This window comes from Ferranicluibacter rubi (assembly GCF_011603255.1).
Taxonomy (GTDB): domain Bacteria; phylum Pseudomonadota; class Alphaproteobacteria; order Rhizobiales; family Rhizobiaceae; genus Ferranicluibacter; species Ferranicluibacter rubi.
Genome location: NZ_JAANCM010000001.1, coordinates 454902 through 511690, shown reverse-complemented (window position 1 = coordinate 511690; position 56789 = coordinate 454902). Strand labels below are relative to the sequence as shown.

At 63.1% G+C, this 56789-nt stretch carries 53 protein-coding genes (2 of these 53 cut by a window edge); 32 read left to right on the top strand and 21 right to left on the bottom strand.

Features of this window, described 5'->3' with window-relative positions; genetic code table 11:
- The 15 genes from G8E10_RS02380 to G8E10_RS02310 all read left to right on the top strand — a co-directional run.
- Positions 1 to 280 carry the 3' end of an SDR family oxidoreductase gene (locus G8E10_RS02380; protein WP_167126499.1) on the top strand. Its footprint begins 593 nt before the window's first position, so 280 of the gene's 873 nt are visible here — the last part of the coding sequence; the start codon falls outside the window, past its left edge; the stop codon is at positions 278 to 280.
- 348 nt (positions 281 to 628) lie between these two features.
- Positions 629 to 1000, top strand: coding sequence for a septal ring lytic transglycosylase RlpA family protein (locus tag G8E10_RS02375; RefSeq protein WP_425530812.1), 372 nt, complete (start codon positions 629 to 631; stop codon positions 998 to 1000).
- A gap of 198 nt (positions 1001 to 1198) precedes the next feature.
- Positions 1199 to 2488, top strand: a complete 1290-nt coding sequence (locus G8E10_RS02370; RefSeq protein WP_167126496.1) for an RsmB/NOP family class I SAM-dependent RNA methyltransferase — start codon at positions 1199 to 1201, stop codon at positions 2486 to 2488.
- A 166-nt stretch (positions 2489 to 2654) separates the two neighbouring features.
- The gene (locus G8E10_RS02365) at positions 2655 to 3935 is read left to right on the top strand and encodes an imelysin family protein (protein WP_167126493.1); all 1281 of its coding nucleotides are present in this window, start codon (positions 2655 to 2657) and stop codon (positions 3933 to 3935) included.
- A 146-nt stretch (positions 3936 to 4081) separates the two neighbouring features.
- Entirely contained in the window at positions 4082 to 5551 is a 1470-nt protein-coding gene (locus G8E10_RS02360) for a di-heme oxidoreductase family protein (protein ID WP_281517396.1), read from the top strand.
- Positions 5551 to 6684 carry an imelysin family protein gene (locus G8E10_RS02355; RefSeq protein WP_167126487.1) on the top strand — a complete coding sequence of 378 codons (1134 nt, stop codon included), beginning with the start codon at positions 5551 to 5553 and terminating at the stop codon, positions 6682 to 6684. The genes G8E10_RS02360 and G8E10_RS02355 overlap by 1 nt, the downstream gene beginning before the upstream one ends.
- Before the next feature lie 12 nt (positions 6685 to 6696).
- Positions 6697 to 7779: a DUF1513 domain-containing protein gene (locus G8E10_RS02350; RefSeq protein WP_167126484.1), complete on the top strand. Its 1083-nt coding sequence runs from the start codon at positions 6697 to 6699 to the stop codon at positions 7777 to 7779.
- 147 nt (positions 7780 to 7926) lie between these two features.
- Complete coding sequence (locus tag G8E10_RS02345) at positions 7927 to 8379, top strand: TspO/MBR family protein (RefSeq protein WP_167126481.1); 453 nt, start codon at positions 7927 to 7929, stop codon at positions 8377 to 8379.
- 116 nt (positions 8380 to 8495) lie between these two features.
- The gene (locus G8E10_RS02340; protein ID WP_132664169.1) at positions 8496 to 8948 is read left to right on the top strand and encodes a PaaI family thioesterase; all 453 of its coding nucleotides are present in this window, start codon (positions 8496 to 8498) and stop codon (positions 8946 to 8948) included.
- A gap of 17 nt (positions 8949 to 8965) precedes the next feature.
- Positions 8966 to 9607 (top strand): 5'-methylthioadenosine/S-adenosylhomocysteine nucleosidase, encoded by a 642-nt coding sequence (locus G8E10_RS02335; protein WP_167127115.1) that lies wholly within the window; start codon positions 8966 to 8968, stop codon positions 9605 to 9607.
- Positions 9608 to 9692: 85 nt separating this feature from the next.
- Complete coding sequence (gene guaA, locus G8E10_RS02330; RefSeq protein ID WP_167126478.1) at positions 9693 to 11270, top strand: glutamine-hydrolyzing GMP synthase; 1578 nt, start codon at positions 9693 to 9695, stop codon at positions 11268 to 11270.
- Positions 11271 to 11511: 241 nt separating this feature from the next.
- Positions 11512 to 12585 carry a succinylglutamate desuccinylase/aspartoacylase domain-containing protein gene (locus G8E10_RS02325; protein WP_167127112.1) on the top strand — a complete coding sequence of 358 codons (1074 nt, stop codon included), beginning with the start codon at positions 11512 to 11514 and terminating at the stop codon, positions 12583 to 12585.
- Between the two features lie 3 nt (positions 12586 to 12588).
- A complete protein-coding gene (locus G8E10_RS02320; protein ID WP_110800318.1) occupies positions 12589 to 12939 on the top strand; it encodes an ArsC family reductase in 351 nt (116 codons plus the stop codon).
- Positions 12940 to 12956: 17 nt separating this feature from the next.
- Positions 12957 to 13430, top strand: coding sequence for a Cys-tRNA(Pro) deacylase (ybaK, locus tag G8E10_RS02315; protein ID WP_110800317.1), 474 nt, complete (start codon positions 12957 to 12959; stop codon positions 13428 to 13430).
- Between the two features lie 83 nt (positions 13431 to 13513).
- Complete coding sequence (locus G8E10_RS02310) at positions 13514 to 13831, top strand: DUF6074 family protein (protein WP_245420062.1); 318 nt, start codon at positions 13514 to 13516, stop codon at positions 13829 to 13831.
- Between the two features lie 5 nt (positions 13832 to 13836).
- Here the strand turns inward: G8E10_RS02310 and G8E10_RS02305 are convergent, their stop codons facing one another.
- Positions 13837 to 14391 (bottom strand): 2'-5' RNA ligase family protein, encoded by a 555-nt coding sequence (locus G8E10_RS02305; protein WP_167126475.1) that lies wholly within the window; start codon positions 14389 to 14391, stop codon positions 13837 to 13839.
- A 140-nt stretch (positions 14392 to 14531) separates the two neighbouring features.
- Here G8E10_RS02305 and G8E10_RS02300 point away from each other — a divergent pair, with 140 nt between their 5' ends.
- Entirely contained in the window at positions 14532 to 16799 is a 2268-nt protein-coding gene (locus G8E10_RS02300) for a heavy metal translocating P-type ATPase (protein ID WP_167127109.1), read from the top strand.
- Between the two features lie 91 nt (positions 16800 to 16890).
- Here G8E10_RS02300 and derI read toward each other — a convergent pair whose 3' ends face one another.
- The 3 genes from derI to G8E10_RS02285 are packed head-to-tail and all read right to left on the bottom strand — an operon-like array spanning position 16891 to position 18914.
- Positions 16891 to 17328 carry a D-erythrulose-4-phosphate isomerase gene (gene derI / locus G8E10_RS02295; RefSeq protein WP_132664155.1) on the bottom strand — a complete coding sequence of 146 codons (438 nt, stop codon included), beginning with the start codon at positions 17326 to 17328 and terminating at the stop codon, positions 16891 to 16893.
- A 29-nt stretch (positions 17329 to 17357) separates the two neighbouring features.
- Positions 17358 to 18125, bottom strand: coding sequence for a triose-phosphate isomerase (locus tag G8E10_RS02290; protein WP_167126472.1), 768 nt, complete (start codon positions 18123 to 18125; stop codon positions 17358 to 17360).
- A gap of 30 nt (positions 18126 to 18155) precedes the next feature.
- Positions 18156 to 18914, bottom strand: a complete 759-nt coding sequence (locus tag G8E10_RS02285) for a DeoR/GlpR family DNA-binding transcription regulator (RefSeq protein WP_167127105.1) — start codon at positions 18912 to 18914, stop codon at positions 18156 to 18158.
- Between the two features lie 238 nt (positions 18915 to 19152).
- On the opposite strand from G8E10_RS02285, the gene pncB reads away from it, so the two are divergent.
- Entirely contained in the window at positions 19153 to 20457 is a 1305-nt protein-coding gene (gene pncB / locus G8E10_RS02280) for a nicotinate phosphoribosyltransferase (protein ID WP_132445855.1), read from the top strand.
- Between the two features lie 130 nt (positions 20458 to 20587).
- Here the strand turns inward: pncB and G8E10_RS02275 are convergent, their stop codons facing one another.
- Positions 20588 to 20854 carry a hypothetical protein gene (locus G8E10_RS02275; protein WP_132439966.1) on the bottom strand — a complete coding sequence of 89 codons (267 nt, stop codon included), beginning with the start codon at positions 20852 to 20854 and terminating at the stop codon, positions 20588 to 20590.
- 120 nt (positions 20855 to 20974) lie between these two features.
- Between G8E10_RS02275 and G8E10_RS02270 the strand changes: the two genes are divergently transcribed.
- Positions 20975 to 21634, top strand: coding sequence for a TetR/AcrR family transcriptional regulator (locus G8E10_RS02270; RefSeq protein ID WP_167126469.1), 660 nt, complete (start codon positions 20975 to 20977; stop codon positions 21632 to 21634).
- A gap of 80 nt (positions 21635 to 21714) precedes the next feature.
- Here the strand turns inward: G8E10_RS02270 and G8E10_RS02265 are convergent, their stop codons facing one another.
- The gene (locus G8E10_RS02265; RefSeq protein ID WP_110727340.1) at positions 21715 to 22101 is read right to left on the bottom strand and encodes a hypothetical protein; all 387 of its coding nucleotides are present in this window, start codon (positions 22099 to 22101) and stop codon (positions 21715 to 21717) included.
- A 287-nt stretch (positions 22102 to 22388) separates the two neighbouring features.
- On the opposite strand from G8E10_RS02265, the gene G8E10_RS02260 reads away from it, so the two are divergent.
- Together G8E10_RS02260 and glgA are read left to right on the top strand one after the other, a co-directional pair.
- Positions 22389 to 22661 carry a DUF2934 domain-containing protein gene (locus G8E10_RS02260; protein WP_167126466.1) on the top strand — a complete coding sequence of 91 codons (273 nt, stop codon included), beginning with the start codon at positions 22389 to 22391 and terminating at the stop codon, positions 22659 to 22661.
- Between the two features lie 244 nt (positions 22662 to 22905).
- On the top strand, positions 22906 to 24363 hold the full coding sequence (gene glgA, locus G8E10_RS02255) for a glycogen synthase GlgA (RefSeq protein ID WP_167126463.1): 1458 nt from the start codon (positions 22906 to 22908) through the stop codon (positions 24361 to 24363).
- Positions 24364 to 24471: 108 nt separating this feature from the next.
- Here glgA and glgX read toward each other — a convergent pair whose 3' ends face one another.
- The gene (glgX, locus tag G8E10_RS02250; RefSeq protein ID WP_167126460.1) at positions 24472 to 26562 is read right to left on the bottom strand and encodes a glycogen debranching protein GlgX; all 2091 of its coding nucleotides are present in this window, start codon (positions 26560 to 26562) and stop codon (positions 24472 to 24474) included.
- A gap of 373 nt (positions 26563 to 26935) precedes the next feature.
- Here glgX and treZ point away from each other — a divergent pair, with 373 nt between their 5' ends.
- The 3 genes from treZ (at position 26936) to G8E10_RS02235 (ending at position 30547) form a co-directional block, all read left to right on the top strand.
- Complete coding sequence (gene treZ / locus G8E10_RS02245; protein ID WP_167126457.1) at positions 26936 to 28726, top strand: malto-oligosyltrehalose trehalohydrolase; 1791 nt, start codon at positions 26936 to 26938, stop codon at positions 28724 to 28726.
- 203 nt (positions 28727 to 28929) lie between these two features.
- On the top strand, positions 28930 to 29859 hold the full coding sequence (locus G8E10_RS02240) for a VOC family protein (protein WP_167126454.1): 930 nt from the start codon (positions 28930 to 28932) through the stop codon (positions 29857 to 29859).
- Positions 29860 to 29944: 85 nt separating this feature from the next.
- Positions 29945 to 30547, top strand: coding sequence for an alpha/beta hydrolase (locus G8E10_RS02235; protein ID WP_167126450.1), 603 nt, complete (start codon positions 29945 to 29947; stop codon positions 30545 to 30547).
- A gap of 4 nt (positions 30548 to 30551) precedes the next feature.
- Here G8E10_RS02235 and ggt read toward each other — a convergent pair whose 3' ends face one another.
- From ggt to oiaX, 5 genes are all read right to left on the bottom strand, one after another.
- Positions 30552 to 32291 (bottom strand): gamma-glutamyltransferase, encoded by a 1740-nt coding sequence (gene ggt / locus G8E10_RS02230; protein WP_167126447.1) that lies wholly within the window; start codon positions 32289 to 32291, stop codon positions 30552 to 30554.
- Positions 32292 to 32379: 88 nt separating this feature from the next.
- Positions 32380 to 34323 (bottom strand): D-apionate lactonase, encoded by a 1944-nt coding sequence (apnL, locus tag G8E10_RS02225; protein WP_167126444.1) that lies wholly within the window; start codon positions 34321 to 34323, stop codon positions 32380 to 32382.
- Positions 34320 to 35354: a Gfo/Idh/MocA family protein gene (locus G8E10_RS02220; protein ID WP_167126441.1), complete on the bottom strand. Its 1035-nt coding sequence runs from the start codon at positions 35352 to 35354 to the stop codon at positions 34320 to 34322. The genes apnL and G8E10_RS02220 overlap by 4 nt, the downstream gene beginning before the upstream one ends.
- Positions 35355 to 35436: 82 nt before the next feature.
- Entirely contained in the window at positions 35437 to 36789 is a 1353-nt protein-coding gene (locus tag G8E10_RS02215) for a four-carbon acid sugar kinase family protein (RefSeq protein ID WP_167126438.1), read from the bottom strand.
- Entirely contained in the window at positions 36782 to 38035 is a 1254-nt protein-coding gene (oiaX, locus tag G8E10_RS02210) for a 3-oxo-isoapionate-4-phosphate decarboxylase OiaX (RefSeq protein ID WP_167126435.1), read from the bottom strand. The genes G8E10_RS02215 and oiaX overlap by 8 nt, the downstream gene beginning before the upstream one ends.
- Positions 38036 to 38252: 217 nt before the next feature.
- On the opposite strand from oiaX, the gene G8E10_RS02205 reads away from it, so the two are divergent.
- The 3 genes from G8E10_RS02205 (at position 38253) to G8E10_RS02195 (ending at position 41545) form a co-directional block, all read left to right on the top strand.
- A complete protein-coding gene (locus tag G8E10_RS02205) occupies positions 38253 to 38966 on the top strand; it encodes a transcriptional regulator NanR (protein WP_167126432.1) in 714 nt (237 codons plus the stop codon).
- Between the two features lie 175 nt (positions 38967 to 39141).
- Positions 39142 to 40362: an adenylate/guanylate cyclase domain-containing protein gene (locus G8E10_RS02200; protein ID WP_167126429.1), complete on the top strand. Its 1221-nt coding sequence runs from the start codon at positions 39142 to 39144 to the stop codon at positions 40360 to 40362.
- 121 nt (positions 40363 to 40483) lie between these two features.
- Positions 40484 to 41545: a polysaccharide pyruvyl transferase family protein gene (locus G8E10_RS02195; protein WP_281517368.1), complete on the top strand. Its 1062-nt coding sequence runs from the start codon at positions 40484 to 40486 to the stop codon at positions 41543 to 41545.
- A gap of 32 nt (positions 41546 to 41577) precedes the next feature.
- Here G8E10_RS02195 and G8E10_RS02190 read toward each other — a convergent pair whose 3' ends face one another.
- The 5 genes from G8E10_RS02190 to G8E10_RS02170 all read right to left on the bottom strand — a co-directional run bounded on the left by G8E10_RS02190 (position 41578) and on the right by G8E10_RS02170 (position 46954).
- Positions 41578 to 42252, bottom strand: a complete 675-nt coding sequence (locus tag G8E10_RS02190) for a hypothetical protein (protein WP_167126426.1) — start codon at positions 42250 to 42252, stop codon at positions 41578 to 41580.
- Positions 42253 to 42284: 32 nt separating this feature from the next.
- Positions 42285 to 43604: a glycosyltransferase family 4 protein gene (locus G8E10_RS02185; protein ID WP_245507105.1), complete on the bottom strand. Its 1320-nt coding sequence runs from the start codon at positions 43602 to 43604 to the stop codon at positions 42285 to 42287.
- Positions 43605 to 43725: 121 nt separating this feature from the next.
- The gene (locus G8E10_RS02180; RefSeq protein ID WP_167126422.1) at positions 43726 to 45054 is read right to left on the bottom strand and encodes a capsular polysaccharide biosynthesis protein; all 1329 of its coding nucleotides are present in this window, start codon (positions 45052 to 45054) and stop codon (positions 43726 to 43728) included.
- Complete coding sequence (locus tag G8E10_RS02175) at positions 45051 to 45776, bottom strand: P-loop NTPase family protein (protein WP_110800295.1); 726 nt, start codon at positions 45774 to 45776, stop codon at positions 45051 to 45053. The genes G8E10_RS02180 and G8E10_RS02175 overlap by 4 nt, the downstream gene beginning before the upstream one ends.
- The gene (locus G8E10_RS02170; protein WP_167126419.1) at positions 45773 to 46954 is read right to left on the bottom strand and encodes a glycosyltransferase family 4 protein; all 1182 of its coding nucleotides are present in this window, start codon (positions 46952 to 46954) and stop codon (positions 45773 to 45775) included. Before G8E10_RS02170 ends, G8E10_RS02175 begins: the two co-directional genes overlap by 4 nt.
- Positions 46955 to 47152: 198 nt before the next feature.
- On the opposite strand from G8E10_RS02170, the gene G8E10_RS02165 reads away from it, so the two are divergent.
- The 6 genes from G8E10_RS02165 (at position 47153) to G8E10_RS02140 (ending at position 54229) form a co-directional block, all read left to right on the top strand.
- The gene (locus tag G8E10_RS02165; protein ID WP_167126416.1) at positions 47153 to 48247 is read left to right on the top strand and encodes a polysaccharide pyruvyl transferase family protein; all 1095 of its coding nucleotides are present in this window, start codon (positions 47153 to 47155) and stop codon (positions 48245 to 48247) included.
- Between the two features lie 76 nt (positions 48248 to 48323).
- Entirely contained in the window at positions 48324 to 49304 is a 981-nt protein-coding gene (locus tag G8E10_RS02160; RefSeq protein ID WP_343289657.1) for a polysaccharide pyruvyl transferase family protein, read from the top strand.
- Positions 49305 to 49463: 159 nt separating this feature from the next.
- A complete protein-coding gene (locus G8E10_RS02155) occupies positions 49464 to 50618 on the top strand; it encodes a polysaccharide biosynthesis/export family protein (RefSeq protein ID WP_167126413.1) in 1155 nt (384 codons plus the stop codon).
- 162 nt (positions 50619 to 50780) lie between these two features.
- Positions 50781 to 52079 (top strand): KpsE/RkpR family capsule polysaccharide export protein, encoded by a 1299-nt coding sequence (locus G8E10_RS02150; RefSeq protein ID WP_110800291.1) that lies wholly within the window; start codon positions 50781 to 50783, stop codon positions 52077 to 52079.
- A 24-nt stretch (positions 52080 to 52103) separates the two neighbouring features.
- Positions 52104 to 52898 carry an ABC transporter permease gene (locus G8E10_RS02145; RefSeq protein ID WP_245420034.1) on the top strand — a complete coding sequence of 265 codons (795 nt, stop codon included), beginning with the start codon at positions 52104 to 52106 and terminating at the stop codon, positions 52896 to 52898.
- A gap of 77 nt (positions 52899 to 52975) precedes the next feature.
- Complete coding sequence (locus tag G8E10_RS02140) at positions 52976 to 54229, top strand: aminopeptidase (RefSeq protein WP_167126410.1); 1254 nt, start codon at positions 52976 to 52978, stop codon at positions 54227 to 54229.
- A gap of 149 nt (positions 54230 to 54378) precedes the next feature.
- Here the strand turns inward: G8E10_RS02140 and hemW are convergent, their stop codons facing one another.
- From hemW to rph, 4 genes are all read right to left on the bottom strand, one after another.
- Positions 54379 to 55554, bottom strand: coding sequence for a radical SAM family heme chaperone HemW (gene hemW, locus G8E10_RS02135; protein ID WP_167126407.1), 1176 nt, complete (start codon positions 55552 to 55554; stop codon positions 54379 to 54381).
- Positions 55555 to 55559: 5 nt separating this feature from the next.
- Positions 55560 to 56207, bottom strand: coding sequence for an RdgB/HAM1 family non-canonical purine NTP pyrophosphatase (gene rdgB / locus G8E10_RS02130; RefSeq protein ID WP_110800289.1), 648 nt, complete (start codon positions 56205 to 56207; stop codon positions 55560 to 55562).
- Between the two features lie 121 nt (positions 56208 to 56328).
- Positions 56329 to 56754 carry a VOC family protein gene (locus tag G8E10_RS02125; protein WP_167126404.1) on the bottom strand — a complete coding sequence of 142 codons (426 nt, stop codon included), beginning with the start codon at positions 56752 to 56754 and terminating at the stop codon, positions 56329 to 56331.
- A 16-nt stretch (positions 56755 to 56770) separates the two neighbouring features.
- Positions 56771 to 56789, bottom strand: the end of a protein-coding gene (gene rph, locus G8E10_RS02120) for a ribonuclease PH (RefSeq protein WP_110727299.1). It continues 698 nt past the right edge of the window; only the last 19 of its 717 coding nucleotides appear in the window; its start codon lies beyond the right edge, outside the window — the gene reads right to left on this strand; the stop codon is at positions 56771 to 56773.

Here is a 56789-nt window from a genome sequence, read left to right as displayed (position 1 = left end):
TCTGAGCGAGAAAGGCATAGGCGGTATCTTCAACGTCACGGATGACGAGCCTGCCCCGCCGCAGGATGTCGTGCTGGAAGCCGCGCGCCTGATGGGCGTGACGCCCCCGCCGGAAATCGCTTTCGAGACCGCCGAACTCTCGCCGATGGCGCGCACCTTCTACGGCGAGAACAAGCGTGTTTCGAACGCAAAGCTACGCGCCGCCGGATATACCTTCCTCTATCCCGATTACCGTCAGTCTCTTCGTCAGATGTGGAATGAGGATTGCTGGAAATCCTGATGTAAGGGCTGAATTTCCTTTGCCGGCAATGCAACCATGTCGAGAGAATGCGATTCAGAGAACACTGCAAAGCGATCTGTTTTTCGCGATTTCAAACTTTTAATCTCATTTTATCCAGCCTGTGGAAAAATCATTCCACAAAAAGCCGTATTTTATGAATCGGTTTGATTCCACGGACTTTTTTCAGTCCAAGGATGATTTTTCAAAATTTTAAGAAAATTCAACGGACAGCAAAAGCAGTAAATCCTAACCGTTGCTTAACGGTTGAAGCACGTTTCCGCCATTTTTGCCCCGGACAAGCCGTCTCGTTCGCTGAAAAGCAAGACGATACGACGAAGGGGTACCTTGTTGACGAGTATGAAACTTGCCAATGTCGCACTGGCGGCATGCGTTGCTTTGGGGGCAACTTTCACATCCATCACACCATCACAAGCAGCCGGTGCCGGCTGCGGCGGCGCATCGTGGTATGCCCTCTCATCCCGGACAGCTTCCGGCGAGAGAATGAACGCTTCCTATCTGACCGCTGCGCATCGCAGCCTGAAGTTCGGAACCCGTGTCGAAGTCACCAACAAACGCAACGGCAAGAGCGTCGTCGTTCGCATCAATGATCGCGGCCCGTTCATTCGCGGCCGTGTCCTTGACCTTTCCAAGGCCGCAGCTTCACAGGTGGGCATGGTGAGTTCGGGTCACGCCAGCATCTGTTATCGCGTCGTCGGTTAAAGCCCGACGCTGAAAAAGGTTCCCGGAAAAGATCGGGGCCGATGGATAGACTTCCTCCACGGCCTAAGCACGGCACGGGAATGTGGAGGGAAGGACAAAGGCCGCAAAAGGCCTTCCCGCTTGCTCTTCGCCTTCATCGCCGGTACACGCGCCGAGATAGACGATGGATTTGTGCTGCGGACCGATGGAGTGTGACCGATGCGACTGGGTGGACGACTTGCCGGTGCGATCGATGTTCTCTCCGACATCGAGACGCGAAAGCGCCCTGTCGCGGATGCGCTGAAGGACTGGGGCCTTGCCCATCGGTTCGCCGGCTCCGGCGACCGCGCCGCGATCGGCAATATCGTCTACGACGCGCTCCGCCAGAAACTGTCCCACGCCTACCTGATGGACGACGATAGCGCGACCGCGCTCGGTTACGCCGTCATGCTGCGCCAGTGGGGCCAGACGCCGGAAACGCTGGCGGCAAGCCTGGAGGGTGACCGCTTCGCGCCGCCCCCGCTGCCCGAAGCCGCCTTGGCCGCTTTTCGCAGCCGCGCTCTTAAGGACGCACCCGCGCATGTTCAGGGAGATGTTCCGGAATGGGTGGTGCCGTCCTTCCAGGCGGTCTTCGGCGATCGCTGGCTGGAGGAAGCCGCGGCACTGGCCGAACGCCCGGCCCTCGACCTGCGCGTCAACACGCTGAAGGCCGATCGCGCGAAAGTTATCAAAGCGCTCGATGAGGCCGGCGTGCAGCCGACCGAAACCGCGCGGCAGGGCCTGCGCGTCGCCCCCGGCGAAGGCCCCTCGAGGCTCCCGAACGTCACGGCCGAGCTTTCCTTCCAAAAGGGTTGGTTCGAGGTTCAGGACGAAGGTTCGCAGATCGTCGCCGATCTGGTCGGTGCGACCGGTGGCGAGCAGATCCTCGATTACTGCGCCGGCGGCGGTGGCAAGACGCTGGCTCTGTCCGCGACCATGGACAACAAGGGCCAGGTCCACGCCTTCGATACCGACCGCAAGCGCCTGGCGCCGATCATCGAGCGGCTGAAGCGGGCGGGTACCCGCAACGTTCAGGTTCACGACCGGCCCCAGGCGCTCGCCAATCTGACGGACCGCTGCGATGCCGTGCTGGTGGATGCCCCCTGCACGGGCACCGGAACATGGCGCCGCCGTCCGGATACTAAATGGCGCCTGAACGAGCGCAACATCCAGGAGCGTCAGGGTCAGCAGCGCGAGGCGCTGGCGGAAGCTGCGCGCTACGTCCGTCCCGGCGGGCGGCTCGTCTATGTCACCTGTTCCGTCCTGCCGGAAGAAAACGACCGGCAGGTCGATCGCTTCCTTGGAGAGAACCCGGCCTTCACGGCCATGTCGGCGCTCGATAGCTGGAATGCCCTGTTCGGCATGGCCGGTCGCCGCCCGGTTACGCGCGATGGTCGCACGCTGACGCTGTCGCCGGCATCCACCGCGACCGACGGCTTCTTCTTCGCCATGCTGCAACGGCAGGCGTGACAGGTTCAAAGCATTCTAAACTATACGCTTTGACACAAGTTTCGTTTTGGTTCATGAGGATCGAACGGGACAGGGCAGTGCTTGAGGGCGCGCCCGGTCCCGGATCCGTTTCACGCGTGCGGTACCCCCTGTCCGGACCCCGGCCGGGCTCCGCCGAGGAGAGGTCATGACCGTATCATTCCTTCGTACCGCCGCTCTGGCACTGGCGACCGCCACCTCCGTGCTGACAATTCAGTCGGCCCATGCCGCGACCGATGCCGCTGCCGTGCTCAAGCATTACTCCGAAGTGGCCCATGCCAAGTTCGAGGACGCTCTGACGACCGCGCAGGCGCTCGACAAAGCCGTGGACGCGCTGATCGCGACGCCGAGCGAAGCCACGCTCAAGGCCGCCCGCGAAGCCTGGCTCGTCGCCCGCAACCCCTATCAGGAAACCGAAGTCTACCGCTTCGGCAACCCGATCGTCGATGAGTGGGAAGGCAAGGTCAATGCCTGGCCACTCGACGAGGGCCTGATCGACTATGTCGATGCGAGCTATGGCAGTGAAAGCGACGAGAACGCGCTCTTTACAGCGAACGTCATTGCCAACAAGACGATCTCCATCGACGGCAAGGAAATCGACGCATCCAAGATCACGCCGGAGTTCCTGTCGGGCACCCTGCAGGAAGCCGACGGCATCGAGGCGAACGTGGCGACCGGCTATCACGCCATCGAGTTCCTGCTCTGGGGCCAGGACCTGAACGGCACCGGTCCGGGCGCCGGCAATCGTCCCTACACCGACTATGACACGAAGGCCTGCACCAACGGCAATTGCGATCGCCGCGCCGCCTATCTCAAGGCCGCGACCGATCTGCTCGTTTCCGACCTGAAGGAAATGGTCGCCAACTGGACGCCGGACGGTGCCGCCACCAAGCATGTCGAAGCCGATCCGAAGGCCGGCCTCACCGCCATCCTGACCGGCATGGGTTCGCTGTCTTATGGCGAGCTTGCCGGCGAGCGCATGAAGCTCGGCCTGCTGCTGCACGATCCGGAAGAAGAGCATGACTGCTTCTCGGACAACACCTACAATTCGCATCTTCACGACGCGATCGGCATCGAGCAGGCCTATCTCGGCACCTATACCCGCACCGACGGCACGAAGCTGACCGGGCCGTCCCTGTCCGAACTCGTCGCCGCCAAGGATCCGGCCGTCGATGCCGAGATGAAGGAAAAGCTCGCTGCGACCGTTGCGGCCATGCAGGCGATGGCCACGCGCGGCCAGACGGTCGAGGCCTACGACCAGATGATCGGGGAAGGCAATACCGAAGGCAATGCCGTCGTCCAGAAGGCCATCGACGGGCTCATCGCCCAGTCGAAGACCGTCGAGCGCGTGCTGACGGCACTGGATCTCGGCAAGATCGAACTCGAAGGCTCCGACAGCCTCGACAACCCGAACGCCGTCTTCAAATGAGCGCCGCGTCCGGACGCAGCGGAGCCTGATCCGCGATGACCGCCCGGACCACACCTCGTTTTCTCATGCCCATCACCGCCGCGACCCTCGCGGCGGCTTTCGTCATGGCATGGGCAGGCTGGCGTTTCTCCGCGGCTGATGACCCTATGCCTGTGCTTGCCGTCCCGCACAGCGAGAAGGCGCCTCAGAGAACCGACCTGTCGGAAAAGGACAGACGCCGCGTTGCCGACGTTGTCAGGCCAACGCATGACTTCTCCCGACCTGAGCCTTTCGAGGCCATGGCTGGTGGCGCCGGAACCTCGACCGCAAAGCCCGACCGGGCCGGGCTCACGCATCCTGCAGGCAATCTCGATGGTGGTGGGGAAGAGAGCTTCCGCCTCGGCAGCGCCCTGTTTGAAAAGCTCTGGGTATCCTCGCCATCCTCGACACAGGCGTCGGACGGCCTCGGCCCGCTCTACAATGCCCGCTCCTGCGAAACCTGCCATATCAGGGATGGGCGAGGGCGCCCGCCAGCAGGTGCCGCCGGAAGCCCCTCGCTGGTTCTGAAGTTCTCGTTCCCCGATACTTTGAGGTCCGGTGCGGGAGGCGACCCGGTCTATGGCCGGCAGTTGCAGGATAGCGGCGTTCCCGGCCTGCCGGCCGAGGGGCATCTGGCGCTCCGCTACGAAGAGCTGCTGGTCACACTGGCCGACGGCGAACGCGTGAGCCTGCGCCGCCCGGTCTACGGCATCGAAGGCCTTAGCTACGGGGCGCTTGACAGCGCCACCCGCCTGTCGCCGCGCCTCGCGCCGCCGATGACCGGCCTCGGTTTGCTGGAGGCGATCGACGTTGCCGATATCCTTGCCCATGCGGACCCGGATGATCGCGATGGCGACGGCATCAGCGGCCGGCCGTCCTGGCTGGCGCCGGGAGCGAGTGGCGCGCCCGTGCTCGGCCGCTTCGGCTGGAAGGCGCAGGCTGCAACCGTTCGGGCCCAGGCGGCGGATGCCTTTGCGACCGATATCGGCATCTCCACACCCGACGACATGAGAAGCCATGGCGATTGCACCGCCCGGCAACCGCAATGCCTTGCCATGGAGGACGGCGTGCAAGAGAGATTGGGGCCAAGCGAGGCGCCCGATCCGGTGCTCGATCTCGTCGCTTTCTATGCCCGCCACCTCGCCGTCCCGGCGCGGCGGAACGTCGCGGCACCCGCCGTTCTCAAGGGCAAGCGCCTCTTTTCCGACTCGGGCTGCACCTCCTGCCATGTCCCGAAATTCGTCACCCGCCGCGATCCGACATCGCCGTCCACGGCTTTCCAGCTCATCTTGCCCTATTCCGACCTGCTCCTGCACGACATGGGCGAAGGCCTGTCCGATACCGTCCCGGCGTCCGCTCCGGGGAGCACGGACGAGGCGAAGCCGCTGCCGGGGGAATGGCGCACGCCGCCGCTTTGGGGTATCGGTCTTGCACAAACCGTCGATGCGCGGGCGGGCTTCCTGCATGACGGCCGCGCGCAGACGCTGACCGAGGCCGTTCTCTGGCACGGTGGTGAGGCGCAGGCCGCGCGCGATCGTTTCGTTTCCCTCGACGCCGCGGATCGCCGGGCGTTGCTCGCCTTTCTGGAGTCGCTCTGATGCGTCTATGGACAGCCTTCCTGCTCACCGCGGCACTTGTTTCCGCCACGCCTGCCGTCGCGCAAGAAGCGGACGACGATGTCGGCGCAGCGCCATCGAGCGGACTGGTGGCAGACGCCGTGCCGACGGCCATGGCCCGCGCCGTCGATGGCTTCATCCGCCCCGGCTACCGCGATCTGGTGGAGCGCACGGGCGCGCTGGCCGATCACCTTCGCCCGCTCTGCCACCGGCCATCGCCGCAGTCGCTCGCCCGTGCCAAGCGCGCGTTCTCCGAGGTTACCGCCGCCTGGTCGCGCATCGAGATCGTCCGCGTCGGACCCGTTCTCGATGACAACCGGTTCGAGCGCGTCCTGTTCTTTCCCGATCGCAAGAGCACGGGCCTGAAACAGGTTCAGCGGATCCTCGCCGAGAATGACGAGACCGCGACGATCGCCACCTCGCTGCGCGGCAAGAGCGTCGCGGTGCAGGGGCTCGGCGCACTGGAATACGTGCTGTTCGGCACCGATGCCGACGAGCTGCTCGATGCGCCCGATGGCTTCCGTTGCCGCTATGCCCGCGCCATCGCCGAAAACCTCACAAGCGTCGCCGCAGAACTGAGCGCCGCCTGGGAAAACCCGCGAGGCGTACAGGCCGCCTGGAAGGCGCCGGGGCCGGACAATCCGCTCTACCGGACGGAGGGAGAGGCCGCGACCGAACTTCTCGGCATCCTCGTCCACGGCGTGGAAAGCCTGCGCGACCAGCGCCTGCGCCCGGTCTTTGCCGGCGCGATCACCCCTGTGCCGTCTGCGGGCCACCCAAGGCTTGCCGTCTACTGGCGCTCCGGCGAGACGATGGAGTCCGTTGCCGGCAATGCCCGTGGCCTCAAGGCCCTGTTCGACACCGCCGGCATGCAGGCGCTTCTGCCGGCAGACAAGCAGTCGATCGCCGACTCGATCGACATCGTCTTCAACGATCTCATCGCCTCGGCCGATGCCGTCGATCAGCCGATCGACAAGGCGCTGATGGACCCGGCCGAACGCGCGAAACTGCTCCTCGTCCTGCGCAATGCCAACGACCTGTTGCAACGGCTGAACATGGACTTCGGCGCAGCGATCGGGCTTGGCGCCGGGTTCTCCTTTGCCGATGGCGACTGACGGGGCTGAGTCATGACGCTTCTCGACAGACGAGCCTTCCTCTCTATGGCCGGCGCCGCCTGGGCGGCGTCGCTCTCGCCTGCGTCCGCCACGGCTCTTACCCGGACGGACGCTGTCTTTGCCTCCGCCTTCAGAGATGGCGATGGGTCCTACGGCATCGCGACCGTCTCCGAGGAAGGCGAGGTCATCGATCGTCATGTCCTGCCGGATCGCGCCCATGGATTGGCCCATTCGCCGGTATCCGGCCGCACCGTCGCCTTTGCTCGTCGCCCGGGAACCTTCGCGATGATCCTCGAAGGGGCCGCAGGCAATGAGCCGGTCGTCATCACCGCCAGCGAGGGACGGCATTTCTTCGGGCATGGCTGCTTCTCGGCGGATGGTCGGCTGCTCTACGCGACGGAGAACGACTTCGCTGCCAATCGCGGCATGATCGGCGTCTATGACGGAACGGACGGTTTCAGTCGCATCGCCGAATTCCCGACCCATGGCATCGGTCCACACGATATGACGCTGTCGCCGGATGGACGCCTGCTGGTGGTCGCCAATGGCGGCATCGAGACGCATCCGGATTTCGGGCGGACCAAGCTGAACCTCGATCACATGGAGCCGTCCCTGGCGCTCATCGAAACGGCGACCGGCCGTCTGGTCGAGCGTCACGTCATGCCGCCGCATCTCCGGCAGCTCTCGACCCGGCATGTGGACATCGATGCGAAAGGTCAGATCTGGTTTGCCTGCCAGTATGAGGGGCCCCGCAATGCCCGCCCGCCCGTCGCCGGCGTGTTCGCGCCCGGCGAGGACATTCGCTTTCTCGACCTGCCGGAGGAAGCCTCGGCGGCGCTTTCCAACTACGTCGGCGCCATCGCCGTCCACCGCGAGCAAGGCCTGGTCGGGCTCGCCTCCCCGAAAGGCGGGGCGGTCGTCACCGTCGATGCGCGCACCGGCGCCTTCGTCCGGCTGGACAGGCTTGCCGATGCCGCTGGCATCGCGCCGGCGCAGGGCCCGGGTTTTGCGGTCTCCTCCTATGACGGCCGTTTTGCGAGAAGGAGCACCTCCATCGCCTGGGACCAGCATATCGTCCGCACCCGCCCGACCTGAGCTATGCCTCGGCACCTCACTGTAAAACGCTGGGCTCTGCCCTAATTTTCCGTCCACCTCGCTTGCCGAAATCCCAAGCCCAGTTTCGCAGCTGTCCGGTCTCGAAGCATTCGCGCTCCGGCTGGACATTCCCTTGATCGGACCCTCATGCCCCCACTCCCGACCTATGCTCTCTTCATCGTCGCTGTCGTCGCCTGCGGCCTCCTCATCGGCATCAACAATATCCCCGGCGAATGGTACCAGTCCCTCCAGAAGCCGCCGTTCAACCCGCCGAACTGGATCTTCGCGCCGGTCTGGACCACGCTCTACGTGATCATCGGATATGTCGGCGCCCGCACTTTTCTGCACCATCGGCGCTCGCGCGCCATGCGCTTCTGGGGTGCCCAGATGCTGTTCAACTTCGCCTGGTCGCCGCTGTTCTTCGGCTTTCACGAGATCGCTCTGGCGCTGATCGTCATCCTCGCACTGCTGATCTCGGTCTACGCCTTCATCGCCGTCTCCTGGCAGCAGGATCGCCTGTCGGCATGGCTCTTCATGCCTTATGCCGCGTGGGTCTCGTTTGCGACGCTTCTCAACGGCTCTATTCTGCTCCTGAACTGAGGATCGCAAACCCCAAGCCCTTGCGGGGAAGGGGAGCTGCGTGCCAGTCTCCGCCCGTTCCAAACGCGTTGCCGGCACAAGGACCGGTCAGGAGCTGTAGCAGAGGGGTGTTGGGCATGGCTGAGACGACTGAACCGGACTTTCGCGCCCGTGTCCGCCGGAGTTTCGACCGGCAGGCCTTCATGCGCATGATCGGCGCGGAACTGACACGCGTCGAACAGGGCATGGTGGAAATCGAACTGCCCTTCAACGAGATGATGACGCAGCAGCACGGCATTCTCCATGCCGGCATCATCTCGTCCGCGCTGGAAACGGCGGGCACCTATGCCGGTTACTCCGTGCTGGAGCCGGATGCGGGGCTGCTGACCATCGAGTTCAAGGTTAACCTTCTCTCGCCCGGCCGGGGCGAGCGTTTCCTGTTTCGCGGCGAAGTGACAAAGCCCGGCACCACCATCATCGTCTCAGACGGCCGCGCCTATGCCATGTCGCAGGACGCCCCGCCGAAACTGATCGCCTCGATGACGGCCACCAAGATGGTCGTGCGCGACCGCGAAGGATTTGCAGAGTGAGCAAGAAACCCGATGTGATGCCCGAGACCCTGCTGAAGCCGGTGGGCGAGCAAGCCATTATCTATGTCATGGCGGCGGAGGCCGAATACGGCCCGCATCTGAAGACCCGAATGACGCCGCTGATGACCGGCGTCGGCCCGGTGGAGGCGGCCGTCTCCGTCACGCGCGCGCTGTCGCGGCTTTCGACCTTAAACCGTCTCCCGGCGCTCGTCGTCTCCCTCGGATCGGCCGGCTCCGCCACGCTGGAGCAGGCGGAAATCTATCAGGCCACCTCGGTTGCCTATCGCGATATGGACGCCTCACCGCTCGGCTTCGAGAAGGGCGCGACGCCCTTCCTCGATTTGGCCGTCACGGTTCCCTTGCCCCTGCGCATCCCGGGCCTTGCGGAGGCGAGCCTCTCCACCGGCGGCAATATCGTTTCCGGATCTGCCTATGCCGACATCGCCGCCGATATGGTGGATATGGAAACGTTTGCCGTGCTGCGCGCCTGCCAGGCCTTCGGCGTGCCGCTTCTGGCACTGCGCGGTATTTCCGATGGCAAGGCCGAGCTTCGCCATGTCTCCGACTGGACGGCCTATCTCCATGTCATCGACGAGAAGCTCGCAGCCGTGGTGGACAGGCTGGAAACGGCGATGGCGCAGAGTGCACTCGGCCTTTGAACTGCGCAAAAGCGGGTTAGACGTTGCACTTGCCGGCCTGTTTATTTAAAGGCTCGGAATGATCCCGCGCGTGAAAAGGCCAGGCATGACCGAGATAGCCCATCCCGACAGCATCCTCATCATCGATTTCGGCAGCCAGGTGACGCAGCTCATCGCGCGCCGGGTTCGTGAAGCCGGTGTCTATTGCGAGATCCATCCCTTCAACAATGCCGAGGAAGCCTTCGCCCGCATGGGCCCGAAGGGCGTGATTTTCTCCGGCGGACCGGCCTCCGTGACGGCGGAAGGCAGCCCGCGCGCGCCGCAGGCGGTGTTCGACAGCGGCATTCCGCTGCTCGGCATCTGCTACGGCCAGCAGACGATGTGCACCCAGCTCGGCGGCACCGTCGAGGGTGGTCATGCCGCCGAATTCGGCCGTGCCGATGTCGAGATCAAGGCGGCAAGCCCGCTGTTCGATGGCCTGTGGGAGGTCGGCGGCCGCTATCCGGTGTGGATGAGCCATGGCGACCGGGTGACGCAGCTGCCGCACGGTTTCGAGGTCATCGCGACCTCCGAGAACGCACCGTTCGCGATCGCGGCCGACGAGAGCCGTCGTTACTACACCACCATGTTCCATCCCGAAGTGGTGCACACGCCGGATGGCGCCAAGCTCCTCTCCAACTTCGTGCACAAGATCGTCGGCCTGAAGTCGGACTGGACCATGGCCGCCTACCGCGCCGAAATGATTCGCAAGATCCGCGAAGACGTGGGCGATGGCCGTGTGATCTGCGGCCTTTCCGGCGGCGTCGATAGCTCGGTTGCCGCCGTGCTGATCCACGAGGCGATCGGCGACCAGCTGACCTGCGTCTTTGTCGACCATGGCATGATGCGCCTCAACGAGGCGGACGAAGTGATCAAGATGTTCCGCGATCACTACAATATCCCGCTCGTCCATGTGGATGCGTCGGACCTCTTCCTGACCGAGCTTGCCGGCGAGGTCGATCCCGAGGTCAAGCGCAAGATCATCGGCCGCTTGTTCATCGAGGTGTTCGAGGCGGAAGCCGCCAAGATCGCCTCGGACGGCAAGGGCGCTCCGGCCTTCCTCGCGCAGGGCACGCTCTATCCCGACGTCATCGAAAGCGTGTCCTTCTCGGGCGGCCCGTCCGTCACGATCAAGAGCCACCACAATGTCGGCGGCCTGCCGGCCCGCATGAACATGAAGCTGGTCGAGCCGCTGCGCGAACTCTTCAAGGACGAAGTCCGCGTACTCGGCCGCGAACTCGGCCTGCCCGAGCGCTTCGTCGGCCGCCATCCGTTCCCGGGCCCGGGCCTCGCCATCCGCTGCCCCGGCGGCGTAACGCGCGAAAAGCTCGACATCCTGCGCAAGGCCGATGCCGTCTATCTCGACGAAATCCGCAAGGCCGGCCTCTACGACGTCATCTGGCAGGCCTTCGCCGTGCTCTTGCCCGTACAGACCGTCGGCGTCATGGGCGACCACCGCACCTACGACTTCGTCTGCGCCCTGCGCGCCGTGACCTCCGTCGATGGCATGACGGCCGATTTCTACCCCTACGACATGAACTTCCTCGGCCGCACGGCAACCCGCATCATCAACGAAGTCCGCGGCATCAATCGTGTGGTTTATGACGTGACGTCGAAACCACCGGGCACGATCGAGTGGGAATAAGCGAAGCAGGCAGGCGCGACCCGAAAGGGTGACGCGCCTGCTCTCTCTTGCATGTGCTCCCGCCGCGACGGGCGTCGTCTGCGGAGGTGCGTCGGCAGGATACTGCACTGTCAGCTGCCGACGTCGCTTGAACATCCCTGCCTTTTCCGCCATTCCACCATATGACCGTGTCACTGAAGGAATAGTCGTTCCCTTTTCGTTCTTGAATGAGACAACGGTTCGGCTATAGTTGCGTCACAGGATGGAGGCCAGGGTGAAGCAGGACGTTATCGTCATTCCCGGAGATACGCCGGAGGTGAGCTGGCGGGTTCCGGTGCTCGAATTTTCCGGCGCGCATGCTGGTTCCGTTCCGAAGGTCTATATTCAGGCGGCCTTGCACGCCAACGAACTTCCGGGCGTCGCCACGCTTCATCGTCTCTGCGCGCGCCTTCGCGCGGCGGACGCGGCAGGGGCGATCCGCGGTGATATCACCATCGTGCCGCAGGCCAACCCGATCGGCGCAGCGCAGTCGCATTTCGGCGAGATTCAGGGCCGCTTCGACCTGGGCTCGCGCGGCAACTACAATCGCGATTTTCCGTTGATCTCTGCCTCTGTTCGCAACGACCTGCTGGTCGATCTCGATCGTTTTACCGCGCCGGAGCGGTTGAAACGGGAGTTGCTCTACCGTGCGCTCGGCGCCGATCTCGTGCTCGACCTGCATTGCGACGACGAATCGCTGCCCTATGCCTATATCGACAGCGCCTTCTGGCCCGAGGCCTCCGATCTCGCATCTGCTTTGCAGGTGGATGCCGTGTTTCTCTCCGATGGCGAAAGCTCGGCCTTCGAGGAGGCCGTCTCCTATGCCTGGAAGCAGGAGCAGGGCGGCCGGGGTGCCTCGTTGCCCGGCCGTCTCTCCGTCACGGTGGAATTGCGCGGGCGTCGGGATGTCGGGCCTGATGTGGCGCAGCGCGATGCCGACGGCCTCTGGGCGTTTCTTGAGGCCCGCGGCGTTGTGAACGGCGGATCGCCGGCGCTTCAGCCGTATAGTGGCCCGGCTTTCGCACTCGACACGATCGAAATGATCAAGGCCCCTGTTCCCGGCACGATTCTCTTTCATCGCGACATCGGAGATCGCGTGGAAGCCGGCGATCTTCTGGCCGTGCTCGTCCCGCGTCCCGGCTTTCCGGAAGATGACGTGGAGGTGCGTGCACCGCAGGCCGGGCTGGTCGTCACGCGGTCGTCGGCACGCTTTGCCCGCCGCCGGGATGACCTGATGAAGATCGGCTGTGCCGAGATCACCGGAGCGGGCCGCAGGGCCGGAACATTGGAGGACTGACCCGTGACCACGACCCTTTATGGCATCCGCAACTGCGACACGATGAAGAAGGCCCGCACGTGGCTCGACGGTCACGCCGTGGAATACCGTTTTCACGACTACAAGATCGAAGGCGTCGACCGTGCGCATCTGTCGGGCTGGTGTGCTGCCTTGGGCTGGGAAACGGTGCTGAACAGGGCGGGAACGACGTTTCGCAAGCTGCCGGACGCGGAGAAGCAGGATCTCGACGCGGAAAAGGCGATCGCCTTGATGCTGGCCAACCCTTCCATGATCAAGCGGCCGATCCTCGATCGCGATGGTGCGCTGACGGCGGGTTTCCGGCCGGAGGTCTACGACACGCTGTTCGGGAACTGAGCCAAGGGAAACAGGCCATGTCGAAGACGACGCGTGCGACACAGATGCTGACCAAGGCAGGAGCCGCGTTCACCACCCACAGCTACGATTACGACCCCTCTGTGGACCGGATCGGCATGGCCGCGGCCGAGGCGATGGGTGAGGCGCCGCAGCGCGTGCTGAAGACGCTGATGGCGGAGGTGGATGGCAGACCGGTTTGCGTGGTCGTGCCGTCCGATCGCGAAGTGAGCATGAAGAAGCTGGCCACGGCCGCTGCTGGCAAGTCCGCCGCGATGATGAAGCCGGCCGCGGCCGAGCGGCTTACCGGTTACCACGTCGGCGGCATCAGCCCGTTCGGGCAGAAAAAGACGGTGCCGACCTTCATCGAGGAGACGGCACTTGCAGAGCCCCTGGTCTATATCAATGGCGGCCAGCGCGGCTTGCAGGTCCGTTTGTCGCCCGCCGATGCGCTCAATGTTCTCGGCGCGATCGCTGTGCCGCTGGTCACATAAGAGAACAGCAACAAGACGTTGGAAACGAAGCGTTAACCAAAATCTCCTTACATCGGTGTGACAGAAGGAGAATCGGTGTGAATATGAAGGCAGGACACGACGCCCGGGAAACGCATGGCGGGATCATCGCCTTTCCGCTGTCCGGACGGACAAACCTGATCCGCCGTTGCGCGGCCGAACTCGAGGCCGTCCACGGCGAGGCCGCTATTGCCTACTGGCGCACCGCCTGCCGCGGCCTTGCCGATGATCTCGGCAAACTCGGCTGTGACGAGGACGATATCCACCATCAGGTCATGGACTTCCAGACCGAAGTTCAGCTCGAAATGATGCGCCGCTACACCGAGCGCCTGGAAGCCGGCGCCGATGCCGACCCGGAGACCGGTCACCGCGCCCGCACGTGACGCCGTCAGCAGAGCGGAAAGCGGGCCGCCTTCTCCCAGGGGCCACCGTCATAGTGCCAGAGGGAAAGGCCGGTGACGGTAAAATCCCACGGCGCGAAGTCTTCGGACAAGGTGGCCTGAAGCGCACGCGCCGTCTCCGCCGGAACTTTGTTCTGCACCGTCACATGCGGCCGGAAGCCCTGCTCGTCCTGCCGCGTCAGCCATGGCTGAAAACGCTGGGCGAGCAAGGCTCGCAGGCCCTGTAGTGCCGGGCTCGACAGCGCAAAGGCAACGCCGTTTCCAAGGAAGCGCACACGCTCGACCGTCACCGTGATCGGCGATCGCCCGGCAACAGCCTGCGCGAGATGCTGCGCTATGGCCTCTCGTTCCTTGCCCGGCAGGGCATGAAACAGCGTGATATGCGCGGAAAGCCAGTTTCGCTCCGGCGGGAAATACCGGCTCCGCAGATGATCGAAATGTGCCTGCGCCGCCGCCTCCATCTCGACCGTGACAATCAGGGGCCGATGGTCGAGATCCGCTGAGCGCGCCTCGTCGCGTTGTTCGTCCTCGCTCTCGGCCATGATCCTCGTATCCTTATGCTGCCCGTCTTACGCCTGCGCGTCCGGCTCGGATGCAGGAAACGCATGTCCCATCATTTTCGGTCTTGTAGCTCTAGTCGCTAGAGCCTTTACAAGGGGTTCATCACGTGACGGAGATGATGATGGGCGAGATGCGGCAAACACGATTCGACGTTTCAGGCATGGACTGCGCCTCCTGCGCGTCCAAGATCGACACAGCCGTCCGGCGGCTACCGGGCGTCGCCGATGTCGCGGTCTCGGTGACAACGCAGGCCATGACCGTCCACCATGACGAGACGACGGACCTTCCCGCTTTGGCCCGCAAGGTGTCGGGTCTCGGCTACAAGACCGTGCCCGCAAACCGGACGCCGGTAAAAACGGCTCCGCAGGCCTCGGCCTGCTGCGGAGGGCACGCCCATGACGACCATGAACATGAAAGCCACGGCCAAGGCGACCATGACCACAAGCATCATCAACATGATCAGAGTCCGGCAAACGCGGCTGCCGCTCCATCCTCGGGCCTGCACGGGCACGACCACGGGCCAACGTCCGGGCCCTGGTGGGCCTCCGACAAGGGCCGGCTGACACTTCTCTGCGGCGGTGCCCTGGTGCTGGCCTATGCGGTCGGGCACCTCTTCCCCCCGCTCGCCTCGAACGCCTTCCTCATTGCGCTTCTCGTCGGCCTCGTGCCCATCGGCCGGCGCGCCATCATGGCGGCGCTGGCGGGAACGCCCTTTTCGATCGAAATGCTGATGACCATCGCGGCAATCGGCGCCGTCATCATCGATGCGGGCGAGGAGGCGGCGGCCGTCGTCTTCCTGTTTCTCGTCGGCGAACTGCTGGAGGGTGTAGCGGCCAGCCGGGCGCGGCGCAGCATCCAGGCCTTGTCGGATCTCGTGCCGAAAACGGCTTTCCTCGATGACAACGGCGCCACGCGCGAGGTGCCGGCAGACACGCTCGTTCCCGGCAACATCATCCGCATCCGCCCCGGCGACCGCATTCCGGCCGATGGCGATATCATCTCCGGCGAAAGCGCGATCGACGAAGCGCCGGTGACGGGCGAAAGCGTGCCCGTCCGCAAGACCGCGAATGATCCGGTCTTTGCCGGCACCGTCAATGGCGAAGGCGTGTTGCGCGTCACGGTGACGGCGGCAGCGGCCGATAACACCATCGCCCGGGTCGTGCGCCTCGTGGAGGAAGCGCAGGAGGCAAAGGCGCCGACCGAGCGCTTCATCGATCGTTTCTCGCGTTACTACACGCCGGGCGTGGTCGTGGTCGCCGCGCTGGTCGCCATCCTGCCGCCGCTTCTGGCGGGAGGATCCTGGTCGGAGTGGGTCTACAAGGGTCTCGCCATCCTGCTCATCGGCTGCCCCTGCGCGCTGGTCATCTCGACGCCGGCCGCCATCGCCGCCTCCCTGTCGGCAGGCGCCCGCCGAGGCCTGCTGGTCAAGGGCGGCGCCGTCCTCGAAAAGCTCGGCACGGTCGATACCGTCGCCTTCGACAAGACGGGGACGCTGACCGAAGGCCGTCCCGTCGTCACCGATATTCTTGCCTTCGCGGTTGCGGAGAGCGACATCCTGCGGCTCTCGGCCGCGCTCGATGCGGAGTCGAGCCATCCTCTGGCGCTCGCCATCCTCGCCCGGGCGGAGGCGGAGGGCATTGCCTATCCCACAGCCGAAGGCGCATCAGCCTTGGGCGGCAAAGGGGTCACGGGCACGGTCGGCCAGCAAAAGCTTTTCCTCGGCTCGCCCCGTGCCGCAGGCGAGATCGCGCCGCTCTCCGCCGAGCAGTCAAGTGCGATCCAAGCGCTCAACGACGATGGCAAGACCGTGTCGGTACTTGTCATCGATGGTCAGGTGGCCGGCGCCATCGCCATGCGCGACGAGCCGCGCAAGGACGCACGGCAGGCACTTGTGGCACTGAAGGCAGCCGGCATCCGCACCGTGATGCTCACCGGCGACAACCGCCGCGTCGCAGAGGCCGTCGGGCGTGACCTCGGCATCGACGTGCGGGCCGAACTGATGCCTGAGGACAAGCAGACCATCGTGCGCGAACTGAAGGCGCAGGGCGCGACGGTTGCCAAGGTCGGAGACGGCATCAACGATGCGCCGGCACTGGCGGCCGCCGATATCGGCATCGCCATCGGCGGCGGTACGGATGTGGCGCTGGAAACCGCGGATGCCGCCATTCTCCACGGGCGCATCGCCGATGTCGCGGCGCTGATCGATCTGTCGAAACGCTGCATGGCCAACATTCGCCAGAACATCGCCGTCGCGCTCGGTCTGAAGGCCGTGTTTCTCGTGACGACCGTGGTTGGCATCACAGGCCTGTGGCCGGCCATCCTGGCGGATACCGGGGCGACGGTGCTCGTCACCATCAACGCTTTACGCCTCCTGCGCGTCCGCGCCTGATCGATGTGCAACGAAAAACGCCCGGCATCGCTGCCGGGCGTCTGTTTCCGGGATCGCGAGGGAGGATCTGCGCGACCGGCGGAAGGGAATGTTATTTCGCGGTGTCGAGACGATCGATCGCCTTTACGTTGTCGGCCGACGAGCCACTCGGATCGAACTCGGAAGCAAGCCAGGTATCGACGATCGCCTTGGCGAGTTCCGGCCCGATGACGCGGGCGCCCATGGTAATGATCTGGGCATTGTTCGACTTTGCGGCGCGTTCCGCCGAATAGGTATCGTGCGTCAGCGCCGCCCGGATGCCGGGCACCTTGTTGGCAGAAATGCTGACGCCGATGCCGGTGCCGCAGAAGAGGATGCCGCGCTCGTTCTCGCCGTCGACGATGGTCTGTGCGAGCTTCTGCGACAGGTCCGCATAGAAGCCCTGCTGGCTGAGGTCGGTGACCTCGATATCATTGCGGGTCGCGAGATGCTTGGCGATGACGTCGAGAAGCGGCTTGCCGGCGCTGTCGGCTCCGATGGCGATTTTCATGGCTGTTTCCTTTCAGGCTTTTGTTGATGTCAGAGAGCGGATGAAACGCGGGTCAGGATGTCGAGATAACCACTGACATTCCAGGCGGAACGGCCGATGAAGAGGCCGTCGATATGGGGCTTGGCGATCAACTCCGCGCAATTGCCGGGATTGACGCTGCCGCCATAGAGAACGGGCACGGAAACGCCGAGACAGGCCTTCGCCACCTCGGCGATGCGGGCATGGCGGTCGTCGGCATAGTCGGCCGATGCCGGAATGCCGTTGACGCCGATGGCCCAGACGGGCTCGTAGGCGAGAAGGACCGGCTTTTCCCGGTCAGCGCCGGTGAGCCCGGACAGCGCGCCTTCGACCTGCCGCTTGAGAACGGCGTCCGCCTCGCCGGCCTCGCGCTCGGGCAGCGTCTCACCGATGCAGATCAGCGGCGTCAGGCCGTGACGAACGGCGGCTGCGGTCTTCAGGCCGACGGTCCGGTCGGTCTCGCCGAAATGCTCGCGCCGTTCGCTATGACCGAGCTCCACGAGATCGAGCCCGCAATCGGTCAGCATCGGTGCGGAGATTTCGCCGGTCCAGGCGCCGGCATCGTCCCAGTGCATGTTCTGCGCGCCCACCTTGACGCTGGTGCCGGACAGCCGCTGCTTGACCTCGCGCGCGGCGGTGAAGGGCGGGATGACGAAGCGCTGGATGCGCGGATCGCGCGCGGCGTCGCTCGTCCCCAGGCCGTCGGCGAAGGCCATGGCCTCGCTGAGCGTCTTGTTCATCTTCCAGCTCGTTCCAACCCAGATGCCGTTCGTTTTCACTGCATGCTCCTCGTCGTGAAGTCCCGGTCGTCAGACCTTGATGATCGAAATGCCGGCATCGCTCAGCGCAGCCTCGTGGCCGGCGTCGATGCGGTCGCTGGTGATAACGGCGCTGAAACCGTCCAGTCCCGTCAGGAAGTGCAGGGCCGGCTTGCCGAATTTCGCGTGGTCCACCAGCAGGTAGCTGCGGCTTGCCGAGCGCATCATCTGGCGCTTGGTCTTCACCACTTCCTGATCCTGATGATAGGCGGCGGCCCCCTGAATGGCGGATGAGGAGAGAAAGGCGATGTCGGCCCGCAGCGACGACAGCGTTTCCTCCGTGACGATACCGAAGAAACCGTTGAACTTGCGGCTGTACTGCCCCCCGAGCGAGATGACCTCGATGCCGGGAATGGCGGTGAGCTTGACGATGACGGAGAGGTTGTTGGTGATCACCGTCAGCGGCCGGATGGTCGCGAGATGATCGGCAAGCCCGCCGGCCGTCGAGCCGTCGTCGATGATGATGATCTGCCCGGGCTCCACCAGTGTTGCGGCATGGGATGCGAGCTGCCGTTTCTCCTCGGCCGCCATCTTCTCGCGGTAGCGAAAGTCGCTCTCGAACTGCGCGCTCGACTGGATGGACGCCCCGCCATGGACCTTGCGCAAGAGGCCCGCCTGCTCGAGATCGTCGAGGTCGCGATGGATGGTCATCTTGCTGACGGAAAAGCGCAGAGACAGATCCTCGACGGAAGCAGAGCCTGCCTCCATCAGAATATCCATGATCTCCTGCCGCCGATCGTCCGGTTTCAAAGCCACTGCGATCTCCATCCTCAGAGCCATATAAACAGTCTCGTGCAGAAATACAACATTATGAATGATATTATGTGACGATTGAATGTTATGTTGTGGGGAGTATTCGATGGCCCGCACGTGTTGCAGGCAGCGGTTTGGCGTGGCATGAAGATGCAGTTCGTTGCGCCATCAAGAGTGCAGCGCCGGAGGAATATCCGCTGCGGTTTCACCGTTCGCGCGGATGCGAGGATACGGCATGACGAAGACGGATATTGCGCGGCGCGTCTACGACAATGCCTGGAAGCTCGACCCAGTCGTGCGCAGCCTCCTGGATACGGACTTCTACAAGCTCCTGATGTTGCAGATGATCTGGCGTCTTTACCCGGATGTCGATGCGACCTTTTCGCTGATCAACCGCACCAAGACGGTGCTTCTGACGGAGGAGATCGATGAGCAGGAACTGCGCGAGCAGCTGGATCACGTCCGCACGATGCGCTTCACCAAGAAGGAAATGATCTGGCTCGCCGGCAACACCTTCTATGGTCGAAAGCAGATCTTCTCACCCGACTTCCTCGACTGGCTGGCCGATTTCCAGCTGCCGGACTACGAGCTTTCGCGCCGCCACGGCCAGTATGAGCTGACCTTTCCCGGCAAGTGGACGCATACGAGCATGTGGGAAATCCCGGCGCTCGCCATCGTCAACGAACTGCGCTCGCGCACGGCCATGAAGGGCATGGGCCCCTTTGCACTCGACGTTCTCTATGCCCGCGCCAAGGCGAAGATGTGGTCGAAGGTGGAGCAGCTGCGGGCGGTGCCTGACCTGCGCATCTCCGATTTCGGCACCCGCCGCCGTCATTCGTTTCTGTGGCAGCGCTGGTGCGTCGAGGCGTTGAAGGAAGGCATCGGCGAGTCTTTCTCCGGCACCAGCAATGTGCTCCTCGCCATGGATACCGATCTCGAGGCGCTCGGCACCAATGCCCATGAATTGCCGATGGTGGCAGCAGCCCTTGCCAAGACCGATGCCGAACTTGCGGATGCGCCCTACAAGGTCCTGCAGGACTGGAACCGTCTTTATGGCGGCAACCTGCTGATCGTCCTGCCGGACGCCTTCGGAACGGCGGCCTTCCTCAAGAATGCGCCCGACTGGGTCGCCGACTGGACCGGTTTCCGCCCCGACAGCGCCCCGCCGATCGAGGGCGGCGAGCGCATCCTCGACTGGTGGCGCGCCCATGGCCGCGACCCCAGGGAAAAGCTGCTGATCTTCTCCGACGGGCTCGATGTCGAGATGATCGTCAAGACCTACCGGCATTTCGAGGGCCGGGTGCGCATGAGCTTCGGCTGGGGCACCAACCTTACCAACGACTTTGCCGATTGCGCACCGACGGAGGTCAGCGGTCTCAACCCCATCTCCATCGTCTGCAAGGTCATCGACGCCAACGGCCGCCCGGCCGTCAAGCTGTCCGACAACCCCCGCAAGGCGACGGGCGACCCGGCCGAGGTCGAGCGTTACCTGAAATTCTTCGGAACGCAGGACTTCGAGGAACTCGCCGTCCGCGTCTGACACCATCACCCTGCAGCAGACACAAAAAACCCGAACGGAGGAGGTCCTTCCGGTCGGGTTTCATTCGCCCGGGAACAGGGCGTGTGCCTCACGGGCTGATTTGATCGAAGCCAAGCCAGCGAGACGACAATCAATAACAGGCAGCGCAGGCGGAGCCGGAGCGCACCGCCAGCGGATGCACCATGGCGAGCAGGCGGCGTTTCGGTGCGGCCAGAAGCTTGGCTGCATGGGTGCGGGCGCCGCCGGGTTCGGGCTTGGCATGCTCCAGCGCGTTCGCTGCTGAATAGAGCAGCGTCTTGAACTGCGAGGAGGTCACGCCATCGGCCCGCATCACGGCGCGGATCATCGGATCGGTCAGCACCTCGTTTAGGGTCAGATCGTCATGTGCCATGTTCATGGCCTTCTCCTTCGTGTCGTCCACAGCCGAGGGCAGGTGGGGTTGGGCCTGTCCTTGACCGAAATGCTTTAGCGTGTTACCGGTAAGTAACACGTCATTTGTTACCGAACGGTCACACCCATGTCAATCGCTGTCGTGAATAAAAACGCCAAACGTGGCTCTACTGTGAAGCCGGACCAGGAATCGACATCGCCCCCCGGTCTGTCCTCCGTAAAGGTCGCTCCACGTGACCGTATCGTCACCAGTGCCTGCGAACTGTTTCGCCAGCACGGCATCCGCGGCATCGGCGTCGATGCGATCGCCGAGGCGGCGTCGACCAACAAGATGACGCTCTACCGGCATTTCGGCTCCAAGGACGACCTTGTCTGCGAGACGCTTCGCGTGACCTCCGAAAAGAGCGGCGCGATGTGGGCGGACATTGAGACGCGGTTTTCCGATAATGCGAACGCCCAGCTTGGTGCCTGGGTGACGGCCCTTTCGGATTGTCTCCAGCGCGACCAGTTCGGTTGCGACATTGCCAATGCCGCGGTGGAACTCAAGGAGGCGGGCCATCCGGCCCATGCCGTCATCGAGACATTCAAGATCCTGCAGCGCAAAAAACTGACGGATCTCTGCCGGCGGACGGGCATCGAGGAGCCCGAAACCCTTGCCGATACCCTGCTCCTCTTGCTGGAAGGCGCCCGCGTCAGCCGCCAGGCTTCAGGCCTCGAAGGCCCCGCCCAGTGTTTCCAGCGCGCCTGCCGCAACACGCTGACGGCTTTCGGCGTCGGCACGTCCTGAAGCGGTAGCCGCCTCATCCCTACATATCGTTCGAAAGAAAGAGCCATCGCGGCGGGGTCGCGATGGCGCTTTGCGTTGAACTAAAGGCCGTCGCGTTTCAGAAGCGCGCGAACTTCTTCGAAGCGGCGCTTGTTGGCCTCGTTGCGCTCGTTCGGGCCATAGCAGGTGCTGGACACGCAGAAGCGCTGCAGGTCGAACGGTGCGGCGGTGTTCTGGAATTCGCACTCGATGGAATCCACCATGTCCTTCTTCTCGACGCCTTCGCGGGTGGAGAAGGTGAGGCGGGCGCCCGGCGGCTTCAGTTCCGGAAAGGACTGGACGACGCCGGTCTGAAAGGTCTCGGCAAGAAGCAGGTGCTTTGCGACCTGCACGCAGACGTCCTCGATCTTGGGCGTTTGCGCGGCGGCTGGCGACAGGCCGGCAAAAGCTGATGCGGCAGCAATGGCTAGAACAATCCGTTTTCTCATGACACACTCCGGAAAGCCGCATGTTGCGGCAGTGACTTGGCGGATTCTTCGCGTCGGCGATAAGGGCCTGCGCCGAGACGATCCGTGAGCGCTAGATAGGGCGGTTTCGACCGTCATCCAGCCGTCGTGTCGACCGCAGGGGCCACGCGGACACTCTGTCTCCAAGGACCTTCGTCGCTCCCTCTAAAAGAGCGCCGGAATAGGTAAAATTTCTGTCTGATCTGGAACCAAATTGACCCTCCCTGATTTGGGAGTGGCGGTAGTCCGATTATCAAAGGGAGAAGGCCATGACCGAGAAAGACGAAGACCTGATCAAGAAGCGGGCTTATGCCTTGTGGGAATCCGAAGGCCGGCCGGAAGGTCGGCATGACGAGCATTGGGGCCAAGCCTATCAAGAGCTTGCCAATGCCGAAAACACCTCCGTGCTCGGTGAGCCTGAGGAGGATGCCGCACCTGTCGACAAGCCTGCCAATGCCGATAAGGCAAAGCCTCCGCTGTCGGTTGTGGACGGCGGCGCTGCTGGAAATCCCGGTGCAAAGCGCAAGCGCAAGACGGTCTGAGACCGCACAGGCGCCGGCATTGCCCGGTGCCTGATTTTCTTCGCGACGACGGCTCCCGCCCGACATTCTGCGCACGCGGCGCACCTCCCAATCGCACTGCACAAGTTTCTCACCTGCTCCTCAATTTTTGTGCGGACACGGGGTCCGCTTTCCTCCATCATCGGAGCAAGAGGTGTTTCGCTTTTCTCCCGACCTCCATTTCAGCCGGCAATCCAACCGGATTGCAAAGAGGAACGTGACCTGCGTGAACGTACTGTCTGTGACGTCGGAAATCTTCCCCCTGATCAAGACCGGCGGCCTTGCCGACGTGACCGGGGCACTGCCGAAAGTCCTTTCCGCGCGCGGGTATCGCACCCGCAGCCTGATCCCCGGCTATACCTCCGTTCTCGCCGAGGTAAGAGATGCGCGGCCGGTGCATTTTTTCCCGGATCTCTTCGGTAACCCTGCCTGGCTGCTCGAAGCGGAATGCCAGGGTCTCGATCTTCTCGTGTTGAACGCACCGTCGCTCTATGATCGTCCCGGCGGCCCCTATGTCGGCGAGGATGGCATCGACCACCCCGACAACTGGAAGCGCTTCGCGGTTCTCTCCTACGTGGCCTCGGCCGTCGCAGGCGGGCTTCTGCCGGACTGGACGCCGGATCTCGTGCACACCCATGACTGGCAGACGGCGCTGACATCCGTCTATATGCGCTACTCCGCCAATGCCCGGGCGATCCCGTCGGTTCTCACCATCCATAATCTCGCATTTCAGGGCCAGTATTCCGCCGCCCACCTGAAGGATATCGGTCTTCCGCCCGAGGCGCTGTCGATCGATTGCCTCGAATATTACGGCGACATGAGCTATCTCAAGGGTGGCATCCGCACCGCGAGCGCGATCACCACCGTCAGCCCGACCTATGCCCGCGAGATCGTTTCGCCGGAACTCGGAATGGGCATGGAAGGCGCGCTTCTGTCGCGTCTCGATACCTTCACCGGTATCGTCAACGGCATCGACAGCGAGATCTGGGACCCTGCCACCGACCCCTATCTGCCGGCACGATACGACGTCCGCCATATCCGTAACCGGGGCATCAACCGGGCCCGGCTGCTCGAGACGTTCCGGCTGGACGCGACCCCCGGACCTGTTCTCGCAGCCGTCACCCGCCTTACCTGGCAGAAGGGCGGCGACATGCTGGCTGAGGTCGCGGAGGAGATTGCGGCGCTCGGCGGCAAGTTGATCGTGCTGGGCAAGGGCTCCAAGGACATCGAAACGCAGCTACTGCTCGCTGCGGGGCGACATCCTGGCAAAATCGGCGTCCGTATCGGCTATGACGAGGAAACGGCGCATCTCGTGCACGGCGGCACGGATATTATCATCCAGCCCTCCCGCTTCGAGCCTTGCGGCCTGACGCAGCTCTATGCACTGCGCTATGGTGCCGTACCCGTCGTCTCCCGCACGGGCGGCTTGTCGGAAACGATCATCGACGCCAACGACGCCGCCATGTCCGCGCGCGTCGCCACCGGTTTCCAGTTCCACCCTGCCACCAGCGACAATCTCCGCCTCGCCATCCACCGGGCCTTCCACGCCTATCGCGACCCGAAGAAATGGGCTCGTCTGCAGAACCAGGGCATGAAGGCCAATTTCTCCTGGGAGCGCAGCGCCGAGCAATATGCTGAGCTGTATGGCAAGGTGATCGCAAAGGCGCAAAAGGCGACGGCCTGATCCTATCATCGTATTGAACCAAAGAAGCCGGCCTGACCTTGCGTCTGACCGGCTTTTTCTTGTTCGGAAATTGAACCGGCCCGCGTAGTGCGGGCCGGTCTCAAATGATCAGGCCGGGCGGAAGACCGCGAGGCTGCGGGCCTGCATGTCGAACGCTTCTCCTGCATCCACAGGCTGCGCTTCGACAGCCGGATCGTCCGTCGTCAGTTCCAGCACCCAGCTGCCGCTGGGCGACTCGGGAAGGGCGAAGGGAACGACGCCATCATGCGGGTTGAAGATCATCAGAATATGCGACCAGACGCCGTCCTTTCCGACGAGATCGTCGCGCGAGATCAGGGCGCCGATGGTGGTGCCGCCGCCGTCCTGCCACTGCTCCTCGGTCTGCTCGCCGCCACCTGCATTCAGCCAGGTGATGACCATGCCGTCGCGCCAGTTCTCGCGGTGCAGCAGCGGCTGGGTCGCGCGCAGTGTCGTCAGCCGGCGGACGAAGTCGCGTAGCACATCGGCGCTGGGCGGCAGGTTCTCCCAGTGGATCCAGCTGATATCACTGTCCTGGCAGTAGCCGTTATTGTTGCCCATCTGGCTGCGGCCGAACTCGTCACCGCCGAGAATCATCGGCGTGCCGTGCGACAGCAGCAGCGTCGCAAGGAAGTTCCGCTTTTGACGTTCGCGGGTGGCGTTGATGGTCTCGTCTTCGGTCGGACCCTCGGCGCCGTAGTTGAAGCTGCGGTTGTCGCCGTGGCCGTCCTTGTTGTCTTCGCCATTCGCATCGTTGTGCTTCTCGTTGTAGGAAACGAGATCGTTGATGGTGAAGCCATCATGTGCGGCGACGAAGTTGACGCTCGCCCAGGGGCGACGGCCGCGAAGGTCGTAGATATCGCCGGAGCCGAACAGGCGAGCCGCGAAGTCGGGCGCCGTGCCGTCTGTGTCCATCCAGTAATCGCGGACCGTGTCGCGATACTTGTCGTTCCACTCGGCCCAGCCGGGCGGAAAGCCTCCGACCTGATAGCCGCCGGGACCGATGTCCCAGGGTTCGCCGACGAGCTTGACTTTGGAGAGAACCGGATCCTGCGAGACCGCATCGAAGAAACCACCGCGCTCGTCGAAACCTTCCGGCTCGCGGCCGAGAATGGTGCCGAGGTCGAAACGGAAGCCATCGACATGCATTTCCTCGACCCAGTAGCGCAGAGAATCCGTCACCATCTGCAGCACGCGCGGATGCGAGGTGTTGACCGTGTTCCCGGTGCCGGTGTCGTTGATGTAGTAGCGGTGATTGTCGGGCAGGGTGCGGTAGTAGGAGAAGTTATCGATGCCCTTGAAGGAGAGCGTCGGCCCAAGCTCGTTGCCTTCGGCCGTGTGGTTGTAGACCACGTCGAGAATGACCTCGAGCCCGCCATCATGCAGGGCGCGAACCATGTCGCGGAAGCCATCGAGAGCGCGTGGACCGTAATAACGCGTGGCTGGTGCGAAGAAGCCGAGCGTGTTGTAGCCCCAGTAATTGTGCAGCCCCTTGTCGACCAGCATGCTGTCATCGGGGAAGAAGTGGGTCGGTAGCAGTTCGACCGAGGTAATGCCGAGGCTCTTCAAATAGTCGACGGCTGCCTTGTGGCCCATGCCGTCGAAGGTGCCACGCATGTTTTCCGGAATGGCCGGGTGCAGCTTGGTGAAGCCCTTCACATGCGTTTCGTAAAAGATCGTCTTCGACCAGGGGATGATTGGGCCGCGATCGCCCTTCCAGTCGTAGGTCTTCGGATCGATGACGCGGCCCTTCGGCGTCACCGACGCGCTGTCGAGCGTGTTGAAGGTCAGATCCTTGTCGGTCTCGGCGTCCATGTCATAGGCGAAATGCGCCTTCGACCATTCCACGTCGCCAACCAGTTCGCGGGCGTAGGGGTCCACCAGAAGCTTGTTCGGATTGAAGCGATGCCCTCGCTCCGGATCAAACGGTCCGTGGACACGATAGCCATAGAGAGCGCCGGGCTTCAGGCCGGGGATGTAGCCGTGCCAGATCTCGTTCGTGTATTCGGGAAGCTCGATGCGGGCAACTTCGACGGCGCCACTGTCATCGAAAAGGCAGAGTTCGATGCGTTCGGCATGTGCCGAAAAGATCGCGAAATTGACGCCGTCCTTGTCGGGCGTTGCCCCGAGCGTATGCCACGATCCCGGCTCGACCGCGTATTGATTGACTTTGGCGTCCATGAAACGTCCCCTGTGTTGATCGGATCAGAAATTGTGCGTCGCATCATTTTGTTCCCTCTCGAAGAGGGAATCTTGTTTTTCGGCGACGTCGTGCTGGCCTGCCGGGAGCCGGAAGGTGCCGGTCTGCGTCTATCGCATGCTAACGGCCGGAGCATGAACAAGTTCAGTCAGCAATAAACATTGCCTGTCCGTCGCTTCGTGGACTGGATTTCGTGGCCACGCGACGCATTTCCTTCGCAATGCAGCAAACACGCGAGTGCGCCCGGAACCTTTGCCCGGATCCGCTTGTTGAAGGGCGGATCGCAGGCCAGCCGGACGGGCGCAGACAGTGCGCCGAACCCAGAACCGATACGAGGACAGGATGAACTCCCTGATGACAACCGAGAGCGTACGACCTTCCGAAAACCGGCAGACGACAGCCTGGGGACCTGAACTTTTGGCCGAGGGCGGCGCCCGGTTCCGCCTCTGGGCGCCGGGTGAAGACACGCTGACGCTGCGGCTGGATGGCAAGGACCACGAGATGGCCAAGGCTGGCGAGGGCTGGTTCGAGGCCGTCATTCCCGACGCAAAGCCCGGCGCAACGTACGCCTTCGTCCTGCCGGATGGAAAGGTCGTGCCGGACCCGGCAGCGCGCGCGCTGGCGGAAGACGTTCATGGCCCCGCTGTGCTGGTCGATCCCGACGCCTACCAGTGGCAGCATGCCGGCTGGACCGGCATGCCCTGGGCCGAAACAATCCTCTATGAATTCCATGTCGGTACGTTCACGCCGGAAGGCACCTTCCGGGCGGCCATCGACAAGCTGGCCGATATCGCGGACACCGGCATCACGGCCGTCGAGCTCATGCCGGTCTCGCACTTCGGCGGCACGCGGGGCTGGGGCTATGATGGCGTCTATCCCTACGCGCCGCACAATGCCTATGGCTCGCCGGATGATCTCAAAGCCTTCATCGATGCAGCGCACGGGCTCGGCCTCATGGTCTACATGGATGTCGTCTACAATCACTTCGGACCCGACGGGAATTATCTGAGCGCCTATGCACCCGACTTCTTCCGCGAGGGGAAGAAGACACCCTGGGGTGCGGCCATCGCCTACAACAAGCAGCCGGTGCGCGATTTCTTCGTCGAAAACGCGCTCTACTGGCTGCGCGAGTTCCGGCTTGACGGCCTGCGCTTCGATGCGATCGACATGATCTTCGACGATGCGGAAACGCATGTCCTGATCGAGATCGCGCGCCGCGCCCGCTCGGAGTTCGAAGGCCGCCACATCCACCTTGTCACCGAGGATCCGGAAAACCACATCGAACTGCGCCGCAGCGACGACAATGAAGCGCTGCTCTATGATGCCGACTGGAACGACGACTATCACCACGCGGCCCATGTGGTCGCGACGGGTGAGAAGAACGGTTACTACGGCAAGTTCATCGACAAGCCGGTCGAAAACTTCGCCCGCGCGTTGACCGAAGGCTATATCTATCCCGGGCAGAAGCCGGTGGAAATGAGCGAGCCGGTGCCGATGGAAGCTTTCGTCGGCTTTCTTCAGAACCACGACCAGATCGGCAACCGGGCCTTCGGCGATCGGCTGATCACGCTGACGTCGAAGGAGATGCTAGAGGCGCTCACCGTCGTCACCATGCTGGCGCCGCATATCCCCATGCTGTTCATGGGCGAGGAATATGGCGAGACGCGTCCCTTCCTGTTCTTCACCGACTATGACGGCGAACTCGGCAAGGCCGTGCGCGAAGGCCGGCGCACGGATATGGACAATTTTGGCGGCCTTCCGGACGGCAAATCCGTCGAGGACGTTGCCGACCCCAACGCCATTGAGACGATGGAGAACACGCGCCTCGACTGGGCCAAGTCCGAAACCGACGAAGGCCAGAAATGGCGTGCCCTCTATCGTGAGCTGATTGCCATCCGCAAACGGGCCATCATCCCCCTGCTGGTTGCCGCTCCCAACACGCTCTCGGCCGGCACGGTCCTTATGGCGGAAGGCAGGCTGCTTGCCATCGACTGGCAGCTCGGTGACCGCCGCCTGCAGCTGCGCGCCAATTTCGGCGATGTAGCCGCGGACCTGCCGCCGGCAACCGGCGAAACGCTCTACGGCACGCACAGCACGCAGGGCATGGCGCCCCTCTCGGTCCTGTTCGCCCTCGACCGCGCCTAGAAAACGGAGGACCTGGGCGGCGGAGAGACCTTCGCCGCCGCTGCCTGAGAGGTGAACAACGAAACGTGATCGTTCTCGATTTGAGAACAATCCGTCCTGTATCGATCCTCTATCGCGGCCGGCTATCCTGCACCATCTTGACCTCATCAAACGCCCGGTCGCCGCCACAATGGCAAAACCTTCGGGCAGGAAAGGATGAGATCATGATCGACCAAATCAAGGGCCTCCATCACGTTACGTCGATGGCTGCAAACGCCCGCGTCAACAACGCGTTCTTCACGGATGTCCTCGGCCTCCGCCGGATCAAGAAGACCGTCAACTTCGACGCGCCCGACGTCTACCACCTCTATTATGGCGACGAGATCGGCACGCCCGGCACCGTCATGACCTATTTCCCGTTCCCCCACATCGCACGTGGCCGTCCTGGAACCGGTGAAGTCGGCACGACCGTCTTCGCGGTGCCGCAGGGCTCGCTTCCCTACTGGGCCGATCGCCTGACCAAGAAGGGCGTGACCGGGGTGACTCCGAGCGAGACCTTCGGCGAGAAGCGCCTGTCCTTCAACGGGCCGGATGGCGACGGCTTCGCGCTGGTGGAGACGGCCGATGATCCGCGCACGCCATGGACGGCAGGCGGTATCAGCGAGGATCACGCCATTCGCGGTTTCCACTCGGTCGCCCTGCGGCTGCGGGATGCCGGCGCGACATCGGAACTGCTCGGCTTCATGGGCTATGACACGCTGGAGACGCGCGACGGCGTCACCCGCCTCCTCGTACCCGGCGCGCAGGCCGCCGGTGTCATCGACATCGAGACTTTGGCCGATGCACCCGGTAGCCGGCAGGGCGCAGGCTCCGTCCACCATGTCGCCTTCGCCGTCGACAACCGTGCGGCCCAGCTGGAGGTGCGCAAGGCGCTGATGGATACGGGCTATCAGGTCACCCCGGTCATCGACCGCGATTACTTCTGGGCGATCTATTTCCGCACGCCCGGCGGCGTTCTGTTCGAGGTCGCGACCAACGAGCCGGGTTTCGAGCGCGACGAGGAACGGGCGCATCTGGGCGAGGCGCTGAAGCTGCCGCAGCAGCACAAGCACCTGCGGCCGATCCTGGAGCAGCAGCTGGAAAAGCTCGACTGAGCGCTTCCACCGCCAACGATTAGGAAATCACACAGAACCGGAGCCGTCGCAGGACATGCGGCGGCAATACCGGAGGAGTTTTGTCATGACCGACACGGACTATAAGCACCTCATCAAAAAGGGCGCGACCGGCGCGCCGCTTCTCGTGCCGCTGCACGGCACGGGCGGAGACGAGAACCAGTTCTTCACCTTCGCCAGCCAGATGCGTCCCGACGCAACCATCCTGTCGCCGCGCGGCGATGTCTCGGAACACGGGGCGGCCCGCTTCTTCCGCCGCACCGGCGAAGGCGTCTACGATATGGCGGATCTCGCACGCGGCACGCAGAAGCTTGCCGATTTCGTGCGGAAGACGGCCGAAACGGTCGGGGCGTCGGAGATCTTCGGCCTCGGCTTCTCCAACGGCGCCAACATTCTGGCGAACGTGCTGGTGGAGTTTCCCGATCTCTTCGACCGGGCCGCACTCCTGCATCCGCTGATTCCGTTTCAGCCGAAACCCGCACAGGGGCTGGCTGGCCGTCGCATCCTCGTCACCGCTGGCGAGCGCGACCCCATCTGCCCGACACCGCTGACCATCGTGTTGGCCGACTACTTCACGGCGCAGGGCGCAACCACGCAGCTCGCGTGGCACAATGGCGGCCATGATATCCGCGAGAACGAAATCGAGGCGATGCGCACGCTGTTTGCGTGATCGCTCAATACCCCCGCGCCGCGCCCGAGGCGGCGCGGCTGTCCATGGTGCCGTAATATCGGGCGCCTGTCGAACCTTCGCCCGCCTCCGCCGCCGTCCTGCCGCCGACGAGGATGCCGGCGGCCTGACCCCAGACCGGCCAGTTCTTGTCCGGGCCGACATCGTGCCCCATGCCCTGAAGCACCTTCAACGTGTCGGCGGACAAGGCGAAGGGCTCGATCGCCACCGTGTCCGGCATCCATTGGTGATGAAGCCGCGGCGCATCGATCGCCTCCTGCAGCGTCATGCCATGGTCGATGACGTTGAGGATGGCTTCGAGCGTGATGGTGATGATGCGGGCGCCGCCGGGGCTGCCGATGACCATGAACGGTTTGCCGTCCTTGGTCACGATGGTCGGGCTCATGGAGGAGAGCGGCGTCTTGCCCGGAGCGATCGCATTGGCCTCTCCCTGCACGAGCCCGTAGAGGTTCGGTGCGCCGGGCTTGGAGGTGAAGTCGTCCATTTCGTTGTTGAGCAGGATGCCGGTGCCGGGCGCGACGACGCCTGCGCCGAAGGAGCCGTTGAGTGTATAGGTGACCGAGACCGCGTTGCCTGCGCTGTCCATGATCGAGTAATGCGTCGTCTCGTGGCTTTCCCCGAGCCCCTTGGGTGCAAGCTGGGCGGAAATGCCGGCCTTCTCAAGGTCGATCTTGCCGCGGATCTCCTGCGCATAGGCCTTGTCGAGCAGCTTCTCCACCGGGTTCTCGACGAAGTCGGGGTCGCCGAGCGCCGAGTTGCGGTCGACATAGGCATAGCGCATCGCCTCGATCATCACATGCGCCGTCGCCGCCGAACCGGAGCCGAGTTCACCGAGCGGATAGCCTTCGAGAATGTTGAGGATTTCGCAGAGGATGACGCCGCCGGAGCTCGGCGGAGGGGAGGAGATGATCTCGTAGCCGCGATAGGTGCAGGTGACCGGCTTCAATTCGCGCACCGCGTAGCGCTCGAAATCTGCCTTCTTCAGGATGCCGCCCTTCTCCGCGCTCGCCTTGACGATATCGTCCGCGATCGCGCCCTTGTAGAACGCGTCCGGCCCCGTCTTCGAGATCGCAGCCAGGCTGCGCGCCAGGTCCGGCTGAACCAGAGTCGCACCGATCTTCGGGGCTTGGCCGTCGGGCGTCAGGAAGATCGCGGCGGCGGCGGGGTCGCGGCCGAGCTTCTTCAGGCTGTTGCCGAGGGAAGTGACATCGCCGCCATCGAGGGTGAAGCCCTGCTCAGCGAGTTTGACCGCCGGTGCCAGAAGTGCCTCGCGCGACAGGGTGCCGAAGCGGGTGCGCGCGGCCTCGAAACCGGCCACCGATCCGGGCACGCCGACGGCGAGATAGCCATCCGTGCTGCGGCCCTTGGCGATCTCGCCCTTTTCGTCGAGATACATCGTCTTGGTCGCGGCTAGTGGCGCCCGCTCGCGGAAATCAAGAAAGCTGGTGCGGCCGTCGGCAAGGCGCACCGTCATGAAGCCGCCGCCGCCGATATTGCCGGCCGTGGGATAGACGACGGCCAGCGCATAGCCGACCGCAACTGCGGCATCCACCGCATTGCCGCCCTGCTTCAGGATCTCCACGCCGACATCCGACGCCAGATGCTGGGCCGTGACGACCATGCCGTTCTCGCCCGCAACCGGCTGCGGCGAGGCCGCCTGTGCAGGGGATACGGCAAGGCCGATCGCAAGGGTCAGATGCACGAGAGGGGTGCGGATGAGGGTCATAAGCGGGGCTCCTCCGGGGGCGGCGATCACAGTCGCGAGCGATGAGGATAGCCCAAACGGCACGCCGCCGCTTCGGAAAAATGCGCGCTCAGCCGTCGATCCGCAGCACGCCATAGGCGCCGAGCCGAACGTCCCCGGTGCCGAGCCGTTCGGCTTTCAGCGCACCGACCGCAGCATCGATCATCGTTTCCGCATCCAGCCGATAGGCCGATGCGTCAGGAGCGATGCCGAGCGCCGACAGATCGAGTGCCTGCGGCAGCGGCGTCAGGTTGACCGCAAGGATCGTCCGGCCATCCTTTCTCTGCGCGCACATTGCGAGAACCGCATCTGGCCGGTTGGATGAAATGATGGTGGCCTTCGCGCCGGCGAGATCCGCAAGCATGGCGACGGCATGAAACAGCGGTCGCCGCCCGCCCTCGGGAATGGGTTCGTTTGCGCCGGCGATCAGGCCGAACGGGCCCGTCAGGGCCGAAAGCGTCAACTGGTCGAGCCCGGCCGGTGCGACCGAGATGGCATAGCCGATGGCGTAGGCGGCGGCGAAAAGGCCGTTCTGCCGCGGGTCCCGGTTCGCCATCGGAATCCGGCTGCCATCCGGATTGTCCATCGTCCGGCTGCCATAGGGGTTCTGGCGCATGGGGATCGTGGAGGGCCCGATGCGATAGCGCCGGTCGCTGTAGATCGCGCGCACCGAGCGGGTGATGAAGGGCAGCGCCTCCAGCGTCTGCATGACGCTGCGATCGTCCGCCGCATGCACGATCGGGTTGGTGCAATGGCTGATGAAATCGAGTGCTGCCGCCGGCACGCGCTTGCGGTTCAGTTCGGTGAAGTAGCTGAGCATGCCGCCACCGAGCGCTTGGGATGGGAATGCCGCCCGCGCTGCGGCATAGATGTCGTCGAGCGGCGGGCAGTCCGGCCATGCGCTGCCGGGCGGTGTCGATTGCCGATCGACGGCGGGAGACACCATGACGGCATCAGGCGTGAAGCCTGCTTTGTTCATCGCTGCCGCCATCGCACGCAGTTCGTCACCAAAGGGCTCCCGGCAGGGCAGCGCGATCTCCAGCGTGGACGATCCCGGATGTTTGCGCGCAAAAGTCGCGAAGGCATCGAATGCCGAACCATCGTGGCCCGCGAGCGGATCGAAATGGAAGAGCAACGCCTGCGCCTGCGGGCCGAGGCCGGCGTCAAGCAAGGCTTGCGTCGCTGCCGCTTCCTCAGGCGTGACGACGAGCCCGATGGGCGGCAGCGGTTGTGCAAGGCCTTCCTGAAGCCTTAGTTTCACCGGCCCTTCCGGCTGCGCCGAGCGTGAATCAGCATGGCGAGACCGCTCATCCACGACCTGCAACGTGACCTGCTGTGCAACATCCACGCCCGCCTCTACCCGGTAGGGCCAAGGCAGAGCAAGCGGGCGGACATAGGTCTTGTAAGAGGCATCCGACCAGTTTCGCTGATCCTCCATCTCGAACGTATCGCCCTCCATCCGGCATTCCACGCTGACGCCCGGTAGAGCCTGATGGGTGATGGCGCGCATCTCCTTGAAGGGCTGCCAGGGTTCGATAAGGTCCGGCAGGACGGTCGCCTCAAGGGTCCCGTCGACATGCTCGACCCGAACCGGCGTTCCCGCGACGCCGACGATCGGGTGGAGCACGCAGAAGCCGCAGCGATTGGTCTCGAATCCTGTTTCGGACCGAGCCGTGCCGGAAAAGCCGAGCCGACCATGGTCGTCGCCTTCGATCCGGGCCTGAAGCACGAGCTGCGTCCCCTCCGGGCCATGGCATGTCGCGCTGTAAATGACGGTGAATCCGTCCGCGCGCTGATCCACGACAAGATCTTCGATCTCGGGATCGTAGGTGCCCCAGTCACGATCGCGCACGAGGAAGGACACGGCGCGAAGCACCTCCACACCGTCAAAGCGGATGTTGCGCAGTGCGCCGCCGGAAAGCTCCGCCGAAAGTCCTCCAGCCGCGAGCACGCGGGAAGCCGGCTCAGTGCGAACGGTGCCGGTCAGGCGGAACGCGAGCGCATCGTCCGTCATGCGATCAGCGGCCCGATCGCGACCGGCTGCAGCGTCGCCGCACTTTCATAGGCCGCTTCCACCAGTGCGAAGGTCTTCAGATTGTCGGCTCCGGACGTCGAGGTTTCCGCGCCGCTCGCCAGTCGTTCCGTCCAGTGCTGCTGGATGGCAAGGACGCTTTCCTGGATATTGTGCCACGGGCGCGATGCCCAGGGGAGGAGGGTCGGTGATACGTCGTGGATCTCCGTGCCGGATGCATTCGTGATCTCCAGCCGGTACCCTTGCATCAGCCGCAACGAGCCTTCGGTCCCATCCAGCTCGATCAGAGTCTCCGGGAAAGGCTCGACGGAGGCCTTGGTGGCATAGCTGACATCGACGACCGAGGTCGCGCCGTTTTCGTGATCGAGCAGGATCGTCGCGACATCCTCGCCCTTGATCGCAGGATTGACGCGCTTGGTGCGGGCAGTGAGCGTCGTGACGTCGCCCAGAATGTAGCGGGCGATGTCGAGCGTGTGGATGCCCAGATCCTCGATGATGAAGCGCGCGCCTTCGGCCAGATAGGGCTGGCCCGAGAACACGTCATAGCCGGAGCGGAACGAGAAGCGGCCCCAGAATGGCGTGCCGATCTGGGCCGTTTCGAGCGCCTTGCGCACCGCCTGGATCGGCGTCTGCCAGCGGAAATTCTCGTGGATCATCAGGGGAACGGCCACTGCCTCGCAGGCCGCGACCATGGCTTTGGCATCGCGGAGCGTCGGCGCGAAAGGCTTTTGGCAGATGACCGGCAGGCTGTGCGAAGCCGCCATCTCCACCAGCGCGCGGTGACTGTTGACCGTGGTGGCGATGTCGACGAAATCGAAGCCGCCATCCGCCATCATCTGCGCGGCGTCGCTATAGCGGCGCGCGATCCCGAACTGGTCGCCGACGATCCGCAGGCGCTCCGGGTCGCGGTCGCAGATGGCGACGATCTCGGCGTCTTCCACATCCTGCCAGGCATGCATCTGGTTGACGGCAAAGAAGCCGCAACCGATCAGCGCTCCTCGAAAACTCGGCATGGTCAATGTCCTTGAAAAGTGTCGTTCAGGGTCCAGCCCAGCCGATCAGGTCAGGCTATGTAAGGGCGACTGGTATAATGAGTCAACCAGCCGATGTCGCGCGTCCGTCGCGGATCTGGGCGAAGTAGCCATCGCGTCCCACCTGTCCGCCCTTCAATGCAATCTGCAATCCGTTGGTCGGGGCATGCAAGCCATGGGCGGTGCAAAGCGGCGATCCCGGCGTTTCCGGCAGCGGCAGCAGGGTCGTGAGGGCATCGACCTTCAGCGCACCGAGCGCATGGCTCGACGTGTCGCCCCCGGCGATGACGGCACGGCCAAGGGCCTCCCTCTCGATCAACTGTAGAAGAATCCGGCCAAGCATCTGACCCAGCCGATGCCGGCTGCCCACCACCCGGTCGATCTCGCCGCCACGGTCGGCCTGCGGACCAAGCGCGGTATGCAGGATGACGCTGCGGCCGGCGGCAAGGCTCGTCTGCGCCTCCCGGATCGCGCGGTCGATAACGCTTTCGCCATCCTCCCCGAGAAGAGCCAGAGGATCGAGCGCCACGCCGTCGAAGCCGTCCGCCCCGGTCGCCTGCCGGATCTGCCGCTCCGTGGTCGGCGAGACACTGCCGGAGACGACCGCGATCCGGTCTGCTTTACCCGGAGACGGAAAGTCCCGTGCGCCCTCGACCAGCCCTGCGGAGCGCCAAGCCTGGAGCAGCGCATATTCGACGCCCGACGATCCCGCCATGAACCGCGAACCGTGGTTGGCAAGCCGGAGAAGTTGCGCGCCTGCCGCCTTCTGCGTCTCCGGTCCGTCCACATCCAGCATCAGAATGCCCTTGCCGGCAAGCGTTGCGGCGCGCGCATCGATCTGCGCATCCGTGAGCATGGTGAGATCGGCCAGCGCCACCGGCAGTTCTGTCTGGTGCCCGAGATGCTGCGTAAGATCGGCCTCGTTCATCGGTGTCACCGGATGCCGGCTCATGACGGGATGGCGATCGATACGATAGACGTCGCCTTGATAGCCGGCGAACAAATGGCCGAAGGCCGTGTAGCGCTTGAGCTGCGGTGCCCCGACGACAAGGGGTGCGAGACCCTGTCCGAAGACATCGAGCCCGATCTCGATCGCCCGGCCGATATTGCCGACCGCAGGGGCCGAATCGAAGGTCGAGCAAACCTTGTAGTGGCAGACGGTCGCTTCCCGCGCTTTCAGCCATTGAAAGATCGGCGTCAGGTGTTCATCCATCCACGCCGGCGTCTCGCTGCGGCTGGTGCCGGCAAGGCCGATGGCGCGGCAATGGGCAAAGCGCTGCAGCAGCGCGTCATCGGGAATGCGCAGGAAGAGCACGGTCTCCACGCCATGGGAGGCCAGCGCCTCCATGACGTCGGTCGAGCCGGTGAAATCATCGCCGTAATAGCTGAGAAGCAGGGGCGCTGCCATGTCAGGCATCCTTTCCGCCGAAGGTCTTCAAGGATGCAGCAAGCTCAGGGTGGTCGAGCGCGTAGGTTTCGAGCGGGATGTCGGCAACGGCGGCCTCCCAGGCCTGCTGCACGGCATGCACGCCCGCGGCCGGTCCGCCGGGATGGCTGACGATGCCGCCGCCGCAGAGGTAGAGAAGATCGGTCGTCCGTCCCGTGCGTCGATAGGTTTCGGGCGCCTGCCCACCCCACTGCCCGGATCCGGCAACCGGAAGCGGGCAATCCGCCGGCGAAAAGAGCGGTGTGGACACGGCCTTGAAGGATTCGACGAAGCTCTCGTCCGGCTCCCAGTATTTTACGCCGATACCGTTGATCTGGAACTGATCGACGCCAAGCAACCGCCAGAACTGCTGCCAGACCTTGAAGTCGAAGCCGATGCCGGGATGCCGGGTCAGAACATCCCAGCCGTTGCGATGCGCATGCAGCACGAGGCCGGAGCGCTTGCGGAGGAACGCCATGCCGCCCATGCCGATCGAGTTGATATTGACGACGGCGCAATTGCCACCGGCGCTGAGCACCATGTCGTGGTTGCGCATCATCTCGTCGGGGTCCGTATGCGAGATGCCGAAGGCGTACATCACCTTCTTGCCGGTCTTTTGTTCATGCTCGAGGATCAGCGGCATGATGGCGGCGACGCGCTCCTTCAGCGGCGAATAGGCCGGGCTCATCAGCTTTTCGTCGTCCTTGATGAAATCGACGCCGGAGCCGATCAGTTCGCCGACCAGTTCGGCCGTTTCCATCGGTCTCAAACCCAGGGCCGGCTTGACGATCGTGCCGATGATCGGCCGGCCCTCGACGCCCGTCAGCCGCCGGCTGCCCGGCAGGCCGAACTGGGGGCCGGGATAGGCGGCACCATATTCCGGTGGCAGCTTGAGATCCACGACACGAAGCCCCGTCATGCCCTTGATGGAGAAGATGCCGCCGATGGCGATCGTCATCAGCGCCGAGAGGTCCGTGCCCACGGCATCGAGCGGAAAGGCGATGTCCACATCGGCCCGGTGGATGGTTCCGTGATCCGATGGCGCTTCCGGCCAGCTCGGCGTCGTCGCGGGCTCAAGCGGCCGGATCGCGATCACCCGTGCAGCAACCCGTGCTTTCAGTTCTTCCGTTTCACCCGGAACCGGCACGAAGGTCCCTGTAGACTGGTCGCTGGCGATTTTGGCAGCCATGGCCTCGACGCTTCCCGTCGTCTCGATGCGATAGGTCACGGTGATCATCGGCTTCTCCTCCCCGTCTCGACCTGTCGGCTCCGGCAGATCGTCGTTGATGAACTGGTATAATGAGTATAACAATGACGCAAGTATCGATGACCGGAAAATGCGCAGAAGCAGCAGGCGTTGCGACAGGGGAGAAAGCGAGGCGCGGACGCGTTTCCCTTTTCCAAGCGCGTTGCGGCATGCGAAGATGCAGGATCGAACAAATATCCGGAACCTCATGAGCCAGCCGACCGAAACCATCACGCGCCGAAAACTGTCCGACGAGGTCTTTTCCCGCCTGCAGGCGATGATCACGTCCGGCGAACTTAATCCCGGCGACGAAATGCCCTCGGAGCGGGAGCTGATGGAGCGTTTCGGCGTCGGGCGGCCGGCGATCCGCGAGGCGATGCAGGCACTGGCCAATATGGGCCTCGTCGTCATCTCCCATGGAGAACGCGCCCGGGTGCTGGAGCTTACGGCCCGGTCGATCCTGCGTCAGGTGGATACGACGGCCCAGATGATGCTCGCGAAATCCTCCGACACGCTGGAGCACCTGAAAAGCGCTCGTATCTTCTTCGAGCGGGGCATGGCGCGGGAAGCCGCAGTGAAGGCCACTGAAGCCGATATCGCAGACCTCGCGGCGATCCTCGTTCGGCAGGAGGCGGCACTGGACGATGCTGCCGCCTTCATCGCCGCCGACATGGAGTTTCACACCCGCATCGCCCGCATCTCCGGAAATCCTATCTATATCGCCGTCAGCGAAGCTATGCTCGCCTGGTTGCGCGGCTACCACACGCACATGCTGATCTGGACCGGCAAGGAAACCGTGACGCTTTCCGAGCACCAATCCATCATCGACTGCATCGTCGCCCGCGACGCCGATGCCACGGAGCAGGCCATGCTGCGCCACCTCGAACGCTCCCGCGCGCTCTACACGTCGAAGGAGGCATAAACCCCGACGCATTTTAATGTTCGTCTGACCTTTCGGAAATCGGACTGAAAACGATTCCGGTTTGGCGGAATATGCAGTAGAACCCGACACCCTCGAACAATTTCTTGCCGTTCCGTTTCGAAGCCGAGGGCCGGGAACCGCAGCATCATGACGACGGGTACAGGGAGTGGCGGACATGGACTCAGGCGAAATCGCACGCATCTCCGCATGGCTGACGACGCAGGGTCTCAAGGGCTCCGACGAGATGGAGATCATGCGTGGCTTCTGCGAGCATCTGCGCGAGGCCGGGCTGCCGCTCGACAGGGGGCTCGCACTCATCGACACCCTCCACCCTGTCTATGAAGGGCGCGCCTTCCAGTGGGACAGCCGCGAGCCGGGCAAGGGCATGTTCGAATACGGCCCGACGAACGAGGGCGTCTCCGAGGAAAACTGGAAGCGCTCGCCGTTCTACCACCTGCGCGAAACCAACGGCAACGAGTTGCGCCGCCGGATCGGCTTCGGCGATCCCACCGATTTCTATGCGCTGGACACGCTGCTGGCGGACGGTCATCGCGACTATATCGCCATGATCCACCGCTTCTCGCCGGACGCCCATATCGGCGATATGGACTGTTTCTACTCGCACTGGACGACGGCCGACGAGGGTGGTTTTTCGGATCAGGAGGTCGATGCACTGCGCTCACTGGTGCCCGTCCTCGCCCTTGCCATCAAGGCAGGATCGCTCAGCCGCGTCACGCGGACGATTGCCGAAGTCTATCTCGGCGAAGACGCCGCAAGCCACGTGCTCGAGGGGCGCATCACCCGGGGCAAGGCCGAGCGGATTTCGGCAGTGCTCTGGTTTTCCGACCTGCAGAACTACACCCGCATCACCGAAAGCCTCGCCCCGGACGAGATTATTCCGTTCCTCAACGATTACGCCGATGCGGTCATCACCTCCATCCACGAGGCCGGGGGCAATGTGCTAAAGCTGATCGGCGACGGCACGCTCGCGATCTTCAAGGCGGAAGAGCGGGAAGATGCCTGTCGTCGGGCGCTGGACGCCGAACGGCGCCTGCGGGGCAAGCTTGCCGATCTCAACGCACGCCGCGCCATGGAAGGCCGCCCGACCACCGAAGTCTATCTCGGGCTGCATATCGGGGACGTCTTCTATGGCAATATCGGCAGCGCCGATCGCCTCGATTTCACGGTCATCGGACCCGCCGTCAACGAGGTCAGCCGCATCGCCTCGCTCTGCCGTTTCGTCGATCGCACGGTCGTCATGTCCTCGCCCTTCGTGGCCGCGGCACCGCCACCCGGCGACAGGGAGGTGGTCTCCATCGGCCGCTATGCCTTGCGCGGCGTGAAGCTGGCGCAGGAACTTTTCACCCTCATGCCGGTGCCGGAAACGGACGTGTGAACGACAGACAGAAGGCAAGCGGGAAAGGTGCCTGCATCCGCAGCCAGCCTTCCGATTTCTGCCTTATGACTTACGTATGATCCGCCGCGCCCTCGGGGCTCGGAACAGGGAAGGTCGATAGATGAAGATGAACAGGCTCGCCGAGCAGGTCCGCAAGACAGGCTCCGTGCCGCTCTCCTGGGCGGGATCGACGATGGCCATGGATTACCTGAATATCGGCGATGCCCTGAGCCCGGTCATGGTGGCGCTCCTCAGCGGAAAGCCGGTTCATCGGGTTCCCTCCCGCTCCAAGACGATGCGCATGGCCTGCGTCGGCACCATCGCGCATGGCGTTTCCGGCGGTGAGGTCTGGTTCTGGGGTACGGGGTCCTCGCGCTGGACCAATCCATCGGCGGCAAAGGAGGAGTTGATCCCGTTCGCGCCTTCCGAAGACTCAACGTTTCACGTCACGGCAACGCGGGGGCCCCTGTCGGAGGCGCTGATCACCGGCTCGGCGGAAGGCACGGTCGGCATCTATGGCGATCCCGTCTGGCTGCTGCCGCGGTTCTATGCGCCACCGGTCGAAAAGACCTGGAAGCTCGGCGTCATCGTCCACCTGTCGGAACTGGCCGATCGCGATCCGGAAGCACACCTGAAGGAAACGCTGCTGCGTTACAAAATACCGGAGGCGTTCGCTCCGCATGTCCGCCTGATCAACACGGTCACGCCCATCGGTATGGACGACATGAAAGCCCGGATCGACGAGATCCTCGCCTGCGAACGCATCGTCTCCACCAGCCTGCACGGCATGGTATTTGCCGAAAGCTACAATATTCCCTGTCTGCATTTTGCTACGCATGGTCCGGTGAACGGGCTGCACATGCGAAAGCTCGACGAGACCTGCGACCTCGATCCCCGGGTTATCGATCTCTACCGCGGTCTCGGCCTCACCGAACTGCCCGTCTATGCTTTGCCCCGCACGGAACTGACCGATTGGGACGATCTCATCTCCGCCATCGACCGCGCCTGGACGCCGAAGGCGTTCGATGCGGAAGCGTTGATCGCAGCCTTTCCGCTCGATGTCGCACCGCTTGAAGCCCGTCCGGGCGAAACCATCTGGGAGCACCCGGTGCTTCAGGGGCTGGTGCTGCAGCATGACGTGAAGGAACTGAACCTCGCCGACAGGCTGCGCAACAAGGCCTAAGCGCGCAAGCGCTCGGCACCGCGCCGCCTGCGTCAGCGCCCCTTGCTGGTCTCGATCAGCGTGAGAACGAGGGCGGACAGCAGCGCGAGCGGCGGGGTCGGCGCCATCTGGGGCTTCGAGCTCTGCGCCGGCGACAGCCCGACCTTGCCCACCGGCTGATCGCTGGCATTGATGCCGCTATTGCCGAGCGTCCACCAGCCATCCCGCAGGATACGCTCCAGAATGAACGTGGCCACATCGAGCGAGCGGGACGGGGAGCCCGGCGGCAGGATGTCGGCGGCCGTCGGATTTCGCTCGTTCATCACGGAATAATAGATCTGCTTCAGATCGTCATCGATATCGTCGGAGCCTTCGGTCGCCGTATTGACCTTCTGGCGCAGCCGCCGCAGATCGGCCACCGTCACGGGTTCCCCGCCCGAGACCTTCAACACTTCGTTCGCGAAGGCTTCGGGATCGGCATTGGCCGAGGAGAGAAGGTCGCCGAGGGGAGAGCCAGGGGTTGCCTGCCGGTTGCGGATGACCTTGGCCGCACCACGGATACCCTCGCGGAAAGCCTCGCGACGAACGGTCTCCTCGGCGCTATGCGCTGCATCCAGCGCTGCCGCCATGTCAAGGAGAACGGCCGAGATCTCCGGGCTGGCACCCGAAATTGCCGTCTCGCGCGCACGCGCCACGAGACCGTCCAGCCGAGCCTTTTCGTCACTCATCGCTGCTCTTCCGTATCGACTGCATCAAGGTGTCACTTCAATGTGGTGTAGAGCGAATCGAGCCGCTCTGCATAGCGCTCCGGCGAAAACAATTTCGCCCGCTCGAGGCCCTCGGCCTCGTAGTACCGCATCAGGGCATCGTCATGTGCGACATCGCGAATGGCCTGCGCGATCGCATTGACGTCATAGGGATCGACCACGATGGCGCTATCGCCTGCAATTTCCGGATTGGCGCCTTCGCTGCCGGTGATGACGGCCGTTCCCAGCTGCATGGCTTCGAGGATCGGCAGGCCGAATCCTTCGTAGAGCGACGGAAAGACGACGGAGCGGGCGCAGCGGATCAGGGACATCAGCAGGCTCAGCGGTAGATATTCGAGGCGTACGATCGAGGAGGAGCGCGTCACGTGACCGATCGTCGGGTCATAGACGTCCGTCTTCTTGCCGCCGCCGGGAACGCCGAGAAGCCGGAGGTCGTTGGCGTTCTTCCACACCAGCTGGCCGACGATCACGAGGGGATAGCTGACCTGGCTCGCCAGATAGGCCTCGATGATCCGGCCGATGTTCTTCTTCGGCTCGATCGCGCCGAAGAACAGGAAGAATTTCTTGTGCTCCAGTCCGAAGATCGACGCGACCTCGTTGCGCACCTCGTCCTCGTCGCGGTTGAGGATATGGCTCGGCAGGTTGACCGCCTGGTAGGTGTTGGTCACCCGGCTTTCGTCCACGCCGAGGAGTTCGACGATATCGCGCTTCGAGACCTCCGAGACCGTGACGATGTGATCGGCCTTGTCGGCGATCTTGCGGACGGTCTTCAGGAACTCGCGTTTGTTGTCGAGCGTGGCATAGGGCAGGCGCAGCGGCACGAGGTCGTGGATCGTGTAGATGTTCGCCGCATTCTTCAACTTGATCGGCAGCGGATACGTCCAGTGGGCGATGTCGGCGGACTGGTCGTAGCTCGTCTGCATGAACTGGCCGTAGGTGCGGAAGTGCCAGCGCGAAATCGTATAGAGATTGCGCGAGTTGAAGATGCGCTCGTGCTTGGGCAATCCGCCCGGCACATGCCGCGCGATGACCTTGCCGGTGATCGGCACCTGGCGCGCCGTGGTGCCGAGCGGCGACGTCGCCAGCCGCTTGATGACCTCGGTCGGTTTCAGCGCCCGCGTCGACGGGTCGAAGAACCCGACTTCCGAAAGCAGGGCATTTTTGCCGACCGAAGCGCGAACGCCATAGAGAAGGTCGATGGGGTAGCCGAGTTCGGACAGGTGGCCGCTGAGATTGCGGGCATAGGTGGCGATGCCCGTCCCCTTTTCCAGGGCCAGATTGTAACCGTCGATCATCACGCGGGGCTTGGTCATCGAATGCTTATCGTCCTGTCTTCGTCCCCTCGAATGCGGTGCGGGCGGCGAGCCCACATCTCGAGGGGGAGATGTGTCTGTAAGGATGGGAAGACCACGTCCTGAAGCGAAACTGCGTTGGTTATCTAGGCGATTGACATTCCGGAAGCAACCGGAAGGGTGCATCGCTCTGTCGGTCCGGCCTTTCGTCGAAAGGATAAAGGAGACGTCCGATGGTGCGGAAGGCGCGTTCGGGCCGCTCGCGAAAGAAGTCGATCGGGTAGTGCCGGTAGTAAACGGCATCTTCGGCCGTTGCGACCTGTCTGACGGCAGCGGCGACGATCGGCGCCAGTGCGTGGCGCCAACCCAGAACCCCATAAGGGCCGGAGGCGTGCCACGAAGGGGGCTTCCGATAAGCAAAGGCAGGCGCGACAGGGCGGCGGAGATCGCCGATGACGGCCTCGAACGTCGTGTTCTCACCCGTCTCCGGCTGGAAATAGCGAGGATACAGCAGATATGTCGCGGCGAACACCTGCTCGATGGTCAGGCGCCGCTGCCGGCGCGCCGTTGTCTGCCGATCCTCCGTCAGACCCCATCCGGCATAGAAGGGCAGGCCGAGAACGGTGACGGGCAGCCCCCGAAGCAGCGCCTCGAACCCGGCAAGAGACGTGATGGCGTAGACATGGTCGATCGTCTCGAAGGCACGGGACAGGGGGATGCGGTCTGTGAGGACGGTGCAGATGCGCGCCAGTTCGGAAAGGTCTGCGGACGAGCTTCGAACACCGCTCAGCACGTCGGGGTGCGGCTTGTAGATAACCTCGGCATCGGGGTTTTCGGCAACGGCTTGCCGCACCATGTCCTCGTTGGTCACGGGCCGCGGGCAGCCATAACGGATCGATGCATCGCCATCCACTTGGCCCAGCGCCAGCACCCGTCGCTTGCGCTTGGGTCCGTATGGCAAGGCGACCTCACGCCAGGGCGCGTTGTACTTGCTGATCCCCGTCGACAGAAGCAGCGCCATCCCTTGACGCGCCCGCTCCATCAACAGGGGATCTCCCTCGAAATCGTGATGTTGCAGGATGTCTTCGAGATCGGAGGCGGTCCGGCTGTCGAAATAGGGCGTCTGCCTGTCCACGATCAGCGATAGCGGCGGCGTGCGACCGGCATGCGGAACGGCCGAACGGATGAAACCATCCTCCACGACATGGACGGGGATTTCGTTGCGACGTGCGAATGCCCGGACCGTTTCCGGCAGGTTCAGGCTCCAGACGAAAATCTCGGGCGAGGCTGCGAGATCGATCCGGTCCAGCCAATCCTTCCGAAGCTGCGTTTCGCTCAGGAAAAAGGGAACGAAAAGGAAGGTCCGCTCCGGAAAATAGCGGCGCAGCACTTCTCTCTTCCAAGCCTGCATATGAAAGGCATAGGTGAGGACCGGCAGGCTGTCGGTTTGTGGATCTAAGGCGGGTCTCATCCCGGATTGATCACGGACGTGTCGTCGCTGCTCTCGTCAATGCCTTCGATATCGCCGGCGCCGAACTTCAGGCGATCCTCGCCGATGGCGGCCACGGCATCGTCGGTGCTGTCCATCGGCGTGATTTTCATGCGGTCTATGGTGAAGAATGCGTTGCAATAGCGGCGCAGCAGCACGGGCGACGAGGTGAAGATCAGGAATCCCGACGTCTGCATCCGCTCCTCGACCAGTTCCACGCACCGCTCGCGAAACGCACCGCGGCCACCCAGAAGCGTCTCGTCGACGATATAGGTCTCGAACGGAATCGCATAGCACGAGGTGAACAGCAGGCGCGTGCGTTCGTCGCGGTTGAGCAGCTTCATCGGCTTGTCGATCGCCTTGCCCACCTCGGCAAAGTCGATCACGAAACGGATGATCGGCAAGGGGTCGAAACCGAAGACGCGGCAGAGAAAGGCGAGGTTTTCCCGCCCCGTCAGGGCATTGTTGAAAACACCGCCACCGGCGACCGGAAAGGAAACGAGCGATTCCCGGCGCACGCTGCCGAGGTCCGGACGAAGCTTGCCCGTGGTCAGCTGCACGGTGCTCGTCTTCCCGCCGCCGGGCGGCGACAGGATTCCGGTGATCTTGTCGCCGGGGAACAGAGCGCTGGCATCGTCCAGCACCTTCGTCTTCTCGTTTTTCTGACGAAGCGTCTTATGCACATTGGTAAAGGTAACGCTCACGCCTGGCCTTCCGTCTCGTTTGTTGTGCCTTCCCCGCTTCGGGCAAGGATCTCGCGCATCCATCCCAAACCGTCGATCGGGTTGAGAAAGACAGTATCCGAAGGTGCAATCTCGTGAAACACGGGAATGTCCGACACGATGGCGGGAACGCCCAGTGCTCCCGCTTCCAGAAGAGGAATGCCAAGGCCTTCCGCAAAGGAGGGAAAGAGCAGGGCTCTCGCACCCTTGAGCAGCAACTGAACCTCGTGATCGCCGAGACCGCCGAACTCCAGCACATGTTCCCGGATGACCGGCGACCGTTCCAGCATGTCGATGACGTTCTCGTTCTCCCATCCGCGCTTGCCGATAATGCAAAGGCGCGGGATCTGTTGTCGATCCGCCATCATGCGCCAGATCTCCAGCAGCAGAAGATGGTTTTTTCTGGGTTCGATGGTGCCGAGCGTCACGAAATAGGGGTTGGGATCCTCAATGATGGCGCGAACGGCAGGTGCGACCGGCGCTGAAGCCGCGGCACCGAATGTCAGGGTGGGAATGATCACCTCCGTGCCCGAGAGCCTCATGCCCTGCGCTGCGGCATAGGCCTGCATGCGCAGCGCCGTATCCTTCGAATTTGCGACGACCTGAACCGGTGCATCGAAAAGTTCATCGAGATAGGCGGTGAACTGCTTGTAGGTCTGCGGCCGCTGATACTCCGGAAAATCGATCGGAATGAGATCGTGGATATAGACGACCCGCTTCATCTCGGCCTTGGGATCGAGCCGCTTCATGCCACCCTTCACCTTGCCGAGGCCGGAATGGGAGGCAACGACATAGGTGGTCTGCCGGTTGATGATCGAGCGGGGCAAGCGATGTGACATGCGATCGACGAAGGGCATGACCGAGAGGCGCCAATCGGTACTTTTCTCCAGGCGTTCGCCGGGACTGCCGTTCCAGGCGGCATCGAGATGGCTGAGGACGGCGCGGCCGAGGGAATGATCGAGCCGGCAGATGCCGTGGATGCCTGCATGCAGAAAATGGCAGTTGGTGCCGAAGCGCGCGACAAGGTCGAGGCCGATGGCGAGGTCGATGCGATCGACGCCGGTGCCGAACGGCTTGTGGCGGCTGCGCACCAGTCGCGAAAGATCGAAGAGCACGCTCGGCGTCTCGATCGTCAGCGGCGTCATGGAAAGGCGATACATGAAAACTCGTCAGGCGTTGCGGCTGCGCGCCTGCAGGTCACGCAAAGCCGGTAGGAAAAGCGCGGGATCGCCCCGCAAGGATAGGCTTACTCGCGCCACTTTCGCACACTATTCGCCTATGGTATACGCTCGGCCAAAGGGCCAAGGCGATACCGGGCGGCCGGTAAGCCCATTTCAGTAATGCCGCGATGGTGGAATTTGTCTCAAAAACTCATTGATATTGTTAAATCGGAGGGCACCATTCCGCTCTCCTGGGTGACCACGACGGGTAAGGAATCCTATCTCAACCTTGGTGACGCCCTGTCCGCCGTTATCGTTTCGATGATGTCGGGCCTGCCGGTGCATCACATGGCTGCCAAGTCCCAGGCCACGCGGCTGGCGGCGGTCGGCACGATCGGTCACATGTTTGCGGGCGGCGACGTTTCTTTCTGGGGAACAGGCACCTCGCCCAACCTCAATCCGCATCAGGGCGACAAGCCGAAGATCGCTTATCAGACGCCGGCAGACACCCGGATCACGACCTATGCGACGCGCGGTCCGTTCAGTCGCCGCCTGCTGGCGCCGGATGCACAAGGGGCCGGCGTGTTCGGCGATCCGCTCTGGCTGCTGCCGCGGTTTCACACCGCACCGGTCGAAAAGACCTGCGAACTCGGCGTTATCCTGCATCTGTCCGAGCTGGAAGATCGCGCTTACGAAGCGCATCCCAAGCCGGAATCGCTGCGTCATCATGTCTCGGACGCCGACCGGTCGAGCGTCCGCCTGATCAATACGGTGACCCCGATTTCCGTTGGCGCGCTCCGGGAACGGCTCGACGAAATCCTTTCCTGCAAGCGCATCGTCTCCACCAGCCTTCACGGCATGGTCTTTGCCGAATCCTACGGCATCCCCTGTCTTTACTTTTCCCCCCGCGCTGCACAGGCGGGTCCGGGAAAAATCGACCTGATGGAGGAGGAGGGGCTCGACCTTCGCTTCGTCGATCTTTACCAGGGCATCGGTCAGGAAAGCCTCGATGTCTGGTACCAGCCCCGCCGCACGGCGACGGACTGGGGCGCGCTGATCCGGGCGATCGACGACATCTGGTACCAGAAGACGTTTACCGGAGAAGAACTGATCGATGCCTTCCCCTTGCCGGGGACGATGCTCGACAAGGGTCCGACCGGCAGCGCCTTCGATCATCCTCTCATTGCTTCGCTTCCCATGGAGCGTCATCGGCCGCCAACCGAAGGCGTGTCGCCATCGCGCGGCTGGCTTTCAAAACTGGCGGCGCACGCCCGTGGCCTGAGCGGAGTTTGACGTGCCTCTAAAAGCAGCCAAAAGACTTTTCCGTCGTTCCGTCTCTCCCGACAGATCGGCAGCTTCCGGTGCCTTGGTGACAAGTGACCGGGGTGCGGCCGAAGCTGTGCGTCTCTCCTGGGTCTGGACGACAGACCGCCATCCCGACGCCAATCTCGGGGATGCCCTGAGCGCGGTGGTCGTTTCCGTGATGTCCGGCCTGCGGATCGAGCCGGCCGCGTTCGATCAACCGAGAGAGAGACTAGCGGCGGTCGGCACCATTGGGCATGCCCAGCAGGGTGCGCGTGTGCATCTGTGGGGCACGGGGTTCGACCTCAATCGCGGGCCATCCGGCGCGCTCTCGCCTTACGCTGTGCCCCCTGAAACGGAACTCGTCGTGCACGCGGTTCGTGGACGGCAAACGGCCACCGGTCTGCGGGCTCTGGGTCTGGATGTACCCGAGGTCTTCGGCGATCCCGTCTGGTTCCTGCCGCGCATTTTCCCCTTTCCCGACCTTGAGAAGCGCTTTGAACTGGGCGTGATCGTCCATATTTCCGAGCTTGATGAGGCGACGGCGGCGGCAACCGTCAAGGCGCAGCTGACCCGATATGCCATTCCCCCGGAACTGGCGGACGACATTACGATCATCAACACGTACACGGATGCGACCATGGAGGGTTTCGAGCGAAAGGTGCGCGAGATCGCCGCCTGCCGCCGGATTCTCTCCACCAGTCTTCACGGTTTGGTCATAGCTGAAACTTACAACATCCCCTGCGCCTGGTTTTCGACCGGTCGCGGCGAGGCTGCGGCCTTACCTTTCGATGGCCCGCAGCCGATCGATCATCGTATGATCGACTTTTATGGCGGTGCCGATCGCGAGACCGTGCTGAGCTATCTTCAGCCATTGATGGAACCAACCGATTGGGCCGATGCCATCGGCTTCATCGATCGAAACTGGAAGGGACTGACCTATACCGGAGAAGCGCTGTTCAAGGCATTTCCGCTTCGCAAGGCCGTAAAATTCAAGGATTCCGTGTGGACCTGTCCAACCGAAATCCTGGAGTCCAACCGATACTGACCTCAGGCACTGTGCCCTTTTTGCAGAGGCCTGTTTGTTTTTGTCTGGTGCGACCTTGAAGTCATTGTTTACCAGTTGGTGTTGAGATAACCAAAACGACACCACTATTTCGGGGGAGCAGATCATCTTCGTCTGAAGGATCTGCGCTTGAGGGTGCCCATGCCGTTCTTGACCAAATTCACCAGTTTGTCGCTGGCCGCCATCTGCCTGAGCACCACGTCCTGCACGGTTATGCCGAGCTCCGGACCGAGCTCCGGGCAGATTCTCCAGGAAGCCAAGGATAGCTATTCCCCCTACACGGTGATTCCGGTCACCCAGGGTATCGTCTCGCTTCTCTCCAGCAGCCTCGACACGCAGCTCGCCGAAACACTGGGCAATACGCGCAAGCGAAGCTCGTCCATCATCGGCGTCGGCGACACGGTCGTCGTCTCCATTTGGGAAGCGTCGCCTGACGGTCTCTTCTCCGGCGGTTCCGCCAAGGGCGCGACGCAGATACCGGAACAGCCGGTGTCCGAATCCGGCACGATTTCCGTGCCCTATGCCGGCACCGTGAAGGCTGCCAACCGCACGCCACAGCAGGTCAAGGCCGCCATCGAGAATGCGCTCGCGCGCATCGCGATCCAGCCGCAGGTTCTCGTCAGCGTCGTCAAGAACGTTTCCAACACCGTCACCGTCACCGGCGAAGTCGCCAGCAGTGGCCGCATCGCTCTTTCGCCCCGCGGCGAGAAGCTGCTCGACGTCATCGCCATGGCAGGCGGACCGCGCATCGAATCGCATCAGCTCTCCGTCCAGATCACGCGCGGCCGACGCACGGAAACCGTTCCGATGGAGCGGCTGATTTCGGACCCGAGCGAGAACATCTACGTCCAGTCGGACGACGTCATTGCGCTCATTCGCCAGCCACGAAGCTTCACCGTGTTCGGTGCCGCGACGGCCAATGCGTCCATCCAGTTCGACGAATCTCAGCTCTTCCTCAACCAGGCACTTGCCAAGGTCGGCGGCCTGAACGACGAGCGGGCCAATGCGCGCGGCGTCTTCATCTACCGCACAGAGCCGACATCGCTCGTGCAGCGCATGGTACCGGGCAAGGTCGCATCCTCCGGTGCGACGACGAACGTCATCTACCAGATCGACCTGAAGGATCCGAACGGCTTCTTCCTCCTCAAGGGCTTTAGCCTGCGAAACCGCGACCTGATCTATATCGCCAACTCTTCGCTTGCCGAGGTGCGCAAATTCGCAACTCTGGTCAGCTCGACCGCAGCGCCCGTCGCGCAGGCCGCGTCTGTCGGCAGCACGCTGAACAACTTCAAGTAGTGAAAAAGAGAAGGCATTGTTGCGCCGCAATAATGCCTTCATCTCCGGGCAAAAGCTGTCCCAGGACAGGATCGCCGCGCTTTGTAGCGGTGATCTTCCGAATGGCCGTAAGTCATGGTATACATGCTGCGAAACAGGCCGAAGACCCCTTCAGGAGTGCCAATGAGCGACGCGTCCAAGACCGCGAGAGCCGACAAGCTGAAATCACGGCAGGAGGATGGCGCGCTTGTTCTGAGGCTGGATGAGGTTCGACCGAACCGTCAGATGGCGGCGGTGCCGAAGCGCATGCCGGATCTGCCGGCGAAGCCGGTTCGCAAGACCACGGTTACCTATAAATCCGAAAAGATGACCGGCTTCGTAACGAAGGCGAAGAGTGGTTTTTCGGGCGCGAAGCTTGCCTTTCTTCTCGTCGTCATCATCCCCACCATTATCGGCGGTCTTTATTACGCCGCCGTCGCCTCGCCGCGTTACGTCTCGGAGTTTCGCTTCTCGGTTCGTCCGGGCGAAGGGGGCGGTGGTTCGAGCGCTGCCGAACTCGCATTGACGATGTCGAACAGCTACATCGTGTCCGATTACGCCATGAGCCGCGATGCGGTGGAGTCGCTGGAAAAAGATGTCGGCTTGCGGGAAATCTACTCGCGCCCCGACGTCGATTTTCTGTCCCGGCTAAGCTCCGATGTGTCCCTCGAAGGCTTGGTCAAATACTGGAACAACCGGTTGTCGACCAGCTACGACCTGACCACCGGGATCAACACGATCGAAGTGGCGGCATTCTCGCCGCAGGACGCATTCCGTATCTCGACGGCGCTGAAGGACCTCTGCGAAAAGCTGGTCAACGATCTGTCCGAAAAGGCGCGCCAGAGCCAGCTCGCATTCGCCAAGGCGGAGCTCGATCGCTCCGAAGCCCGCCTGACGAACGTTCGCAGCCAGGAAACGGAACTGCGCACCGGCCAGAAGAGCATCGACGCACGCAAGGAAGCCGACGGCAAGATCCAGTTGATCACCAAGCTCCACGGTAGCCTTGCCGACCTTCAGGCGCAGTACACGGCGCTGGGAAGCTATATGGATGCCAAGTCGCCGCGTCTGACCGTGCTGAAATCCCAGATCAATGCGACGCAGCAGGAACTCGATCGTCTCCAGTCCCAGGTTCGGTCAACGGGCGATGGCGTTTCGAACAAAGCCATGCTGGCAGACGCGCAGCTGATGACGCAGTACGACAAGATCCAGAGCGATCTCGATATCGCGACCAAGCTCTACACCTCGTCGCTGACGAATTACGAAAATGCGCGCATGCTCGCCAGCAACAACCAGATCTACCTGGCGACATATGTTCAGCCCGGTATCGCGCAGATCGCTGCCTATCCCAAGGTCGTTTTCGACACGTTCCTCGTCTTCTTGTCGGCGCTTGGTCTCTGGATCGTGATGACGCTCGTCTACTACAGCATCAGAGACCACGCGTAGTTTGGCGCGACCGGAGAGCTGCCAATGAGCATGGGTGTCATTCCCGTCGGGATCTCCCGGCAGCTGCGGATCGTGAGTGCATTGACGATACGTGAAGTTCGTCTGCGGAACAGCAAACACGCCTTCGGCCAGCTCTTCGATCTGCTGGAAGCGATTGTTTTCATCATCATTCACTGGGCGATCTTCACGTTCATGCACAGGCATCTCCTTATCGGAGACAGCTTGCTGCTGTTCATCAGCACGGGCATTCTGCCGGTGCTGTTTTTCCGAACCATCAGCGTCAAGACAGCGACGGCGCTGGAGGCTGCGAAGTCGGTCACCAGTATCCCCTATGTCGAAGCGCTGGACTATTCGCTCGCGCGGAGCTTCGTGGAGTTTCTATCCTTCACGATCATGTTCGGGCTGGGCTTCGTGATGATCTACGCGCTCGGATTATCCCGTTTCGCCATTCCCTACGATTTCACACCCATCATCGTCTCCATTTTGATGCTGACGGTTTTCTCCTTCGGGATCGGTCTGGTGAATTCCTTCATCACGTTCCTGTTTCATCCCTGGAAGCTGTTTTGGGGCTTCTTTTCGCGTGTTCAGATTTTCCTGAGCGCCGTGTTCTTCATTCCCGAATACATGCCGCCCGAATTGCGGAACATCGTTGCCTATAATCCGATGATGCACTTCGTTTCGCTGTTTCGCACCGGCTTCTATCCGACCTATCCGACCCATCTTCTGTCCGTGACCTATATCGGTTGCTGGACGGCAGCCGTGCTGATCCTGGGCCTGGCTTTGGAGCGGGTCCTTCGCAACCACCGGGCAGGGCACTGATCCCGCCATCTCCCTCTTCAAATAGCGGCTCGCATGCCCTAACTTCGAACCTCGTTTCCCAGTGAAAGATGTTCGACATGCCAGCACCTGCGACAGACACCCAGCCAATCGACTACCGGAAACTCGAAAAACTGGCCGAGGTGGCCGTCAAGATCGGCCTTGGTCTGGAACGAGGCCAGGATCTGGTGATCACGGCGCCCATCGCGGCTCTGCCGATGGTTCGGTTGATCACCAAGCACGCCTATCTCGCCGGTGCTGGTCTGGTCACGACGTTCTATTCCGATGAGGAAAGCACGCTGGCGCGCTACGAACATGCGCCCGACGAGAGCTTCGATCGTGCCAGCAATTGGCTCTATGAGGGCATGGCGAAGGCCTATGCCGGCAACGCGGCGCGCTTGGCGATCTCCGGCGACAATCCCATGATGCTGGCAACGCAGGACCCGTCGAAGGTCGCGCGGGCAAACAAGGCGATGTCCATCGCTTACAAGCCGGCGCTGGAGAAGATCTCGAACTTCGACATCAACTGGAACATCGTCTCCTACCCCAATCCGTCATGGGCACAGCAGATGTTTCCGAACGATCCCGAGAACGTGGCCGTGGAGAAACTGGCCAACGCCATCTTCGCGGCATCCCGCGTCGATGTCGAGGATCCGGTCGCAGCCTGGGAGGAGCACAACGCCAACCTGCGCAAGCGCTCGACCTGGCTGAACGGCGAACGCTTTTCTGCGCTTCATTTCACCGGTCCGGGAACGGATCTGACGGTCGGCCTTGCAGACGGGCACGAGTGGCACGGCGGCGCGTCCACCGCCAAGAACGGCATCACCTGCAATCCTAACATCCCGACCGAGGAGGTCTTCACCACGCCCCATGCCTTGCGGGTCGAAGGCCATGTGTCCAGCACGAAGCCGCTGTCGCATCAGGGAACGTTGATCGACGATATCCAGGTTCGTTTCGAAGGCGGTCGGATCATCGAGGCGAAAGCGTCGAAAGGCGAATCGGTTCTAAACAAGGTTCTGGATACGGATGAAGGCGCCCGGCGTCTCGGGGAGGTTGCCCTTGTGCCGCATTCCTCGCCGATTTCGGCCAGCGGCATCCTATTCTACAACACGCTCTTCGACGAGAACGCCTCGTGCCATATCGCGCTCGGCCAGTGCTACTCGAAATGCTTCCTCGACGGCGCGTCCCTCAGCCAGGAGCAGATCGCCGCACAAGGCGGCAATTCCAGCCTCATCCACATCGACTGGATGATCGGCTCCGACAAGGTCGATATCGACGGTGTTCGGGAGGATGGCACGGCGGTGCCCGTGATGCGCGGCGGCGAGTGGGCTTGATCGTCCTGTGACCGGCCTCAGAGTTTGTCAGGGATAAGTGGAAACCGGTTATCCTCAAAAGGCAAACGACATCAAAGAAAACGAGAATCTGTCGGGTTCAGAATGAACCTAACAGATTCTAGAGCCGGTCACCTCACCTCTGATTTTCCTCAGCAGGCGAGATCCGCAACGACGGCGTCGAGGATCAGCATGCCGGAGGGGGTACAGCGCAGCCGGGAATTGCCGATCCGCTCGATGAACCCGTGCTCGATCAGGAAGCGTTCCTTTTCCGGATCGGGCGCGCGACCCGATAGTGCTTCCCAGCGTACGAGGTCGATGCCTTCCTTGAGGCGCAAGCCCATCAGCAACAACTCGTCGGACTGCTCGGCATAGCCGAGCACCTCCTGATCGATCATCCCATGGCCATTGGCCTCGACGAGGTCGAGCCAGGTCTCCGGCTTGCGCTCCGTCGCCGTCGCCAGCTTCTCCCGGCCGATCGTCAGGCGGCCATGGGCACCGGGGCCGATGCCGGCGTAGTCGCCATAGCGCCAATAGGTCAGGTTATGTCGGCTCTCCGCCCCGGGCACCGCGTGGTTGGAAACCTCGTAGGCCGGCATGCCGATCGCTGCCGTGATGTCCTGCGTCGCCTCGTAGAGAAGCGCCGACTGGTCGCCATCGGGCACGACGAGCTTGCCTGCCTTGTGAAGGCCATAGAAGGGCGTGCCCTCCTCGATCGTCAACTGGTAGAGCGACAGATGATCGACGGCATAGGAGACGGCCTGTTTCAGCTCCGCTTCCCACTCCTCGACGGTCTGCTTCGGCCGGGCATAGATCAGGTCGAAGGACATGCGCGGGAAGATATCGCGCGCAAGCCCAATCGCCTTCAGCGCATCCTCCACATTGTGAAGCCGCCCGAGGAACTTGAGGTCGCGATCGTTCAGCGCCTGCACGCCGAGGGACACACGGTTGACGCCGGCGGCACGGTAGCCACGAAACCGCGTCGCCTCCACGCTTGAAGGGTTGGCCTCCAGCGTAATCTCGATGCCATCGGGCACATGCCAGAAGCGCGCAATGCCGTTCATGATGGCATCGACCGTCGCGGGATCCATCAGCGAGGGGGTGCCGCCGCCGAGGAAGATGCTGGTCACGGTGCGCGGGCCCGACAGCCGGCGCGCTTCCTCCATCTCCTTCAGGAAGGCGGAGACATAGCGGGCCTGATCGACGCCCTGGTGGCGCACATGACTGTTGAAGTCGCAATAGGGGCACTTGGCCGCGCAGAACGGCCAATGGACATAGACCCCGAAGCCAGGGTCCGTCTTGTCGCCGATAAAGGAGAAGTCAGCCATATCCGTCAGGCGCCGAGGCAGGTCTCGGCAAACACCTTGAAGGCGCGGGCGCGATGGGAGAGGGCGTCGGCATCGCCCGGCTTCCAGCCGTGCTTCTCGTCGGCGCTCATTTCGCCGAAGGTGCGCTCGTGTCCTTCCGGCTGGAAGACCGGATCATAGCCAAAACCTTGGCTGCCGCGCGGCGGCCACACCACGGTGCCTTCCACTTCGCCGCGAAAAAGCTCTACATGCCCATCCGGCCAGGCAAGGCAGAGCACGGAGACGAAGCGGGCGGAGCGGGTCTCCGGCGTCGTCGCGCCAGCCGCCTGCAGGGCGACTTCCACCTTGTGCATGGCCATGGCGAAGTCGCGCGTCCCGTCGGCCGTCTCGGCCCAGTTCGCGGTGTAGACACCCGGATCGCCGTTCAGGGCGTCCACGACCAGTCCGGAATCGTCGGACAGGGCCGGCAGGCCGGAGGCCTGTGCGGAGGCGAGCGCCTTGATGGTCGCGTTTTCCTCGAACGTCGTCCCGGTCTCGTCCGGCTCGATGAAGTTGAGGTCGGCGGCGGATTTCGCGGAAAAGCCGAGCGGACCGATCAGATCGCGGATTTCGCGAATCTTGCCGGCATTGTGGCTGGCGACGATCAGGGTCTTGTCGTCAAGCGTGCGTGTCATGGTGGGTCTCGAAGTGTGAACCGGAGGACGTCGAAACGCCGCGGAAACGTGGGTCGGTGAATATGGGTCGTCCGATCCGCATGAAAGCGAACGGTTGACGCACGGCATGGAGAAGATCGGTTCAGCCGATGGACCAGAGGCCCGGTTCGGCGCATTCCAGGCTGTTGCCGGCCGGGTCGCGAAAATAAAAGGATCGCGCGCCCGTTGGCCAGGTGATCTCACTCTCGATCATCACGCCATCCGTCGCAAGTCTCTCCTGCAGGGATGTCAGATTGTCGCGCGACACCCGGAAGCAAACATGGCCGGGGCCGGTCGTGCCGTGCACCGGGACAGGCAAAGCAGGGGCCTCCGTAGGCTTCAGAGTCTCGGTCGGATTGAAGATCAGGAGAACGCCCTGTCCGCAGCGAAAGAACAGGTGTCGGCCATCGACGCGGGCGATGCGCTCCAGTCCGAGCACCTCGCCGTAGAAGCGGTCGGCCGCATCCAGATCCGACGCGTAAAGCGCCGTTTCCAGAATGCCTTCGAGTACCTGAGTCCTATCCGCCACCGCTTGGCCTCCGTTCTTAAGCGATCGTCTGCTTC

Bases quoted from the DNA above. Each gene is read 5' to 3' on its own strand.
- G8E10_RS02310 (WP_245420062.1), top strand. From the start codon at position 13,514: ATGAAGGCAGGACACGACGCCCGGGAAACGCATGGCGGGATCATCGCC.
- G8E10_RS02145 (WP_245420034.1), top strand. From the start codon at position 52,104: ATGAGCATGGGTGTCATTCCCGTCGGGATCTCCCGGCAGCTGCGGATC.
- G8E10_RS02200 (WP_167126429.1), top strand. From the start codon at position 39,142: ATGGACTCAGGCGAAATCGCACGCATCTCCGCATGGCTGACGACGCAG.
- G8E10_RS02340 (WP_132664169.1), top strand. From the start codon at position 8,496: ATGGCTGAGACGACTGAACCGGACTTTCGCGCCCGTGTCCGCCGGAGT.
- G8E10_RS02190 (WP_167126426.1), bottom strand. From the start codon at position 42,252: ATGAGTGACGAAAAGGCTCGGCTGGACGGTCTCGTGGCGCGTGCGCGC.
- G8E10_RS02300 (WP_167127109.1), top strand. From the start codon at position 14,532: ATGGGCGAGATGCGGCAAACACGATTCGACGTTTCAGGCATGGACTGC.
- G8E10_RS02260 (WP_167126466.1), top strand. From the start codon at position 22,389: ATGACCGAGAAAGACGAAGACCTGATCAAGAAGCGGGCTTATGCCTTG.
- G8E10_RS02240 (WP_167126454.1), top strand. From the start codon at position 28,930: ATGATCGACCAAATCAAGGGCCTCCATCACGTTACGTCGATGGCTGCA.
- pncB (WP_132445855.1), top strand. From the start codon at position 19,153: ATGACGAAGACGGATATTGCGCGGCGCGTCTACGACAATGCCTGGAAG.
- G8E10_RS02170 (WP_167126419.1), bottom strand. From the start codon at position 46,954: ATGTATCGCCTTTCCATGACGCCGCTGACGATCGAGACGCCGAGCGTG.
- treZ (WP_167126457.1), top strand. From the start codon at position 26,936: ATGACAACCGAGAGCGTACGACCTTCCGAAAACCGGCAGACGACAGCC.
- ybaK (WP_110800317.1), top strand. From the start codon at position 12,957: ATGTCGAAGACGACGCGTGCGACACAGATGCTGACCAAGGCAGGAGCC.
- G8E10_RS02365 (WP_167126493.1), top strand. From the start codon at position 2,655: ATGACCGTATCATTCCTTCGTACCGCCGCTCTGGCACTGGCGACCGCC.
- guaA (WP_167126478.1), top strand. From the start codon at position 9,693: ATGACCGAGATAGCCCATCCCGACAGCATCCTCATCATCGATTTCGGC.
- G8E10_RS02205 (WP_167126432.1), top strand. From the start codon at position 38,253: ATGAGCCAGCCGACCGAAACCATCACGCGCCGAAAACTGTCCGACGAG.
- G8E10_RS02195 (WP_281517368.1), top strand. From the start codon at position 40,484: ATGAAGATGAACAGGCTCGCCGAGCAGGTCCGCAAGACAGGCTCCGTG.
- G8E10_RS02185 (WP_245507105.1), bottom strand. From the start codon at position 43,604: ATGACCAAGCCCCGCGTGATGATCGACGGTTACAATCTGGCCCTGGAA.
- ggt (WP_167126447.1), bottom strand. From the start codon at position 32,291: ATGACCCTCATCCGCACCCCTCTCGTGCATCTGACCCTTGCGATCGGC.
- G8E10_RS02270 (WP_167126469.1), top strand. From the start codon at position 20,975: ATGTCAATCGCTGTCGTGAATAAAAACGCCAAACGTGGCTCTACTGTG.
- G8E10_RS02325 (WP_167127112.1), top strand. From the start codon at position 11,512: ATGGAGGCCAGGGTGAAGCAGGACGTTATCGTCATTCCCGGAGATACG.
- G8E10_RS02150 (WP_110800291.1), top strand. From the start codon at position 50,781: ATGAGCGACGCGTCCAAGACCGCGAGAGCCGACAAGCTGAAATCACGG.
- derI (WP_132664155.1), bottom strand. From the start codon at position 17,328: ATGAAAATCGCCATCGGAGCCGACAGCGCCGGCAAGCCGCTTCTCGAC.
- G8E10_RS02235 (WP_167126450.1), top strand. From the start codon at position 29,945: ATGACCGACACGGACTATAAGCACCTCATCAAAAAGGGCGCGACCGGC.
- oiaX (WP_167126435.1), bottom strand. From the start codon at position 38,035: ATGATCACCGTGACCTATCGCATCGAGACGACGGGAAGCGTCGAGGCC.
- G8E10_RS02345 (WP_167126481.1), top strand. From the start codon at position 7,927: ATGCCCCCACTCCCGACCTATGCTCTCTTCATCGTCGCTGTCGTCGCC.
- hemW (WP_167126407.1), bottom strand. From the start codon at position 55,554: ATGGCTGACTTCTCCTTTATCGGCGACAAGACGGACCCTGGCTTCGGG.
- G8E10_RS02220 (WP_167126441.1), bottom strand. From the start codon at position 35,354: ATGCCGAGTTTTCGAGGAGCGCTGATCGGTTGCGGCTTCTTTGCCGTC.
- G8E10_RS02155 (WP_167126413.1), top strand. From the start codon at position 49,464: ATGCCGTTCTTGACCAAATTCACCAGTTTGTCGCTGGCCGCCATCTGC.
- G8E10_RS02140 (WP_167126410.1), top strand. From the start codon at position 52,976: ATGCCAGCACCTGCGACAGACACCCAGCCAATCGACTACCGGAAACTC.
- G8E10_RS02360 (WP_281517396.1), top strand. From the start codon at position 4,082: ATGCCTGTGCTTGCCGTCCCGCACAGCGAGAAGGCGCCTCAGAGAACC.
- rdgB (WP_110800289.1), bottom strand. From the start codon at position 56,207: ATGACACGCACGCTTGACGACAAGACCCTGATCGTCGCCAGCCACAAT.
- G8E10_RS02265 (WP_110727340.1), bottom strand. From the start codon at position 22,101: ATGAGAAAACGGATTGTTCTAGCCATTGCTGCCGCATCAGCTTTTGCC.
- G8E10_RS02335 (WP_167127115.1), top strand. From the start codon at position 8,966: ATGCCCGAGACCCTGCTGAAGCCGGTGGGCGAGCAAGCCATTATCTAT.
- G8E10_RS02305 (WP_167126475.1), bottom strand. From the start codon at position 14,391: ATGGCCGAGAGCGAGGACGAACAACGCGACGAGGCGCGCTCAGCGGAT.
- G8E10_RS02370 (WP_167126496.1), top strand. From the start codon at position 1,199: ATGCGACTGGGTGGACGACTTGCCGGTGCGATCGATGTTCTCTCCGAC.
- apnL (WP_167126444.1), bottom strand. From the start codon at position 34,323: ATGACGGACGATGCGCTCGCGTTCCGCCTGACCGGCACCGTTCGCACT.
- G8E10_RS02275 (WP_132439966.1), bottom strand. From the start codon at position 20,854: ATGAACATGGCACATGACGATCTGACCCTAAACGAGGTGCTGACCGAT.
- G8E10_RS02215 (WP_167126438.1), bottom strand. From the start codon at position 36,789: ATGCCTGACATGGCAGCGCCCCTGCTTCTCAGCTATTACGGCGATGAT.
- G8E10_RS02355 (WP_167126487.1), top strand. From the start codon at position 5,551: ATGCGTCTATGGACAGCCTTCCTGCTCACCGCGGCACTTGTTTCCGCC.
- G8E10_RS02180 (WP_167126422.1), bottom strand. From the start codon at position 45,054: ATGAGACCCGCCTTAGATCCACAAACCGACAGCCTGCCGGTCCTCACC.
- G8E10_RS02350 (WP_167126484.1), top strand. From the start codon at position 6,697: ATGACGCTTCTCGACAGACGAGCCTTCCTCTCTATGGCCGGCGCCGCC.
- glgX (WP_167126460.1), bottom strand. From the start codon at position 26,562: ATGGACGCCAAAGTCAATCAATACGCGGTCGAGCCGGGATCGTGGCAT.